We start from the raw sequence: 53,996 nt of genomic DNA, 5'->3' as shown, positions 1-53,996 counted from the left end.
TGCTTTGGACTGGATGAATGGACGTCGCACACCGAATGCCGACCAAAATGTAAAAGGAGTAATTGCAGGACTCACTTTAGGTAGTAGTGCGCCCGAAGTATTCCGGGCATTGGTTGAAGCTACCGCATTCGGTTCCCGTCGCATCGTTGAGCACATGAGAGGACAAGGCTTGCAAATTGATTCGGTTAATGCTATCGGAGGAATCAGCAAGAAAGCTCCTTTTGTAATGCAGACATTGGCGGATGTGCTGAACATGCCTATCCGCGTGATCCGTTCAGAACAGACCTGTGCTTTGGGGGCAGCTATGTTTGCAGCAGTGGCGGCAGGAATATATTCTGATATTAGTGAAGCTACAAAATACATGGGTTCGGATGTTGAAGCTGAATATCAACCGGATGAAAAACGTTCTCTCGTTTACGAGACTCTCTACAAGAAATATCTTGAATTAGCAAAACTTGCTTAAATTATAAATAATACAAACCATTAATCTATTTAAACATGAGAATCAAATCTATCATTTTGGGAGCCTTTTGTATGGCTGCCATGAGTGTTTACGCTCAAAACTTTAACGGATTGGACATGAATATGGGCAACTTGTACCGTATGTCTAATGCAAAAACACGCTCTATCAGCCCTGAAAACTTTACTGGTGAGAAAGGTAAAGGCGGTATGGCTGATCCTGTTGCTGATAAGGATAAAGTGAATCAAGCCAATGCACATCATGCATCTAAGACATTAGGACAAGGTTGGAAAGTAAATCCTTATGTAAATATCGGTCCAAATGAAACTTTTACTTTAGCAGAAATAGAGGGACCTGGTGCTATTCAGCAAATATGGATGACACCAACAGGTGAATGGCGCAAAACAATTATCCGATTTTATTGGGATGATGAGAAAGAACCATCTGTAGAATGTCCTGTAGGTGATTTCTTCTGTAGTGGTTGGGGAGTATATTCTCCATTGAGTTCACTGGCTGTCTGTGTAAATCCGGGTAGTGCTTTCAATTGTTACTGGCAGATGCCTTTCCGTAAGAAATGTAAGATTACTATGGAAAACATTGATCCGAATAATGAGATGAGAGTATATTACCAGATTAACTATACCTTGACTGAAGTTCCTCAGGATGCTGCTTATTTCCATGCACAATTCCGCCGTTCGAATCCTAATATGACTTCGGATCATGTATTGGTTGACGGTATTAAAGGTAAGGGCCAATATGTTGGTACTTACATTGGTTGGCAAGTAAATAACAGCGGTTGGTGGGGTGAAGGTGAAATTAAATTCTTTATGGATGGAGATAAGAAATTCCCAACAATTTGTGGTACTGGTACAGAAGATTACTTCTGCGGTTCTTACAACTTTGAGAATAAGACTACACACCAGTATGAAGAGTTTACTACTCCTTATGCAGGACTTCACCAGATAATTCGCCCCGATGGAGTTTATCGTTCACAACAACGCTTTGGAATGTATCGTTGGCATATCCTTGACCCTATTCGTTTTGAGAAGGATTTAAAAGTCACTATTCAAGATTTGGGTTGGCGCAATGATGGTCGTTATCTCGATCAGAAATCAGATATTTCTTCAGTTGTGTTCTGGTATCAGGCTGAACCTCATGCAAAGTTCCCGGTATTGCCTTCTGTAGATGATCTTGAGGTCGTACGACCATTCTAAATGACACATTTTTGAGAACATATACAAACTACTTATTTAATAACCTTTTTACTTTGAATCTATGCTGAAATTTTATCAAAGACGGAAAATTTCCGACACTATGCGGCTAATGATGGTATTATGCATGTTATGCATAACTCAATTGGCTATGGCACAAACCAAGAACTTTCAAGGTGTTGTGAAAGATGCAAAAGGTAACACTCTGCCGGGTGTTACCATAATGGAAACAGGTACTACCAATGGTATTTCGACAGATATCGACGGTAAGTTTGAACTCAAGGTGAGACCTGGGAAGACTCTGACGGTGAGTTACATCGGGTATGTTACTCGTACTGTTCCTACGAACGATAATACTACTTTCCTGAATATCATTCTTGAGGAAGATGTATTCCAACTTGATGATGTAGTGGTAGTGGGTTACGGATCTATGAAAAAGGGTGAAGTGACCAGTGCCATTACCTCTGTCAAGAAGGACAATTTTCTGGCAGGTATGGTAAAGAGCCCCGAACAGCTCCTTCAAGGAAAGGTGGCAGGTTTACAGCTTTCAAATTATACTGGCGATCCGGTTTTAGGTCTTGAAATGACCATCCGTGGTGTAAATTCATTATCAGGAAATACGAGTCCGCTTATTGTTATTGACGGTATTCCCGGTGGTAGTTTGACGGCTATTTCGAGTGAAGATATAGAGTCGATTGATGTATTGAAAGATGGTTCGGCTGCTGCAATTTATGGTACACGTGGTACAAATGGTGTGATTGTAGTAACTACCAATCGGGCCAAAGCAACTAAACTTTCATTGGAATATAGTGGTTCTGTTTCATTTGAAACCTTTGCCAAGCATGCTGATATGCTGACGGCTGATGACTATCGGACATTGAAAAGTGATACTAACTTCCCGGGTATTCAGGATGAAGGTACTACTACCGATTGGGTAGATGCCATCAGTCGTACAGCCGTCAGTCATAATCACTTCCTCTCTTTGAAGGGTGGTAATGCAGAATCCAATTATGTAGCTTCTATTGATTATCGTAAACGCGAAGGTGTTATTCGCAATACAGATCGTGAATCTATTACTGCTAAAGTAGCTCTAAATCATAACATGTTTAATAATAAGTTACGTTTTCAGTTTAATATCAATGATAGCTACGTTACTCAACAGCGTGCCTGGTATGCCGCTTATTTGAATGCTTTGTTAGAGAATCCTACTCGTCCTATTTATGACGAGAATGGAAACTATACGGAGTATAAGGTAAATTTGAAACCTTACAATCCCGTTGCCATGATTAACGAGGAATATGATGTAGAGGGTTACAATCAATTGATGATGAGCGGTAAGGTCACTCTTTCTCCGATTGAAGGACTCAATTTGAGCGTAATGGGTGCCATGCAACGTTTCGACCGTATGGAGAATAAGAGTAATACTTTCAAGCACATGAGTACGGTTGTAAATGGCGATAATGGCAATGTTTGGAATTGGGCAGACAATAATCTGCAAAAGACATTGGAGTTAGTTGGTGATTACACAAAATCATTAGGCTTGCATAATATAGGTGCTATGGTAGGTTATAGCTATCAAGATGATGACGCCAAGGGGCTTTCGCAGTGGGCTAAAGATTTTCCGACAGACATGTTCGGTCCTTGGAATATTGGTTCCATGAACGATATGAAGGATAATAAAGCCTCTATGTCCAGTTATAGAAATACCCATAAGTTGATCTCTTTCTTTGGTCGTTTGACTTACAATTACGATGAAAAGTACATGTTCATGGCAAGCTTGCGACGTGAAGGTTCATCTCGCTTTGGTGATAATCATAAATGGGGATGGTTTCCTGCTGTATCAGCCGGTTGGCGCATCAGTAAGGAAAGCTTTATGGAAGATATTAATTGGTTGGACGACTTGAAATTCCGTGTTGGTTATGGTGTTACTGGTAATGAAGTAAATGCAAATCTGCTATCTATGTATCTGTTGGGTTATGGCGGTTATGCTTATATTAATGGCAAATGGACACAAGGTGCCGGTCCGTATCAGAATCCTAATCCTGACTTGAAATGGGAAACAAAGAGTGAGTTGAACTTCGGACTCGATTTCTCTTTCTTGAAGAATAGAATTTCCGGTTCTATTGATGTTTATCATCGTGAAACCTCTGATTTGCTTTCAACATACGAAGTACCGACTCCTCCGTATATTGTATCGAGCATGATGGCAAACGTGGGCAAGATAAGAAATCAAGGTATTGAATTGTTACTAAGCGGTACTCCGATAAGCACTCGCGATCTGCGTTTGGATATTACTGGTACTTTCTCTTATAACAAGAATAAGATTGTTTCTTTATCTAACGGACTCTATCAGAAAGACTATTGGTATGCAGGTGCTACCGGTTCGCCTATTCAAACTCATACGCATATAGTAAGGCAAGGTGACCCTGTAGGTAACTTCCATGGTTTCCAGACTCATAGCCTTACATCTGACGGTTTGTGGATGGTTTATGGTGCTAACGGTGAGCCTAAATTGCTAACTGCTGCCGATGATAGTGACAAGAAAGTGATTGGTAATGGTATCCCCACTACTTATGGAAGCCTTAACCTGGCATTAAGCTATAAAGGTTTCGATCTTTCTGTAATGTTTCGCGGTGCATTCAACTTCCAGGTATTGAACCGTCAACGCATGCATTGGGAGACTACAGCCCGCATCGGTGAAGGTAACCTGCCGCGTTCAGTATTGGACAAACCGTTTAATAGTGGCTCCTATGTAAAGGGTGCTCCGGCTATGCAAAGCTATTATGTAGAAGATGGTGACTATGTGAAGTTGGATAATGTAAACCTTGGTTATACTTTCAATCTCAAGAATCAAAAGATAATTCAACGCCTCCGTCTGTTTGTAGCGGGCAATAATCTGCTCACGATGACTGGATATAAAGGGTTGGATCCGGAAGTCAGCATCAAGGGACTTGCACCTGGTGTAGAAGGAGCCGGTGCAGGTGAGTTATATCCGACTACACGCCAGTTTACTGTAGGTTTAAATCTTTTGTTCTAATCTTTAAAAACTATAGCAATGTTTAGAAAACAATATATTACTGCTGCATTCTTCGCTGTCACTTCTCTATTTAGCGCTTGTACTAATTTAGATGAGGAAGTTTTTAGCAGCATTCCGGAGAAAGACTTCTACAAGACTGAATCAGAGTTTTTGGCAGCTATGGTACCTGTCTATTCAAGTATGCGTGCATTGACCGATTGGCAGAATTGGTGGGACTTGGAAGAGACAACCGATATATGTGTGACCCCTGTTAAGAATCATGGTTTATGGTACGATGGCGGTATCTATATCCGATTGCATCAGCAATCGTGGATGGAAGAAGACCCGCATCTGAATGCAATTTGGAGTTCATTATATGCAGGTGTATCAAGCGCTAATCGTGTACTCTATCAGTTTGAGAACTCAACGATTGAGATGCCCAGTAGGAAAAACTATATTTCAGAGTTAAAAGTGGCTCGTGCATTTTATTATTATTTGTTGCTCGAAACTTTTGGCAATATACCTATCATTGATCGTTTTGATGTTCCCGATGGTTACCTTCCGGCTACAGAATCGCGTGCAAAAGTGTTTGAATTCATAGAGACGGAGTTAAAGAACAATATTGATAACTTGAGTGAGGAACGTCTGAATACTTATGGTCGTTTCAATAAGTGGAATGCTAAAATGCTTTTGGCACGTATGTACCTCAATGCTGAAGCATGGATTGGCAAACCGATGTATGGTGAGTGTAAGAGCTTATGTGATGAAATTATCGTAGCAAATAAATACAGATTGGATGGTGATTACTCACTACCATTCTCTACCAATAATGAGTTGAGCAACGAAACGATGTTTGTTATTCCGTTTGATGAAACGAAATCTGGCGGACAGATTTATATGTGGGCACGTAAGACATTGCACTATTCCCAAATGCAAACTTTCAGCCTGCAAGCAACCTGGCTTGATGGTGGTTGCTTGGGTGTTCCTACTTTCTTTGATAATTATGTGGAAGGCGACAAGCGTTTGGAAAAGACTTGGCGCATGGGACAGCAATATGCACTGGATGGTACTCCGTTGTGGACCAATGGCTGGTGTGGCGATCCGCAAATGCTGCTTAGCTATACCAGAGATGTTACGAACATTAGTGGAGATGCTACAATGTATCAAGGTTACCGATTTGGCAAATATGAAGTCAAAGTAGGGGCAACCGGTACTCCTGACAATGATTATGTAATTATGCGCTATGCAGAAGTTTTAATGATGAAGGCTGAATGTATTCTTCGTACAGGTGGTAACTCACAAGATGCAGCAGACTTGGTTAATGAAGTTAGAAAGAGAAACTTTGAAACAACTAATACATTGACCGGAGCCGAACTTGAAGCTACCATTACTGTCAACGAAGTCCCCGTGAAGTATGGCCGCCTTCTTCAAGAGCTTGGCGTAGAATTTGCATTGGAAGGTTTGCGTCGTAGTCAGCTTATACGATTCGACGATAACTTTACGAAAGGTACCTGGTGGGAACATCAGCCTACTAACGATAAGAAACGTAATCTAATGCTCATACCGTTTGATCAGTTACAACGTAACTCCAAGTTGGTGCAGAATCCTAAATGATAAATAGTTAACATCTCAGTCGGAATATACATGATGCATATTCCGACTTTATTCTTAAATTCATATAACCATCACAATGAAGAAGATATTTATTTTATGTACTGTTCTTTTCTGCTTTGTAGCTGTATTTGCTCAGCAAAAAGTATCAGTATCTTCTCCTGACGGCAAGTTAGGATTTACATTGAATATAACTCCTGAAAACATCTCTTATGATGTAGTTTACAAAAAGCAGCCGATAGTTGCAAACTCCTTGTTAGGCTTCGACTTCGATAGCGGAGAATTCGGAAGCAACCTTCAAACAGGAAAAGTACAGCGTAAGAAGATTGATGAAACATACAAGCTGGTAGTTGGCAAAGTAAGTACCGCCAGGAACCACTGTAATCAGATCATCATTCCTTTGCAAGAGAAAGCAGAAAAGGAACGTATGGTTAATCTTGTAGTGAGAGCCTTCAATGACGGGGTAGCTTTCCGTTATGAGTTTCCCCGACAAGAAGGCTGGAACTCATACGTGATGTACGACGAAAAGACACAATTTAATCTCAATGGCAATCCCATGGCTCTGCTGATGTATCTACCCGGATATATCAATACTCACGAAGGTGTTTACAAGCAGGTGGAGTATGATAAAATCGCAAAGAAGCGATTGATTGAGATGCCCGCCACCTTTGAGTACGACAATAGTATCTACCTCTCTATCACCGAAGCAGCTATACGCGATTATGCCGGTATGTATCTGCTGAAGGAGAAAGATAAACTGGTCGGCAAGCTCTCCCCAAAGCTGGGACAAGAGAAGATTAAGGTGGAAATCAATGAGTTTCCGCACCGTACACCATGGCGTGTCATCTCCGTATCCGACCGTGTAGGCGGACTGCTTGAAACCAATATACTCACCAGTCTGAACGAACCCTGCAAGATAGAAGATACCTCCTGGATAAAACCTTGCCGAACCACTTTTACCTGGTGGAACGGGAATGTAGTGCCCGACAGTACCTTCTCTCCGGGAAATAACTTCGATACCAATAAATACTACATTGACTTTGCTGCCCGAAACGGACTGGATGCACACGGTATCTACGGCTATGCCGAAACACCTTGGTATTACGATGATAACTTCAACTTCGGTTGGGCAGGACCCAATGCCGATATTACTAAACCTATCCCCTGCCTGAACTTACCCCGTATCGTGGAATATGCCAAGAGTAAAGGCGTAGGTATACATCTTTGGGTGCACTGGCGTCCCTTATATGACAAGTTGGATGAAGCCTTTGCACTCTATGAGAAGTGGGGCGTGAAAGGTTTGATGGTAGACTTTATGGATCGGGATGACCAGCAGATGATACGTATTCAGGAAGAGATACTGCAATGTGCAGCCAAGCATCGACTGTTTATCCAGTTCCATGGGTCGAGCAAACCATCAGGATTGGTACGTACGTATCCCAATGAGTTCACCCGTGAAGGAACACTCAACTATGAGGTCTGTAAATGGGATACACTGGTGAATGCCGACCATGATATCTCCATACCCTTCACCCGTATGCTCGCAGGTCCTACGGATTACCATTTAGGTGGCTTCCGCGCACAGAACCGTAAAGATTTTAAAATACAGTATGTCAATCCCCACGTAATGAGTACACGTTGCCACATGCTGGCCATGTACGTAGTATTGGAAAATCATCTGACTTCCCTCTGCGACAAGCCCGAAGCTTACGAAGGACAACCAGGCTTCGAAGTATTACGTACCGTTCCCGGCACCTGGGATGAAATGTATGTGCCCTTGGCGGAGATGAACAAGTATGTTACTGTAGCCCGTCGCAGCGGTACCGATTGGTGGGTAGGTACATTGAACAACAGCACTGCACGAACCTTGCAACTGAAGCTTGATTTCTTGGAAGAAGGAGAATATCAGGCTACTATCTATACGGATGCGAAGGATGTAGACAAGAATGCCAACCATCTGAACAAGGAAGTTCGTAAAGTTACAAAGAAAGATGTCATAGAACTGCCATTGGCAATAGATGGAGGTTCGGTAGTGCATATTGCTAAGTTGTAACAAGATATGAAAAAATATATAATACTACTTGCAAACATCTTTCTGATAAGTGTATTTGCAAGTTGTGACAAATCGGATTCAGGAGAGGAAGACGGATTATCTTTAGAAGTGCGCCTTTCTCAAAATGAAATAACTACAGTTGATGGTAGAGCATCTGTTAAAGTTTCAATAGAAAAGTTCGATAAATTGGCTTATCTGGAAATTACTAAGGTTAGTGGTGAAAAACATACTACTGCAAAATATATGGCAAGTAACCTTGCACCAGAATATACTTTTGAGTATATTCTGCAAAGTAGTGATGATTCACAGTGTTACTTTGAGTTTGTTGCGATAAGCAATGATAATAATTCCTCAAAGACTGTTAAGTTGACTGTAAATAAAGGTTCTACTAATGTTTCGAAAGAGTTGGTCTTTACTGATTTGAAATGCATTTCTCGTGTTACAGGTGCCGAGGTAAATGGAGTCAATGGACTGCCTGCCGTTCAATATGTGGTAAATAACTGTACTAATGAACTATACAACGTTGGAGGTACGGATTTAGGTATTGTTTGGGAACTTCAACCGGGACGTTATGGTTTATTCTTTGGAGATACGTTTGGTAGTGATTTTTATCCGAATTACGCAAATCCAGGTCCGAATGGCGGTAGTTGGAGAAGTAATGTCTTACTATATTCTGAAGATAAAGATCTCTCTAACGGACTAATTATCAATGGTGCAGCTATGGATAAAAGCGGTAAGAATGCTCGTGAAATATGTTATGGTGGCAAAGATGGGAGTGGTAATGGAGACTGGACATCTATTCCTACCGCTGCAATCCGGGCAAATGGAGCAGATTACGTGCATTACATGAATATTCGTAATTGGGCTGGCTGGGTTACAAACTTTTCAAGCCTCTATAAATCTACTGATGACGGTGCTAACTGGGAACGATGTCAGAATGTGAAGTTTGGTTCGAAAAGTAACTTCGGGCAAGTAGGTTATTTCAAGAAAGATGGCTATGTCTATATGGTGGGAACTATTAGCGGACGTAATAATAAACCACATTTAGCTCGTTTTCAGGAGAAGGATATTGAAAACCAATCAGAATATGAATATTGGAATGGTAGTGGATGGGTGAAAGATAATGAAACAGCGGCTATTCCTTTATTTGATGATATTGCCGGAGAACTTTCCATAGCTTATCACCCAGAATTTGGTAAATGGATCATATTATACTTCAACGGCACTCGATATGAAATTTCATTCCGCACGGCGGATTATATTGCGGGGTCATGGAGTGAGCCTATGAAGTTGGTAGATGGTTGGCAATATGCACAACTATACGGTTCATATATCCATCCTTTATCACTCATAGGAGATAAGCTTTACTTTATTATGTCCATGTGGTTGCCTTATAATTCTTACTTGATGTCTACCCATCTAAAGTTCAAATAGCTAGTGTTGTTCTATTCTATTTAGATTAGCGCATCTAAGTTTGTCACTTTGTATATTGAGTACTCTCACTTTACAAGGTGGCATCTTATTTTGTAGTACATTGTGTGAAAATATAAATTTTTAAAAACCTATTATAAAGATAGCAATAAATTAATAAATACTATCTTTCTTTGTATGTACACACAACTGATAAATTATACACTAAGATATTTAGTTTAATTTTCTATACAAAGATGTTTTCCTTTAAAACCCTAACTAGAATTTACTAAAAATCGGACAGAGATTTACTAAATCTTCCCCCTATTTTTAGTAAATTTCCGGTAGATTTTTAGTAAAAATATAACCTCCTTATTCATAGATAATTACGAGCAAATAGCAACAGTAAGAATAATATACACTAAATATACAGTACAAAGTCACGCAATCAAGGGATAAAAACAATAAAGGGATGGAATCTTCGCAGACTTCATCCCTTTGACATATCCTAAAAATCTTTTTTGTAAAATCCTATTGAATTAATTTAGCTATTATTCGTATTACAAATAAAAAATTAGTTTTAAAAGCACATTACAAATATAAGTAATAAAAAATACTTTGTCAAGTCTTAAGTAGTGTTTTTTATGCTACTTCGCTACAAATCTGAAAATAAACCTGTAACTTTGCACCGATATTAACCGGATACTAACCGGTATTAACAATAGAATTAACAGTGTTTTCAACAATATACTAACAAATACCATTATGGAATACAATTTCAGGGAGATTGAAAAGAAATGGCAAAAACAGTGGGTAGAGGATAAAACCTACCAAGTGACGGAAGATGAAACAAAGCAAAAATTTTATGTGCTCAATATGTTCCCTTACCCATCGGGCGCGGGTTTGCACGTAGGTCATCCATTGGGATACATTGCTTCGGATATTTATGCCCGTTACAAACGCCTACAAGGTTTCAATGTACTGAATCCTATGGGGTATGATGCTTACGGACTTCCTGCTGAGCAATATGCCATTCAAACAGGACAGCACCCTGCAATTACTACCGTTAACAATATCAACCGCTATCGCGAACAGTTGGATAAAATAGGTTTCTGTTTTGACTGGAGTCGTGAAATCCGTACTTGCGATCCGGAATATTACCACTGGACACAATGGGCTTTCCAAAAGATGTTCAATAGCTATTATTGTAATGATGAAAAACAAGCCCGTCCTATTCAGGAGTTGATTGACGCATTTCCAATCTATGGTAACGAAGGTCTGAATGCCGCTTGCAACGAAGAATTGCATTTTACTGCTGAAGAATGGAAAGCCAAAAGCGAAAAAGAACAGCAAGAGATACTTATGAACTACCGTATCGCCTATCTGGGTGAAACTATGGTAAACTGGTGTCCTCAACTGGGAACCGTACTTGCTAATGATGAAGTAGTAGACGGAGTATCCGAACGCGGTGGTTTCCCCGTAGTACAAAAGAAGATGCGCCAATGGTGTCTTCGTGTATCTGCATACGCACAACGTTTATTAGACGGGCTCGATACTATTGACTGGACCGAATCCCTGAAAGAAACTCAAAAGAACTGGATAGGTCGTAGTGAAGGTGCCGAAGTTCAATTCAAGGTAAAAGATAGCGATTTGGAATTTACTATCTTTACTACACGCGCCGATACTATGTTTGGAGTTACTTTCATGGTATTAGCTCCCGAAAGTGAATTAGTAGCCCAATTGACTACAGAAGCACAGAAAGCTGAAGTAAATGCTTACCTGGAACGTACCAAGAAACGTACAGAACGTGAACGTATTGCCGATCGTGGCGTCACCGGTGTATTCTCCGGAAGTTATGCCATCAATCCTTTTACCGGTGAAGCAGTGCCCATTTGGATTAGTGATTATGTACTTGCCGGATATGGTACAGGTGCCATCATGGCTGTTCCTGCACACGATAGCCGCGACTATGCTTTTGCTAAACATTTCGGATTAGAAATTCGTCCGTTAATTGAAGGTTGTGACGTCAGTGAAGAAAGTTTCGATGCCAAAGAAGGCATTGTATGCAACTCTCCTCGCGAAGGTGTAACTCCTTATTGTGAACTTTCACTGAACGGATTAACCATCAAAGAAGCCATCGCCGCCACTAAAAAATTCGTAAAAGAACAGAATCTAGGACGTGTGAAAGTAAACTTCCGCTTACGTGATGCTATCTTCTCACGCCAGCGTTATTGGGGTGAACCGTTCCCCGTTTATTACAAGGATGGCATGCCTTACATGATCGATGAAAGTTGTTTACCCTTGGAACTTCCCGAAGTTGCCAAATTCCTCCCTACCGAAACAGGCGAACCTCCATTAGGTCACGCCACTAAATGGGCTTGGGATACTGTAAACAAGTGTATCGCTGATAATGAAAAGATAGATAATATCACTATCTTCCCATTGGAACTTAATACAATGCCTGGTTTTGCCGGTTCAAGCGCTTACTATTTGCGTTATATGGATCCTCATAACCACGAAGCTCTTGTTGATAAGAAAGTAGATGAATACTGGCGTAATGTAGATCTTTATGTAGGTGGTACCGAACATGCAACCGGACACTTAATTTATTCCCGCTTCTGGAACAAATTCTTGCATGACCTCGGTGTTTCTGCGGTAGAAGAACCCTTCCAAAAGTTAGTAAACCAAGGAATGATTCAAGGTCGAAGCAACTTCGTTTACCGTATTAAAGATACGAATACATTTGTGTCTCTGAATCTGAAAGATAAATACGAAACTACCCCACTCCATGTGGATGTAAACATCGTATCTAACGACATTCTCGACATAGAAGCTTTCAAAGCTTGGCGTCCTGAATATGAAACAGCAGAGTTTATTCTTGAAGACGGAAAATATATCTGTGGTTGGGCGGTAGAAAAGATGAGTAAATCTATGTTCAACGTTGTCAACCCGGATATGATTGTTGAGAAATACGGAGCTGACACACTACGTATGTATGAAATGTTCCTGGGTCCGGTAGAACAATCCAAACCTTGGGATACAAACGGTATTGATGGTGTACACCGCTTCATCAAGAAGTTCTGGACATTGTTCTTTGACCGTAATGACAATTATCTAGTTACCGATGAACCGGCTACTCCCGAAGAACTGAAATCACTGCATAAACTTATAAAGAAGGTTACAGGAGACATTGAAACATTCTCTTATAACACTTCTATCAGTGCCTTCATGATTTGTGTGAACGAGCTGTATACGTTGAGATGCAATAAAAAAGAAATTCTGAACCAACTTATCATTACATTGGCTCCTTTTGCTCCGCACGTATGCGAAGAATTGTGGGCTACATTAGGCAACGCAGGTTCAGTATGTGATGCAAAATGGCCTGCATATAATCCAGAATATTTGGTAGAAAATACGATTAACTATACTATTTCCTTCAACGGAAAAGCTCGCTTTAACATGGAATTCCCTGCTGATGCAACATCTGAAGTAATCCAGACTGCTGTATTGGCCGACGAACGTTCTGCGAAGTGGATAGAAGATAAAGCTATCCAAAAGGTAATCGTAGTACCGAAGAAGATCGTAAATATCGTTGTCAAATAATAAATATGCAGATTACAAAACCAACCAAAGCGGAAGTGATGAGAGAGTTTAAAGACTACATTTTCATCACTTTCGGACTCATCAGCTATGCATTGGGATGGGCGGCATTCCTCATTCCTTACCAAATTACCACCGGAGGTACTACAGGTATCGGTGCTATCATTTATTATGCCACTGGTTTTCCCATCCAATGGTCATATTTCATCATCAATGCCGTATTGATGACATTCGCAATCAAAATACTGGGACCTAAATTCAGCATTAAGACCACGTTTGCCATCTTCGGACTAACATTCTTTTTATGGTTCTTCCAGGTACTCGTAAACGGACCTGACGGAATCCCTCCACAAATCCTGGGACCCGGACAAGATTTTATGGCTTGTCTGATAGGAGCAGTTTTATGTGGCGTAGGCTTAGGTGTTGTATTCAACTGTAACGGAAGCACCGGAGGTACGGATATCATTGCCGCTATTATCCATAAATACAAAGATGTTACGCTAGGACGAATGGTCATGGCTTGTGATGTAGTAATTATCAGCTCCTGTTACTTTGTTTTCAATGATTGGAGACGAGTTATTTTTGGCTTTGTAACTCTGTTTATTATAGGTTTTGTATTAGATTACATTGTTAACAGTGCCCGCCAATCCGTACAATTCTTTATCTTCTCAAAAGATTATGAAAAGATTGCCGACCGCATCACTAAGGAGACCCACCGTGGTGTAACAGTGCTCGATGGTATTGGTTGGTATAGCAAACGTAATGTAAAAGTACTGGTTGTACTGGCCTACAAACGCCAGTCCATTGAAATATTCCGATTAGTGAAAGACATCGATCCAAATGCTTTCATTTCGCAAAGCTCCGTAATTGGTGTTTATGGAGAAGGATTCGACCGATTGAAAATAAAATAGTCACAAGTAGTAAAATTACTTGTGACAAGTAAAAAGAACAGTATTCTATGAGAAAGAAATTCGTATTTGCCACCAACAATGCTCATAAGTTGGAGGAAGTTACTGCTATCTTAAAAAACAAAGTAGAACTTCTGAGCTTGAATGACATTAATTGTCATGTTGATATCCCCGAAACTGCAGATACTCTCGAAGGGAATGCTTTACTAAAAGCCCAATACATTTTTGAAAACTACCAATTAGACTGTTTTGCCGATGATACCGGACTGGAAGTAGAAGCTCTGAATGGTGCACCAGGAGTATATTCGGCACGTTATGCAGGCGATACACATAATGCAGAAGCTAATATGAAGAAACTTCTGCATGATCTTGAAGGAGTTGAAAACCGTAAAGCACAATTCCGCACAGTTTTTGCATTGATCATCGACGGGAAAGAACATTTGTTTGAAGGGATTATAAAAGGAGAAATTACAAAGAGCAGACACGGTGCTTCCGGTTTCGGATATGATCCTATCTTCATTCCCGAAGGATATACACAAACCTTTGCCGAAATGGGAACTGAACTGAAGAATAAAATCAGCCATCGGGCATTAGGTGTGAATAAACTGTGTAAATTCCTTCAAACTATTCAATAGATACTTCAATAGTAAGTTATTAGTTTGAAAAGAATGATAACTATAAATGAAAATTAGAGTTTTATACAATGTCATTTTATGTCGGTTAGGAATCAGACAACTCCTGCCGAAAGACTTTATCAATGCCATTGAAATAGTAGAATGTGGAGAAAAGTTAGTAAAATTTCAAGGTATAAAAGTTCGAGAAAGTGTAGCTGAAAAGTTAAGGAGAGTAGAATCCAACCTATCTTTAATGTCATACGAAATACAAGTAGTAAGCGGTTATCGGACACTTGAAGAACAGTTAACTTTATGGCAAAATGCGGCAGGAAACAGAAAGTTTAGTGCCGACCCTACTACCGGCAAAGGTGGTGGACATCAAACAGGTGGTGCAGTAGATATCCTTCTATTAAAAAATGGTGAAACGGTTGATATGGGCAGTAATTACCGCGACCATAACAACCGTTCCATAACTTTTCCAAAGAATAAAGGAATCATCACATCTGAACAACTATCCCGAAGACAAATTCTGTATAATGCCATGATAACCGAAGGATTTATCAATTACCCAGGCGAGTGGTGGCATTATTGCTATGGTGACCAAATGTGGGCAGCCTATTCACGAAAGAATAGAGCCATGTATGGCTCTATAGCAGGGAAAGAGGAACTATAAAATTACAGTCCAAGCTTTGCCGATATTTCCAGCATTCTTTGTATCGGCTTCACAGCCTTAGCTGCTATTTCAGGATCAACCGTTATTTCCGGAGATTCGTTCTTTAAGCAATTATAAAGCTTTTCCAGCGTGTTTAACCGCATAAAGCTACACTCATTACAAGCACAAGTACTATCGTTAGGAGGAGCAGGAATAAACGTTGTCTGCGGGCATTTCTTTTGCATCTCATGGAGTATACCCGATTCGGTAGCTACGATATAGCTCTTTTCAGGATGTGCAACCGCATACTTCAATAAAGCAGCCGTAGATCCTACAACATCGGCTAGTTTCAAAACTGTACCCTTACATTCAGGATGAGCCAATACAATAGCATCAGGATATTGAGCTTTTAATTCAACAATCTTTTCAACCGAGAATTTCTCGTGTACATGGCAAGCTCCATCCCATAATAACATATTCCGACCGGTAACAGAGTTGATATAATTACCCAAGTTTCTATCAGGTCCGAAAATAATTTTCTCATCTTTGGGGAAGCTTTCTACAATCTGCTTGGCATTGGTAGAAGTTACCACTACATCGGTTACTGCTTTAACAGCTGCTGTAGTATTTACGTATGATATCACCGTATAATCCGGATGCTCTTTGACAAACTGACCAAATTTATCTGCCGGACAACTGTCAGCCAACGAACAACCTGCTTCCATATCAGGTACCAAGACCTTTTTGCCAGGACAAAGCACTTTCGCCGTCTCACCCATGAAGTGAACACCACACATCACAATGATATCCGCTTCCGTCTTAGCAGCCCATTGTGCCAAAGCAAGGCTATCGCCTACATAATCGGCAATGTCTTGTATTTCGCCTTTCTGGTAGTAGTGTCCCAGAATGATTGCATTCTTCTCTTTCTTCAGTTGGTTTATAGCTTCTATAAGATTATCCATAATTATAAGTTTTTATTTCTCTTCTTTCTTTAAAAATCCTTTGATAGTAATGATAGGCGGTTAATTGTGTGGACAATTTTATACGATTTTTCTTGCTTATGAAGTTATTAGTATAAGGCTAAATTTTATCCATTGGTTATTAACGTAAGCAATATAAAGCATATCTACTGAAAATAAACTTTTTATGTTAGAGTAGCCCACAATCATTAACACCTTGTTAATATGCTGCAAAGTTAATAACTTTAGAGTGATAATTCAGTGATATGGTACTGAAAAATGTGTTTATATAGCTCTTGAAAATTTCTCTTAACTTATTTGTAATGTTCGTTACAGTGTCGTAATATGCGTTGATTTGAATAATGCAAGAAGAATTTCTAAAAATCTTTCCCATATGTATTGACACGTTTTCAACGGTTATTAACCGGGATATAAACGGAAAGAAGTATCTTTGCAAACTATAATTAAAATCAATGAACATGATGCGTAAACTGAAGATAACTGAACTAAATCGTATTAGTGCAGAAGAGTTTAAAGAAGCCGATAAGTTACCCTTGGTAGTGGTATTAGATAATATTCGTAGCCTTCATAACATTGGTTCTGTTTTTCGTACTTCCGATGCTTTTCGTATCGAATGTATTTATCTTTGTGGTATTACAGCTACTCCTCCGCATCCTGAAATGCATAAAACAGCTCTTGGAGCTGAATTTACTGTAGATTGGAAGTATGTTAACAACTCTGTTGAAGCTGTTGATAACCTTAAATCGGAAGGATATACAGTTTATTCGGTAGAACAAGCAGAAGGTAGTATTATGTTGGATGAGTTGACTTTAGACAAATCTAAGAAGTATGCTGTAGTGATGGGAAATGAAGTGAAGGGTGTTCAACAAGAAGTTATTGATCATTCCCATGGTTGTATTGAAATACCTCAATATGGTACAAAGCACTCTCTTAATGTATCTGTTACAGCTGGTATTGTTATTTGGGATTTATTCAAGAAGTTGAGATAGTAACAAATGAACCGATGTTTACTCTAGTTATTAACAAATATATTTAGTTGTAATTCAGTATATTATATATTTGTACTTTTATATTAATAACAAGGTTATCAACATAATATTAACTATGAAGTTATTGTTTGAATGAACGGTATTGCTAAGAAATCTATGATGTGGAATTTATGGCATGGTTGTCATAAACTAAGTGCAGGATGCTTGCATTGCTATGTTTATCGAGGTGATGCTAAAAGAGATGTAGATAGTTCAGTAGTATCACAGACTAAAAACTTCGATCTCCCTTTACGGAAAAAGCGTAATGGAGAATTTAAAATACCATCGGGAACGCTTGTTTATACTTGTTTTACATCTGATTTCTTTGTTGAAGATGCGGATAAGTGGAGGGCGGAAGCATGGGAAATGATGCATCAACGCAGTGATCTTCATTTTATGATGATTACCAAACGTATAGATCGTGTTGCAAATTGTCTACCTGCAAATTGGGGAGACGGATATGATAATGTAACTATCTGCTGTACAGTTGAGAATCAGTCATGTGCCAATTATCGTTTACCTATTTATAAAGAGGCTCCTATCAAACATAAAATCATTATTTGTGAACCGTTATTGGAGAAGATTGATTTAACTCTTTATTCTGTTGGCGAATGGATTGAACAAATTGTTGCCGGAGGAGAATCAGGATACGATGCCCGTCCTTGTGATTTTGATTGGGTAATGGAACTTCGTAGAATATGTATAGAAAATCATGTATCGTTTTGGTTTAAACAGACGGGGTCCAAATTTATCAAAGAAGGAAAACTATATAATGTTAAGCGACAATTTCAACATTCGCAGGCACGTAAAGCAGGATTAAATGTAGAGAATTAAAAGCAAGAAACTAATATGACAATGATTATCAAAGATTTTGTTACATTTGTAAACTGTAGTAGAAGTAAATAAAGAAATTCAAGGTATATGATAAAGTTATTGTTGGTAGAAGACGATGCCAATCTGAGATACATCGTACAGGGTGGTTTGGAAGATATGATAGGCGGTTATGAAGTGATTACTGCTGCCAATGGTGAAGAAGGTCTGTCACAATGGAAAGAACAACACCCCGATGTGATAGTGTCTGATATCGAAATGCCTGTTATGAATGGCTACGAAATGGTAAAGCGTATCCGTGAAACGGATGGTGAAACCCCTATCCTATTCTCTTCTGCATTAATTTCTCCCAAAGATGTTGTAAAGGGTTACGAGATTGGTGCTAATAACTATATTAAAAAGCCATTTATACCAGAAGAATTGGATGCCCATATTCAAGCTTTATTGAAACTTTCTAAAGGAGAAAAAGCCAAAGATGAGAGCCAATGTTATAAGATAGGCAAAGAATTTCTGCTGGATGCTTCACATGCTACTTTGAAGCATACTTCTGGACTAAAAAAAACATTGACTGTTCGCGAAGCTGGTTTGTTGCAGATGCTTTGTGAAAAACGAGGCGATGTTATTCGTCGCGAAGCTATTTTGGAAAAGTTTTGGAATACGGAAGACGATTATTTTGCCTCCCGTAGCTTAGATGTATTTGTAACAAAACTGCGTAAGTTGATTTCAGAAGATGATACGGTGAGTATCAAGACTGTGAAAGGAGTAGGCTTGATGTTGATAGAAAATTAACAGAGTTATGCTTCTTAGAGCAATGGTTGTTTTATTATTCAATGTATTTCACGTCTCCTTTACTAATGATATCTCCATACATCCAGCATTCCGGTTCATGGTCATTTATAATTCCACAAGCTTGTAAATGAGAATAAACAGTTATAGATCCTAAGAACTTAAATCCTCTTTTCTTTAGGTCCTTGCTTAATCGGTCAGATAATTCATTGCTGGCTTCGAGTTGTCCTTCGTGATGCTTTTTATACACAAGTGTCTGATAGTTGGAGAAAGACCATATATATTGATCGAAACTACCAAATTCTTCTACAACAGTCAGAAAACATTTCGCATTATTTATTATAGCATCTATTTTCCTGCGCGATTTAATCATGCCATCTATTTGCAATATTTGTTCTATCTCCTCCTCTCCTAACCTTGCAACGGCTTTTACTTCAAAGTTGTTGAAACATTTTCTGAATATATCCCGCTTCTTTAGCATCATTGTCCAATTTAAGCCACATTGCATGACTTCCATTAGAATATATTCAAAATGCCGTTTATCATCATGAAGAGGTATCCCCCACTCTTCGTCATGATACTTCTGATTAATACCGCCGTCGCAACACCATTTACATCTGTTCATATTAGCCCTTATTTATCGTGTAATTGCAAAAGTATGAAATCAATCGAATAAGCTAGATAAGATAAGGTCTTATTTTATTGATTTATGCCCGAAAATATTCTTTTGTCCGTTTCTGTGCGGACAGTTGTCCGAAAGTGAACATAGCTTCGTTTAATATAATTATTGATAATCAGCTGATTAAGAGTTTGGCACGCGAATTGACTATATATAGGCGAAGGCGGTTGACAAAAACACCTCTTCAGAAAACGAAGTAATAACAATAAAAAAATAACGATTATGAAAACGAACTTAATCTCCAAAGCAGTTGTAATGTTAGCAGTAGTAATGGCAAGTGTAATGAACTTCTCAGCAAGTGCAGTCAACCCTACCCAGTATGTAACCAACGACGAGATGACCGGCGAGTTGATAACTGCCAAGAACATCTTCCGTAATGAAGACGGTCACTTATTCCGCCACCTGCGTTACACTTATACTTACGACAATGAAAACCGTGTGACCAGCAAAGAAGCCTCCAAGTGGAACAGTGAGAAAGAAGCCTGGGTTCCTTATTTCAAACTTAATGTAGGATACTCTGATAATGAAGTTGAACTGAACTACGCTTGCTGGAATAGCAAGAGCAATGCTTACGACAGCAATGTACAGAAGACTGTTTACGAATTGAATAACAGCAACGCTAACATAATGTTGGCAAGTACAAAATAGATATATAAATAAATAAGAAAAACCGGCTGCTTGGAAGAATATCCAGACAGCCGGTTTTTTATGGGTATATGAAATGCTTCTATTTCTTTTTTATCAGAAAGTGTTGTTTCAACCATTCCCGTACCGGTTCATCATACAGTTTGAGGCATGCGTATGCCAGTCCAATGGACAGGAAGAATATGGCTACGGACAAGAAAATATGTGCGCTCAGTGGTGCGTCCGGATGATTTCGTGCCCAAGCTATCTGCATGTATACCAGCGGGAAGTGTGTGATATAGAGAGGATATGAGATTTCTCCGAAGAACTTGCAAAGGCTCACGGAACGCTTGCCCGTTACGTTGCTGCCTGCTCCCATGATGACGATGAGTGGAAAGAGAATGAGGACAGACAAGATTTCGTAGGCGCCGTTCATCCACATATTTGTTTCGCCACCGATGCGAGGCATCACTAAGATGACTACTACAAATAATGAACACCAATAGAATCCTCTTTTTAACTTTATCAACTTGTTGATGCGTGAAAGCAACAAACCCATGAAGAACGGATAAAGCAGTCGGGTGAGGCCGATATACAGTTGTTCCGCATTGAGGCACCAGCCGCCTATAAGGGTGTATGCTGCGCCTGTTCTTTCTGCCAGCAGACCGAAGGTATCTATATTGAGTGCTACATCTATGGTGAGGCAGGCGGAGAGTGCGACGAATATTCCTAACGCAACCTTTGAAAAATGACGAATGAACAAGGCATACAGAATGTTAGCGAAATATTCCCATGTCAATGACCAGGTAGGACCGTTCAACGAGTTCATTTCCCACCAGCCTCGAATGTCCCATGAAATGAGTGCGGGAATCATAGCGCAGCCGAGCAAAGTCATAAGCAGTACCTTCCACCAAGGAGTATCCAGGATAAGCGGAAAGGCAGAACAATCACCGAAGTAGAACAAGGCTGCTCCTAACAAGGTACCCATAATCAGCATGGGATGCAGACGCACCAAGCGGCGTTTGAAGAAATCCCAAGTCGTCATCCGGTTCCAACGGTCGTCGTAGGCATAGCCGATAACAAAGCCGGAGAGGACAAAGAAAAAATCTACAGCCAGATAGCCGTGGTTCAGTATCTGATAGACTGGTCCTGCTGAGTAAGTTTCGAGTAAGTGGAAAGCTACCACAATCATGGCGGCTACACCGCGAAGCCCGTCCAGTATTTCGTAGCGGGGCTTGGATGCTAAATACGTTGTTGTTGTCATTTATATTGATATTAGATTAATATTCATTTTTAAATCTCTACCCTATTTTCGCAAACCTGGCAGAGATGAGTTATCCAGATATCTGATTTATCAGTTTTATTTCGTTGGCAAAGTTATCGTGTAATGAGATGGGTAATTTCTCTTATCGTTTATTAGAATTGTCTTATATTTGCATATTCTCTCTTTGGAGGGAATAAAGTAGGGCTTAAATATAAATTATAGTGCAATGTTTCAATCGGAAAAGCAATCTTTTATTTTTGATAGCGTTCATTTGGCTCCTGAGGAACAGATAGGACTTCACCAGCAGTCCACTTGGGAAGTGTGTCACGTCATTATCGGTTCGGGGATGAGACTGATAGGTGATCGGACGGAGCCTTTTCAGAGTGGGGAGGTGGTGATGGTGCCGCCTAATATTCCTCACTGCTGGTATTTCAACAACCATGTAACGGACTCACAAGGGCGGATAGCCAATACTGCCGTGATGTTTAGTACAAACTTCCTTGATAATTGCACAGTTGCTTTTCCCGAACTCGGTGAGTGTATCAGTCGGTTGAAAGATAAACGGGATGCCGTGAAATTCAACCGTGAGAAGTCGGTTGCCATTGCTTCCATACTTGAGGAGATGTGCGACTTGAGTGCTGCCGAACGTGTTGCACTGATGATAAGGCTTCTCCTTATCATTGCCTCTACTGAATGTGAGTCCATAGTCGGCAAATATCATAAGATAGATAAGGAGAAGAACCGTTTGAATCAGATACAGGTTTATGTGGTCTGCAATGTCAAACGGGAGATTACGCTTGATGATGTGGCGCGCCATGTAGGCATGAACCGTGCTTCTTTCTGCGTTTTCTTCAAGAAAGCTACAGGGAAGACATTTGTCAACTACCTCAATGAATATCGTATAGAGCTTGCCTGTCAGCTATTAGAACAAAAGAAGATGGCTGTTTCGGAGATTTGTTATCAGGTGGGCTTTAATAATGTGCCTTACTTCAACCGGGTATTCAAGAAACAGAAAGGAGTGGCGCCGACGGAATATAGCCGTTATAACTTTGAGTTCAGATAGTAGCCATATTCATTTAATAAAAATTCATCGGAATTTTCTAAGTTTATAATGTAATTCGTTGATCTTACAATGGATAAATGATGAATACTTATTGACCATTACATAAGAAGTTTCGGCCAATTATTTACATATTTTTGCAAAAAGGATGAGTATCCTTGCCCGATTTATGAAAAATACTTTAACTTTAACCGTCAAATACAAGTAAATATTATGAGAAAGACACTTTTAACAGCTATTGGACTAACTGCATTCATCTGTGTATCAGCACAAAATATTACCGGAAAAATTGTGGACGAGCAAGGAGAGCCGATGGGCTTTGCCAATATCGTTGCCCTATTTATGCCTGACTCCGCCTTTATAGCAGGCACCATCTCACAGGAAGACGGAACCTTCACTTTTGATGTGGATGAAAAGGGGCAATTGCTTCGCTTCACCTCCATAGGTTATGACACCTACTTTGGACACCGTAAAGATAATATGGGAATCATTGCCCTGCACACGTCCAGCGAGATGCTGGGAGAAGTGGTAGTAAAAGGTTCACTCCCCAAAACCCACATGAAAGGTGATGCCATGATAACGGGCATAGCAGGTACCGTACTCGAAAAGGCGGGAAGTATGGAGCAACTGCTTGACCGTATTCCCAACGTGACTTCATACGGTGGAACCATCGAAGTCTTTGGTCGCGGAACCCCCGAAATCTATATCAACGGGCGGAAAATGACCGACCAAATGGAACTGGAAAGGCTCAGTGCCGACAACATCCGCAGCGTGGAGGTCATCACCAACCCGGGCGCCCGCTACAGTGCCAACGTGAAAAGTGTTATACGCATCACCACCAAGCAGATAGAAGGCGAGGGTTTCGGCTTCGACACACGTGCCTACCTCAACTACAGCAACTTCACGCAATGGGATGAAACGGGACGTTTCAACTTCAACTACCGCAAGGGAGGCTTCGATCTCATCGGTATGCTCTATATGTCCAACACTACATTTGTCGATTACAAGACGTTGGGACAATATACCTATCTGGACAAGAATTGGATACAGACCAGCGAACTGTACGGCGAAACGCACCGCATAAACCCCTATGGCAAGTTGGCACTGAACTATATGTTCAACCCTAACCATTCTATCGGAGTGAATTTCAGCTACGACCGCTATCCGAGCGGTGACTCCTGGCTGGATGCGGCAAGTACCGTCGATCGCGACGGAGAGCGTATAGAAACATCTACCAGCCGACTGACGGAAGAGGAGCGACAAACAACCATGCAAGCCAATTTCTACTATACGGGCAAAATAGAAGAATGGAGCATCGACTTCAATGCCGATTGGTACTGGGACAAAGACAACTCCCCCATTACTACTGTCGAAGATTATCAGGCAACAGGAGAAGAACCGCAAAGCCAAACTATTAGTACCACAACCCTGAAGCGAAGCCAGTTAATGGCATCCAAACTGATAGTCTCGGCCCCGTTATGGGGCGGCAAGCTGGACTTCGGGGGAGAGTACTCCTACTCCAAACGTAAGAGTACCTACACGGTGTTACCCGTGGGTTTCATCGAAGACGACCGCAGCCGCATCCAGGAGGGTATGGTTTCGGGATTTATGGAGTACAACCGGCAGATAGGGCCTGTATTTCTGCTGGCAGGTCTCCGGTACGAGAACATCGACTTCGACTATTACGAGGAAGACAAGTACGTGGGCGAACAGAGCCGTGTATTCAACAACCTCTTCCCCTCCATCTCGCTTTCGGCCAATCTGAGCGGCATAGATTTCCAGTTGGGCTATGCCATCGACGTGGACCGTCCCTCCTACTGGCAACTGAGAAGCAATGTGCTTTATGCCAACCGCTATACCTACGAAACGGGCAATCCCTTCCTTGTGCCACAAATCAACAACAACCTCAATTTTGGCGCCGCTTGGAAATGGCTCAGTCTGAATGCAGTATATTCACATATCAGCGATCCTATCACCACCTACAGCGATACCTACAAGGATGACCCGAGCGTATCGCTGCTACAAATAATTAACGGCAAGGCATACGACCAAGTGAATGCCTCGCTCACCTTTCAGCCTAAAGTAGGCATTTGGAGTCCTTCGTTCACAATGGCGGTAACGAAACAATGGTACGATATGGATGTACATGGTGGTAAATCTCTCAGTAACCCTATAGGCACATTCCGCTTCAATAATACATTCGACACTAAGTGGGCGACACTTTCCATCTTGATGAATGCCGCCACAGAAGGGAACAGAGAGAACATGAAGATGGAGAAAGGGATGTTCCGCACAGACCTTTCGCTTTACAGATCGTTCTTGAAAGACCGCTTTTCCGTTCAGTTCGATGTCCGCGACCTGTTTTTGAGTGGGCAGGTGCCCGTTACCATTTATGCGGGTGCCAAACGCAGCATGTACTTCTCACACAGGTCGGAGCGCGAAATGCGAATCACCCTGCGCTACAAGTTCAACGTGGCAAAGAGCAAATACAAAGGTAGCGGAGCAGGACAGGAGCAGTTGAGGAGAATGTAAAAACAGATTCTTCCTATTGCTTGCCTTTGGCTTAAAAGATAGTCACCGGGGAGTGCGGGGCTCCTCGGTGCCGGAGGTAGTGTTCCTCGGTGTCGGAGAAATGCCCCCTTCAGAAGGTGTTTTGGGCAGGATTAAATAGGGTTGTTTATTGTCTGCTACATTTGGGCATCTTAAATGTGGAGTTATTAATTTTTAGACTGCACAATACACTTTAACATTCATGTCTTTAATCCTCTGATAATCAACTGTTGTGTTTCCTATATCTTTACAAAAGCACCTCTAAAATCACCCTTTTGGCGAAAAGTGAGAAATTCGTTGTTTTTTTTGTTATACCTTTGCATTGTGATCACAAAACAAAAACTATTCTTGCTGACTGACGAGCCTGTAGGAACACAAGAGAACACGGATTTTTAGTCTATTAATTTAAAAAATTAAAACATTATGGCAGTATTATTTCGCAAACATACTCGTTTAAGTAATTTGGCAGACAAAGACTCTGCAGAGAAGGTATATCCTATTATCACATATAAGTACAGCAACTCTGCAAAATTGAAGGAAGTTGCACGGGAAATCAGCACCATGTCCGGTGTGAGTGAGGGTAATTCTTATAGCGTATTGAAGGATTTTCGCACGTATCTGAAGAAGACGTTGCTGGCAGGACGTATCGTGAATATCGATGGTCTGGGGCATTTCTTCCTTGCTGCTCAGAGCAAGGGTACGGACAAGGCCGAAGACTTTACCAGTAATGACATCACGGCATTGCGCATTTGCTTCCGGGCAAATAGCGACATCCGCATTGTGTCATCGGGTGCAACACGTTCGGACGGACTCGTTCTGAAAGATGTAGACCGCATTAACAATGCCGATGACAACGGCTCCGGTGAAGGCGGTAGCGGCGACGAAAACGATAATCCTTTGGGATAACGACGAGCTGCGCTGAATGCGTATAGATTACGGGCCTCCTCTCCCTGCATGGCAAGCAGGCGGGGAGGCTTGTTCTTTTTATTTTTTGAGTATTCTCTTCAAACCGGCAATATCCAACAGATTCACCGTCTCGAAGTTTCCTTTATAGAATATCCCCAGATTATTGAAAACACAAGGCAAATCTTTGGCTTTTTGTAGTGTATCTACTTGAATAAGAGTTAGAGGGATGTCATGCATTTCACAATATTGCTCTATTGTCTCTATGTTTTGATAGATAAAGGGGCATTGCATATCATAATAGATAGTTAGCTCTTTGTTTTCAATCTCTTGTTTTTTAGCGTTCTGTGCAAACTTTGGTGTTGTTCCGTTAAAAGTAAGTGCAAGCAATTCATATTCGTTTTCAGTAGTATCTACTACCTCGAAACCGCATTTCTTCGCAAAAGATTGGTCCGAAAGCCAAGCTTTCTGTTTCTTTGCTCCGAGCATACAAATGCCGGATTTGCCCTTCTCTTTGGCATCGGCTATGCAATACTCCATTAGTGAACGTCCATACCCTTTTCCTTTCTCGTTACCAAGCACCCATAAGCAATACACGTAATAGTAATTGTCACCAATTATGGGAACCCAGGCTGTTTCAAGAGGAGCGTATTCAATAAAAACGGTAGCTTTTGCATTCAACTTTCTGAAGACATGACCCTCGTTCAGCCGGTCGGCTAGCCATTTACGCTTTGCATCAATACCCGGATGATACTTCTTGCTGCGGATAATGCAGCATAAATGTTCGTTGACAAGATTCTCTGGTGTTAAGTTTATAAAATCAGTATCCATGCGTGCACTCTCCCTCTTATTATTAGTAACGGTGGTGATATATGTTCCTTTATTGACATTGTTGATATGCAAAAGTAATGAATTAACTTGTAAGAACAGGAAAATAAGAAAACAAAAAGATTTGTAGTTAGAGGAAGTATTCCATTCTTCTATTTTGAGGAACTCTGTATGTAAAACGAGTGTGCAAATATCCGGCATTAGATAAATGTCCCCTTGTGTGTCTATCTTCCTGTAATATAAATATGCTGTATTACAGTGGTTTATTGAATGCGATATCCCCTCTATTTATCCCCCTCGTCCGTTTCATTGTTTATGGGTTACTCTTTATTTTTGTTCATATCAATTAAAGAGATACGATATAGCTATTATTAATTATCTTTTAAAGTAATAATTATGGAAGACAAGAACAAAAACTATCCGAGTTACATGGGCGAATTTTATGCTCTTAATTCAACTAAATTTGAGAAAAGAAAGAATAATGTGAAGCCGAAACTTTATTGGGGGCTGGCAGCATTGGCCATTATTGTGGTTATCTTTCCCAGTTTAATTCCTGTGGCAAGCTGGTTGGTGCGTACAATTGGAGTCATTGCCGCCTTATTATGTATGTTAGCCGCCTATATGAGTAGCTTTGACATTTATAATATACAGAGTGGCGGAAAGATAAAAGACCTGGGCGTGAAGAAATTCAAGCGCGACGAGACGAATCCACAAAGGATTCTGAAAGCATTTCTGGAGAAGGATTTTGAATATCTGGCGGAACTTCCCGGAGGCAGAAGTGAACCGGTACAACTCCATATAGAAGAAGATCCTGTGGGACATGAAATGTACTGCCTGCTTACTACTTACGACTCAGACTCCAATATCGTTGGTTTGGCCGATGTGATTACTCTTTCCGGCAGTGAATATGATGAAAATATCGACCTTGTTAAACAGATGTATAAAGAAGAGAGCGACAATTAATAAACAGAAAACGTATGATAAAGAAATATTTCTTATTGATTCCCTTTTTGTGCCTTTTGCCTACCATGATATACGCACAGAAAGAATACCCCATAGAGCAGGTATCTGCCATTAACGTAGGCGACGGACGTATTTTGTTCCGTGACCTGAAGACCGAAAAGCCGCTGAGTGGTGACCATCGTATTATCGACGGGTATCATTCTGCCTATATCCAAGCCGAATTTAAGGACGGCTTCTACAATGGCAAGTACGAAGAACATGAGTACAATAAGTTGAAGTGTGAAGGCGTTTACAAAGATGGCCGTAAGAACGGCGTATTCAAGATGTACGACGATGAAGGAAGAGTAAAAGAAGAGAAGTCTTACAAGGAAGCCAAACTGGACGGGGCGCATAAGACCTTTTACACCAGTGGCAAGTTAGAACGTGAGGTGAACTACAGCAATGGCAAGCAGGACGGCAAGGAACTGTCTTATGACTTCGACGGAACTCTCCGCAAAGACCATACCTACAAGGACGGCAAGCAAGTAGGTAAGCAATTCACCTTTCTGAAAGGCACGTATGAACTTCATGAAACCGTTCATTACAATGAATTAGGGCTTAAAGACGGGGACTATTCATCCATATTTACTTTTGGTCTGCCCCATGTACTGGGACATTACAAGAACGGGCAGAAAGACGGTCGCTGGACCGAGATAGCCGAAAGCGGAGATACCTTGGTTATCGAAACTTACGTTAACGGTAGGGAAGAGGGACTGCATGTCTCCTTTGACCCTAATACAGGTGTTCGCAAACGGGAATTCTCCATGAAAGGTGATCGTAAGGACGGACTTTACCGTGAGTACAACCCCGATAACGGAGAACTGGTTTATGAAGCAACCTATCAATATGGTCGCCTGAATGGAAAAGAACGCCGCCTTATCTCTACAAACCGTTACGATTATTGGGAAATATCCACCTATACAAACGGGCGTCAAAGCGGACCGTTCGAGTCGCGTTATGTAAAGAATGACCGTGTACGTGAAGTAGGAGAGTGCCTCAATGGCAGACGCATCGGACGATGGAAACTATATGATATCGACGGAAAATTGGAAAAAGAATGGGAAGAAACAAAGTAATATGAGTACAACCTTTTATCAACAAATTATCAGCTTTCTGTGTCTGTTCATTGCATCGGGCGCAGTGACGGCACAAAATAGCGATGTGCTGTTCTTTAATGAGGTGGACACAACGTTTCAGAAAGTACGCGTTGGGCAGGAAGTGGAAGTAGGATATTACAGCACCTATGAGATAGAGAATCTATCTGCTCCTCAATGGAAAAGCTGTGGGGCCGAGCAATTGTCGGGTCCTCACGATACCAGTTCTTCAAGGACTTCTGTTGTAAACGGAAAGATGGAAAAGATTACTCTGAAGGGGATTAATTATAAAGTCCGTTTCGAAACTTCCGGTTGGGTCACCTTGCCCATGGCAATAGCTACTATCAAAGGGAAAGAGGTGGTTTGCACCCCGATGAAGCTCTATGTACAGCCTGCCGAAGACGCAAGAAAGATAGAAGGAATTGTTTGCAGCTTCTCCACCGATCCTGTAGCGGTGCAGCCCGGAAAGATATTCAAGTTAGAGTTGGTTTGTAACCATCGCCCTGACCAGAGTATGCCGCAATTGGAGCATCCGGGCATCCGGATGCTTTCCTCCACTTTCAGTTTCAGCAGGAAAAACGGCAAGGAAGAATACAGATTTATCTATGCATTGAAAATAGTTGAGTCCGGAAGCTACGTTATTAAACTGAAAAATCTTACATTTGGAGGTGTGAACTATTTGCTTGAACCTTATCTGCTCAAGATTGAAGGCGAAACATACATTTAACCTGCATTCAGTGGTATTATAAGGAAAAAGGCACAGTATAAACCATTTAAAACAGAGAAATATGGACGAAACATTGGAGCAACAGCTTAATGACCGGGAAGACGGTGACGATCGCAACAAGATTTGTAATCTCGAGATGTACGAAGAAGAAGAAATAAATGCCATTGAGGAGCATATCGAAAAGTATTTCGGAGCTTTCGACTCCGTTTTCCATGAAATAGCTTCACCGGATATTCATGTCGATATCTACATCATCGAGCCGACACCGGAAAAGAACTACTATACATTGGTTACCGGCGGTATGGGTGCCCATCGCATGAACGTGCCCGAAGAATTGAGCGAATATAAGTTGGAACGTGCGGAGCTTTTGATTTATCTACCTGCCGACTGGAATATACAGGGAAACGACGAAAAAGACTACTGGCCGTTGCGTTGGTTGAAGATACTTGCCCGCCTGCCGATAGAGGAGGACTCTTGGTTGGGATGGGGACATACCGTGCCGAATGGCGGTCCTTTCGCTGATAACACACAGCTTTCAGGTATCATTTTGATAAGTCCGGAGACTATGGAGGAAGAGTCTGCCGTATGCCCGTTGCCCAATGGTGAGGAAGTGAACTTCTACCAGATACTTCCGCTGTATGAGGAAGAAATGAATTTCAAGATAGGACATAATGCGGAAGAACTGCTGGAAAAGATGGACGACACCAGTGCGGTAATTGACCTTAACCGCCCGAATGTATGTGCTGACTGAGTAATTTTTCATAAACTCTGTTCTAGCCAATAAATTCATCATCTTTCTATGAATAAGAGGAAACAAAGACTGAAGAATAAACAGCGCCAACAACGGCGTGAAGCGCGGATGCAGGCAAGGCTTGAGCGGGGAGAAGGTAAGATAGCCCGCTGGAAAATCGTAGTGCCGGTTATCGCACTACTTTTCTTACTGCATTGCCGTTTTTGGTATGCCGAAGAAGAGTGGCTGATGCACACCGTATTAGGAAGCACAGGCTATCAAAGCCTCACAAGCAATTTGTGCAGTATATTTGTGATACTGGGCGTTGGTGGATGGATGCTTTACGCCCGTTCCCATAACCGGCGGAATGAAAGAAAAGAGAGTCGCTTGCGTTGGTTGGGAATGAATCTGTTGTATGGCTTCTTTTGGGGAGCAGGCATGGCAGCACTGTGCAGCAATATGGTGCTGGTAGGGCTTTTCTGGCTGAATGCCAGTTTTGCTTCCGAGGTGAAGACGTATGAGTTCGAAGTGACGGGTTCTGCCGTGCATGACCGCACACACAAAAGCCATATCCGCTATTCTGCTTCTTGGCTACTGAATCCATTTTCTTACGGGGAGATATTTATAAAAAGCGACAAATACAAGCGTGTTTATGTCTCCCAAAGAACAGCAAGTCACTTTGGATATATGCAAGGCTACCGGATGAAGATGGAATTGGCGGACGGATGTTTAGGCTGGGGTATTGTCAAGACAATTGATACGATAACCACCCTTTATCCGAAGCCACAAAACGATGTCGTTTATGTAAACAAAGAGCCGGATACACAGCTTCCTGACTCGTGTACACCGGAAAAAAAGGCTTATATTTTTTCTTATACATGGCAGGATATTCATATATTTGCCCGCCTCCGTAATATTAATTTGTCGGACACGACGCATGTCAGCGTAAACCGCTACGTGGATAGTGCCCGGGATATTCCCGTTTGGGAAATCGATGTGCGTGATTCCGTTCAGCGAGACATGGCAAGAGTGATACTGATTCATGGAGAAACAGGAGAAGTGTTGATGGATTCGTATGAATAGCAAATACAAAATGATGAAACTTAGATATCTGGTAGGAATAATATTATGCGGCAGCTTCCTGACTGCCTGTGGCCCTGACCGTCGTGTGGTTCTGGCCGAACAATTGATGGTTGCCAAAGAGACCGACAGTGCCATCGCAGTGATGCAAGAGATAAAGGAACCGGTACACCGGCTTTCGGATCGTGACTATGCTCTTTATGCTTTGTTGATGTCCGAAGCAGTCCATCGCAAGCAACAACTCAATGCAGCAACTGATACTTTGTTGGTCCCTGCCATCAAGTATTTCAGTAAATCGGGCGATTCTTTGTATGCCGAACGTGCACTCTACTGTAAGGGGCACATGGAAAGGCGACTTTACCGCTACAGCGATGCTATGAAATCTTTCTTGAAAGCTTTGCTTTTTCTGCAAGACAGCGGCAACAACGAACAGCTTTACAGAGTAAATACTTGGTTGGGAGTGGTCTGCCTCAATCAGGGTGAGTACTCTGGTAAATTGCGTTACTCAAAAGAAGCGCTGAAAGCTGCCTTGAGATTGGGCAATAACTTCTACAAAAACTTGGCTCTGAACGACATCTCCACCGGATATTATTTTGAGGCTAAATTCGACAGTGCCTTGTATTATGCACAAGCGGCATATAATGCTTCCGTGGCAGATACCCTTCCGGGGCAGTTGCGATATATATATACTAACTTGGGGAGTATTTATGCGAAGATGGGAGAGCATGAAAAGGCTTTGGATTATATAAACAAATCCATCGCTCTACGGTCCGAGAGTGATTCATTGGTGATTCTTGGTCTGTATAACAATAAGATCGATTTGTTTGGTAAATTAGGGCAATATGACTCTGCTTATCATTATTTCCAGAAAGCAATTACCAGCCCTTCTCTTGGCAATCAGGCGGATGCGTGCAAATTCATGGCGCGTTGCTATTACCAGATGGGGAGACCCGCAGATGCCTATCCTCTGCTCTCAAAATTCACAGAACTGGCAGATACTATTCAGAAACAGCAACACACCGAAGAATCCATTGCCTTACAGGAACTTTACCAACACGAGCAGCTTTCCATAGAGAACCTTTACTGGCGTAGCCAGGCTGCGGAAAGACTGAGCAATGTCTATCTGATGACTACACTTTCATTGCTAATGCTTTGGGTGGCAAGTACCATCTATTTCATCTATCGCCGTAACCGCCGTCGCTTGATAGCCCAGCAGGAGCAGCTTGCCACTCAGCAGGAGGAGTTGTATATACAGCGTGAAGTTAGTTCCGAAAGTTTGCGGCGTCTGGTTGAGTTGGAGCAGAAGGAAGCCAAACTGAAAGAAACCTTCTTCAGAAGACTGAGCCAGCGTGTCGTGCTAGAAATAGAACGGGGTGGAAACATCATTCTCTCGGATGAAGACTGGGACGACATTGTACAGAATGCCGATATCATTTTCGATGGCTTCACCTGCCGTTTGCAGCAGGAATATCCCAGTCTGAACAAAGACGATCTGCGCTATTGTTGTATGGTGAAGATGCAACTATCCCAGTCGGAAATGTCGCAAATTATGCACTTGGAGAAAGATTCTGTGAAGAAACGCCTGAAGCGCATCCGAATGGAGAAGATGGGGGCGGATAGTGGTGTTACACTTGAGGAACTATTGCGCCAATTCTAAAATTATTGTAAGTCATTGTCGGGATGTTAGTTTGTAGTGAAACCATTGTGAAGGGACTTAACTTTGGCGTAAGGGCATAAAAAAAGGAGTACCGCTGTACTCCAACCTTTGTTAACCTTAAATCTAATACTATGAAAAACACATTGCAAAGATACGGACTTTTGGGTAATCTCCAAATAAAACAAATAAAATAGTGTGTTTTATAACATGTTTTAGTAAAATGCTCGTCTTTGTTAAGGCTTACTAAGGATTTGAAGCCTCTCCGTGTGTAATTTCTAAAAAAGAATTATCTTTGCACAAAGCGAAAATAAGCTGCCCTCGGCATATAAAATGAACAAGTTTATTTTATTCTGCCCTCGGTTTGCATTATTTTTGTCTCATTATTCAAATTTGTATACTAACCCTAAAAGAGATACCGTTGTGAGCGAAGAAGATATTGTCCTTACCCCGATGATGAAGCAGTTTCTTGATCTAAAAGCAAAGCATCCTGATGCTGTCATGCTGTTTCGTTGTGGTGACTTTTACGAAACTTATTCCACCGATGCCATTGTTGCTGCTGAGATATTAGGCATTACATTGACTAAACGTGCCAATGGTAAGGGAAAGACAATCGAAATGGCGGGCTTTCCTCATCATGCTCTTGATACTTACTTGCCTAAACTGATTCGTGCAGGTAAGCGTGTAGCTATTTGCGACCAGTTGGAAGATCCGAAACTTACAAAGAAACTTGTAAAGCGGGGTATCACGGAACTGGTGACGCCGGGCGTATCTATCAACGATAATATACTGAACTACCGCGAAAATAACTTCCTGGCAGCCGTACACTTCGGTAAAGGTGCATGTGGGGTGGCTTTTTTGGATATATCTACGGGAGAATTTCTCACAGCAGAAGGACCTTTCGACTATGTGGACAAGCTGCTGAATAACTTCGCTCCTAAGGAAGTGCTTTTCGAGCGTGGCAAGCGTGGAATGTTCGAAGGGAACTTCGGAAGTAAATTCTTTACCTTCGAACTGGAAGATTGGGTATTTACAGAAACTACCGCCCGTGAGAAGTTGCTAAAGCATTTCGAGGTAAAGAATCTGAAAGGTTTTGGTGTAGAGCCTCTTAAGAATGGTATCATTGCTTCGGGTGCTATTCTGCAATACCTCCTGATGACGCAGCACACGCAAATCGGTCACATCACGTCACTTGCACGCATAGAAGAGGACAAGTATGTCCGTCTAGATAAGTTCACTGTACGTAGCTTGGAGTTGATGGGGAGCATGAATGATGGCGGTAGTAGTTTGCTCAATGTCATCGATAAAACGATCAGCCCGATGGGTGCCCGCTTGCTGAAGCGGTGGCTGGTATTCCCTCTGAAGGATGTACAACCTATTAACGAACGCCTGAATGTAGTAGAGTATTTCTTCCGCCAACCCGATTTCAAGGAACTGATTGAAGAGCAATTACATCTGATAGGTGATTTGGAGCGTATTATCTCCAAAGTAGCCGTAGGACGTGTATCACCGCGTGAAGTCGTGGCATTGAAAGTCGCTTTGCAAGCCATCGAACCCATCAAGGAAGCTTGTATGGAGGCTGATAATGCTAGTTTGAATCACATTGGCGAGCAATTGAATATATGCCAGTCTGTTCGTGACCGTATAGCGAAAGAAATAAATAATGATCCTCCGTTACTTATCAATAAAGGGGGGGTCATCAAATCGGGAGTAAATACCGAACTGGATGATTTGCGCAGTATCGCCTACTCTGGTAAAGATTACCTCTTGCAGATTCAACAACGCGAGAGTGAATTGACGGGAATACCCAGTCTGAAGATTGCCTATAACAATGTATTCGGTTATTATATTGAAGTGCGTAATGTACATAAGGATAAAGTACCGCAGGAATGGATTCGTAAGCAGACGTTAGTGAATGCGGAGCGTTATATTACGCAAGAGTTGAAGGAATACGAAGATAAGATACTTGGTGCGGAAGATAAGATACTGGTGCTCGAAACGCAACTTTATACCGAACTGGTACAGGCATTGAGTGAGTTTATTCCCGCTATTCAGATCAATGCGAATCAGATTGCGCGTCTGGATTGTTTGCTATCTTTCTCTACGGCGGCACGTGAGAATAACTATATCCGTCCCGTCATTGAAGATAGCGATGTACTTGAAATCTATCAGGGACGTCATCCGGTCATAGAGAAACAACTGCCAATAGGTGAGAAGTACATTGCCAACGATGTGAAGCTGGATAGTGATACACAGCAGATCATCATTATTACTGGTCCTAATATGGCCGGTAAATCGGCTTTACTGAGGCAGACGGCATTGATTACGCTCTTGGCTCAGATAGGAAGCTTTGTTCCTGCCGAGAGTGCGTATATCGGACTGGTAGATAAGATATTTACCCGTGTAGGTGCCAGCGATAATATCTCTGTAGGCGAATCTACATTTATGGTAGAGATGAATGAGGCTGCCGACATCCTGAATAACCTATCTCCGAGGAGCTTGGTACTCTTTGACGAGCTGGGACGTGGTACGTCTACATACGATGGTATTTCTATCGCCTGGGCGATTGTAGAGCATATACACGAGCATCCCAAAGCGAAGGCACGTACTCTGTTTGCCACTCACTATCATGAGTTGAATGAAATGGAGAAATCTTTCAAGCGCATCAAGAACTACAATGTATCGGTGAAAGAGGTGGATAATAAGGTCATCTTCCTCCGTAAACTAGAGCGTGGAGGCAGTGAGCACTCCTTCGGTATCCATGTAGCAAAAATGGCGGGCATGCCCAAAAGTATCGTAAAACGTGCCAATGACATCCTGAAACAACTTGAAACTGACAACCGCCAACAAGGAATCTCCAGCAAACCGATGGCTGAGGTAGGAGAGACGCGTGGCGGCATGCAGCTCAGCTTCTTCCAGCTCGATGATCCCATACTGTGTCAGATACGTGATGAGATACTCAATCTGGATGTGAATAACTTGACGCCACTGGAGGCGCTGAATAAGTTGAGTGATATTAAGAGAATTGTAAAGGGGAAGTGATACTTCCTTCTTACAATTCATTTGCTAGCTCCTATTGTCCTGATGATTTTTCCGTTCTTATTTATAACTTTTCAGTGAAGCGGTCAAGGTTGATACTAATGGAGGCTGTTTCATTTCTATATTATTGGAGAATTAGGATGTTAAGTATCTAGTAGAGCAGGAGAGGATAATATTCCCTGCCTATATCTAATGATATGAGCAGGGAATCATTTAGTTTATCGAATCAGAGATTTTGATATTAAGGAAACAGCGGATGAAGAACATCCGCTGCGACCGAGCCTTATAACTCTTATTTCCGGTTGTTGCCAATAATGCGTTTACGGCAGAGAACGTGCCTGAGTAGGGCCATAAATAAGAATATTGATTAGGCATATTCCTTTGTTCCTCGGAAGCCAGATAAGTGACGGCGCTATTACATACATTAGAGGGATAATTCTCACGTAGCAGGCAAGTGCCGGGTACTGAATAGTTGGCATATATGGAATCAAGTGTTTGTGTTGCTCGTGTTAAGGCTAATCCATTATCTATGGTAGCTTTTTCTTGTGTATCACATCCTGTCATTGCCAATACACAAAGTAAGACGGTGAAAAGTGTTTTTCTTGAATTCATTACTCTTCTGTTAGATTGTTATAGTATTTAATTACTTCCTTTTATAAAGAGGATATTCACTGAAGGATATCCTCTTTTCCCTGCTTTAAGAATCTCTTTTTACCTATGAGATTTTCATAGTAACTATTGAAAACTTGATTGCAAAAGTAGAGGATGATTTGAGAAGAGTTTTATGATTTTGTGACATTAAAGTATGAGTCCGTTGTATGGCGGGAATATAGATAGATATGTCACAAAAACGTATAAAAAGCGAGGTTGAACTCAAAATACTATTTTGAGACAGCCTCGCTTTTGGCGGAGGAGATTCTAATATTTAGAAGAGGATATACCAGTTTTGACACATCCCCATCATTTAGTTTATCGAATCAAAGATTCTAATATTGAGAAAAACAGCGGATGTTTTTCATCCGCTCCAACAGAAGTTATATCCTAATGCGCAATATTAGCAGGAAGTACTTTCTTTAAATGTGATGTATCGTCAGCAACAAAGAGATCACCTCCAAAATTGTATATTTCTATATGTACATATCCATGATTTAGCTTGTAACTTCCAGGAGAAGTTTTCACTGGCGTTAGAAATGTCTTATCAAATTTCTTTCTTTCCGCAAGTATGAAATGAGTCTGTTTTATATCGATTATTCCAGTATAGGATGTTAGATATACTGTGTCATTATGTGGATTATAATATATACTGAGAATCTCAGAGTCACATGCTTCATGTACCTTTACATAATCTGTCGAATCCAGAACGGTAATACTGTCTCTTCCAAAATATACGTATCCATGATTATTAAAAGATTTTGTCTTCATCCTCAAATACACTTTCGCTTCCGGAACATAATATACACTTTCTATAGTTCTGAAGAATACCCAATATACAACGTATGACACAATTAGGACTGTAATAAGGAAAAACAATTTTCTCATATCATTTAAATATTTTATTCCGCATTTTTATTAGGCACTTTCAGAAGACCATAAAGTCATACTTGCTGTTATTTCCAGTATGTGCCATATAATCATCAAATATAGGAGGATTGCTGCTTGTTATGTCAGAACACTAGTGTCCCAATTTTAGTGGGACACTAGTAGAATCATATATATTGTTCCATTCAGTTTTAAATAGACCGCATTATTTTTTCTGTTATTCTTTTTCTATCCTCATCAGATGTGCCTTTATTTTTAGTACTTGGGTATGAACGCCATAACATTATTCAGCATTCCTCCATTTTTCATAACTTTCAAAATTCATTATATCTTCAATAACTCCTTCCAAAGGGATTGAGTAACAATTTCGAGACTTGTCCCTAACTATAAAGTACTGGTCATAGTTGCTATAAAAGAGAGGATATTTCTCATACTTTCCTGCTTCGTATTGAAAATAGAAGGTAGAATCCCGCATCAGGTTATATAATCTATTCCAAGTTTCATCTTCAGGCAATGCTTCGAAGAAAGAAGGGCTAGGTGTACTCTCAAAATACAGGTGTTGATAGATTGTCTCTTCCATAACAAGTTTTAAAGTATCTTTCCCATTTAGAACAGCAAAGAAGGGTTTATTCTTCTCTTTTTTTGATTCCGTAAAATACTCATCATCAGAATTTGGGAAGTATATATTCCCTCTGATAGCTTCAAGGTGCTTCTTTAAAGAATCTTTTGACTTATCAGCATCATCTACATCTAAGCTGTACCCTCCTAATACAAATCGGGGAGGGTTCGTCTCATTACAGTCTTTGAACATGTATTCCCATAATTTCGGAAAGACAAAAGGATAAAGATCGAAAGCACGAGCATCGGCATCTTTATAGTCAACTAAAGTATGTTTCTTTCCATTTTTTGAGACGCCCAGAAGCCAGATATCTTTATCTACATCATAACTAGTAGAATCTGTGTCATTCTCAAAATCGGTCAATGCCACTAACTCTTTATAAGATAATTCAGTCTGGGTTTTGAGATTTGCATAACATATAAACTTGCCTTTGTATTTTGTTACTTTCTTAGGTCTTTCTAAACTCCATTCTACTATAGGCGAATTTTGAGGACTTATTCTGTAAATAGATCCAATAGTACCAGATATCATCTCTTCGAGTATGACATATTTTGAACTGAAGTCACCTTTGTCTATCATATCCCTAATCTGTTGCAAAGCAGTAGAGTATGCGGGAGACTCTTTGTCAGGCTGACAGCCTGACAAAGAGAAAAATAATATTATCAAAATACAGTATCTCATGTCATTTATTATTTCAACTTATCTTGAATAAACTTTTGTAAATCCTCTGCGGTTCTGATTGTAATAGTGTTTATACTACTATTGCTTGAACTGTATGTATGTAAGGTTCCATTTCGCTTTAGATAGACTGCATTGTTCTTTGCCGATATAATTTTTCTATCTTGGTCTGATGCACCTTTACTTTCAGCACTTGGATGAGAATGGATATCCACTGTTTTAGAACCTTGCGTATTTGTGTACCTTTTTGAATCATCTCCGTTATCTACTGTAGATTCCTTATGGTTTGATGCAACAACGAAAGTTGCATTATCTCCATTCTCATAGGCGTCTAGTTTCCATTCAACATCACCGTTGTCTACTGCAAACTTGAAAAAATTAGCTGCATCGCTAAGGTTGGTAGTTGCACTATAAGTGCGAGCTCTTCCTACACCCTTCTGACTTTGATACATGCCCGGCAAGAACTTACGATCTGTGATAGTAATAAACTCACCAGAAGGTTGTTTAGGCTTTTTCTCACCATTATGATAATAGACCCTATCATAGTTGTCTTTTGTAGCCCTAACCGGATATACCCATCCTTTTGTATTCACAGTATAATCATCTTTTCCGTCAATATCTATTCTTAGAACAGGATTGTTCTTACAATATCCATATGGCGAATATTGAAAATACTTTTCTGCCGAAGGATCTACTACATGCCAACGTCCTATCGCCGCATCATAATGTCTCGCCCCATAATCATACCAATTCAGTCCTTTCTTCGCATCCAGTTCTTTGCCGTTATACTTGTGAGGTTGTATATTAGTACTATTTGCATATACTCCTCCGAATGGGTAGTAATGGTTTGTCTCTTCGGCAATCCAGTTTTTTCCTGTTGCATCCAGGGAAGTGAGTACGCGGTTATTTCCCTGATGATCCTTCAAGTAATAGTGATACTTCTTATCACTCAAAGATACATAACCCTCTTCTGTTAGCAATTGTTTGGGTGTATCATTCTCATAGATCACATTGCCGCAATAGTCTGTGGTAGTACTTACACTGCCTGTCTTGTGGATAGTACGTAGTTTTGTACCATCGGCACTGTAAAGGTAAGTGATACTGCCATCAGTGAACGTAATGCTACTTGGCAAATTTAAGATATTATATTGAATAGAACTAATACCTTTATTCAAATCTTTCGTTAAATTTCCGTTAGCATCGTATGCATATTCTCCGGCTTGCTTCACAGCATCTTTGAACTCGAAACCATTGTTGTATGCAGAAGTGGCTACAGCGTCATCCACACGGTTCAACTGATTGCCGTTCAGGGTGAAAGTCAGGTTATCAATCAATCCGTAGGCTGATGCTGTGGTTTGCCCATAACGCTGCAGAGCGGTTATGTTCCCGTTCTTGTCATAACCGGATACCTTTTCCGTGAAACGGTCAAGGTTGGTATTGATGGCGGCTGTCTCGCCATAAGCGGCATTTGTCAGTCGGCTCAGACCATCGTAGGCATACTTGTAACCACGGACTACGTTATCACTACCTTTCCAGGTCATACTGCTGATATTACCGTTGTAGCACTTGGTGGCATTGACACCGTCTGTGTAGTACAAGTTTTGGGTGAAGTTTGTACCGGTAATTCCTGTCAGCCAACTACGTATGTTGTAGGTATACGTCAATTTATTTGTAGCCGATCCGTGCAGGGATTTACTGGATAGGCGCCCTAGATTATCATAGGTATTGTCAGCCAAAGTCACCTTAGTGCCATTTAGCGTATGTTCTACTTTGCTCACCCGGTCGGCTTGGTCGTAAGTATAGGTATAGACTTCCGTCTGTGTGGCTTTCCCACTTGCAGTATGTGTATGTGTCACAGTTGTCGGCTTGTTAGTAAAGGAATATACGGTAGAGGTTATCTCAATACCACCGAGTAGGTTGTTTTCAATAGTTTTGGTGACACGGCTTCTGATATCGTAATAGTGTGCACGCCAGATGGGGGTACTGCCACCCAAAACACTGATAATACTTCCCGTCAGATTGCCTTTACTATAGCCCGAGGTGTCATCAGGATAATTACTATTATTGCCTATGGCAGTACGGAAGGCGGTATAAGTATCGTAGAAGTTGCGTATATGTACTGTTACGTTGGAGGTTGTCACCTTATTTGTACACTCGCCTTGCAGTGTCAGCCTATTTAGGTTGTCATACTGATAGTAAATCCATTTATTATTACCAGCAGCGCGTTGTTTGCCATCTTGCATAAAACTGATGCGGTCAGCTACATCATACACATACTCAATGTACTCTGTACTCTTGGCTCCTGGGAGCCATTTCTTTGAACAGCGCCCCAGATTATCATATTCGTAACGGTAAGCATACAATTCAAGGTTAGTAGTGGAAACATTCCCTTTTATAGCTGGAGGTAACACATAGCGCAAGCGCTCCAAATCGTCATAGACATAGTAAGTATCATAGGCATCATTATTATTCATTTTACGGATAAGTAACGTCTGTCTTTTCTTGTCGATAAAAGTGTAGGTAGTTAGTCCATCTTCATCTTTTGTACAGATGACGGTGAGTTCCCCGGCAGGATATTCTTCATTGATAACCAACGAACTCCCGCTTATAGTATATCTAATGCAATGAAACGGCGATACAAGTGTATTTGATAAATAGGTTGTTTTTACAGGATGGGTAGCCCAGCTGTACCCAGGTCCATATTGTTCTAATACACGATTTAGAGGTGATGCCTCGTATACCGGACGACTATAGGGGCTAGAGTCATTACCATAAAATCCCGGTGCACTGCTTTTAAATGAAGATGGTTCTATATAGTCTGCAGAAGGTACTATTGGTAACCAAGCATTAGCCTCGCGCCCCCAAGCATCATATTCCTGTAAAGTAGTAAGACGGCTCTTCACATCATTATTTTCAACGGCTTTCTGCAGTTTCTGGTAGGGACGTCCCAATCCATCATAGTAGACAATATCGTCTACATGTTTTTTTCCATCGCTATCCAGCATTGTACTGGTGCAAGTATAATTCTTCGTAGATACTTGTGCAGTTGCCTGAACAGTAAGTATCAGCAAAACAATCAAGCAATATATATTTTTTTTCATAACTCTCTGGTATTATTAATTCTTATAATTGTATTGGTAACTCTGAATGATCTTCTTTCCACTGTCAGTCACACTTTGAAAACGCCCAAAAGCATCGTAGTTATAGTTTGTTACATTACCGTTGGGATCTGTCTTTGTGGATATTCCCACTAATGGATAATAGGTGTAAGTAGTTACTTGGGAAGACGAACCTTTATAATAAACATCTAATTTCCTTCTTATTTCAGCAACATCCGGATTAGCCTCCGCTTCTAAAGCAGCTATTTGAGTATCCAAAGGATACCCGAGTGCAGTTTTTACATTTGCATATGTTGTGTTAGCTATCTCTGCTATAATATATTGTTTGTTGTAACTCCACAAGTAAACTGTGGTCAAAGTTTGTTTCTCTGTTACATCAACAAGATTACCATTTGATGTATAACTACATGAGGCGTCAACAATATAATCGGTAGAAGGAGAATATCCCGTGCGATTAAGTGTATCGGTTCCGATCTGCCCCAAGCTCTTATTAGAGAATTTGAAATTACTAATTGGCAATGGCTTGTCCAGTTTGAGCTTCGAATGAGATATCAATTGACCATAGTCATTGTATCGATTCAATTCGCCTGAAACCACGAATGAACTAGCTCCACGGTTTACAACCTTTACGATCTCTGTTGGTGCATTTAAAATATGCTTGTTTACCAATGTATTGGGGTAAGTGTTGCCCAAGGTATTATAACTCTGTGGATAAAGCATATGCGTTGTTTCACTCCAATTAGAATCAATGGTGGTTTTTACCGTTGATAATGATAAATTCCAAGGGTTGTAAGTATATGCATGTTCTGTGGTTACGACACCATTATCCTTATACTCTTTCACTACCTGTTTGGTACGTTCAATCCAGAATCTGGATGAAGGATAAATACACATCAGCACACGACCTCCATTACACAGCGTTGCATATATATTTCCTCTATCACCTCCGCACTCTCCAGGACCATAATAAATATCGTCAATGATTGCATTAATATGATGGTGTTCTTTCTGAAGCACAGTGTATGTGTTACTTATCTCTTTCTGTAATGTGTTAGAAGAATTATATGTTGTTTCTTTTATTAGACTACCATTGCGAGGGTCATTTAAAGGTGGGCAATAGTCAAAAGAATAATTAGTACTATTTTTTATGTTCCAGTATTCATAAACAGTCTTTCCACTATTACTTCGTTTTACGGAGACCCGGCTATATCCAACAGGTACTCCTTTGGGCATTGCCATGTTTTCGGAGCTAACAATCCAGTATTCTTTCAGTTGAGCATAAATAGGATGTGATTGGTCGGGTTTCACATCTTGCTGATATACTTGAAGTTTTTTTCGGGCAAAATGTAAAGGGGACATTAGTAGTCCGGAAGTTATGCCACTTTCATCTGAATAGTCATATTGAGTAGTCATTGTATTGCCGTTATTATCAGTTTGCTGAATTTCTTTTACCCTGATACCTGCACCGTTTGAAACAGTTGCACTTGTTTTCTTGATCCACATTTCGACTCTTTTATCACCCGGAAAATCTGGATAAGGAGTTATTTGAGGAGAAGATATGGTAGGTCTGAGTTGATACTTCCCTGCAGGAAGCAAAAATCTCTCCACACTTGTCACAAACATACCATTAGCTTTAAGCGTATCGGGAGGAGTAAGAGGCCAAGTCTTATAAGGATAATTACTTTCAACCGGACCGTTAGGTGTAATTGTTGCTTTATATACAAACAATAGTGCCGGGCTACCTAGCATGTCTTTCCAAGGTAATACAGTTGGATTCTTCCAGGAAACTTTTACTTCAACTTCCATATCTTCAGTTGTTGTAAAATCTATAGGCTTTGTGTTTTCTGCTGGAATTGTAGAGTTTGTATTACTGGTCATTGCGTAAAGAGATAAAGATTGTTGTGAAGTGCTCTGGTTTACATTTAAATATAGATAATTGGTAAACGAGTGAGGCTCATAGCTAAAACTAGTGTTTCCTCCTGTAGGATAAATAATACTGGATAGTAATCCGGCATTTATTGTTGAAGGATTGAACTTTCGATCAGCAGAGGGCACTGTGTTGAGCGGGGGCTCTGGAAAGTTATTATATTGGCTTTCTCCTGAATTAGAACGTTTAGCTAATAGTGTCTGATTAGATTTCCCATTATAGTTACCCCAATAGTCTCGAGCGGAAGAGGATTTACCTGGTAGCCCACTGTTGTACGAAAATTTGTGTGGAGGATTCTTCACGATCACGCCTTTGTCATTTTTTGTTTCCTCGTTGAAAGAACACAGGCTCAAGCGGCTATTTATTTCTGTATTTGAATATAATGAACTGTAAGACGTTAGTTGGTTGTGTTCTTTATAATATTCATAAAGTCGGTTTCCACCCACATCATTACCCTGTATATAATCATAGGTAAAAGAAAAACGTTTCAGTAATTTTTCCGATTTATCCACAATTTCGATATTGTCTAACTTACGTCCACCTTTTAAATCAGTTCGGGTACCAACATTAAAACGTACCGTAGCATCATCTGATTTAATCTCATATAAATAGCAGTTATTAATTTTAACTAGATCAGACAAACGCTTGTTTACAAAATAGTTTGGTTCGTTTGTATAATTCAAATACCATGATTCTAAAACTTCCGGTAAAAGACGTATGGAATCATATTCTTTGTAACTAAGATTTATTGTCTTTCCACTAGGGTGCTTAATCTGTGTAAGATAAAAGGAGGTACTTCTTTTGGTATAGGGGGCCGTTGTATATGCTTCAGGTGCGTTGACCTCTATTTTTCCAAAAGTATATTCAATGCCATTTGCATCGATTATCTTATTAATAGAAGCAGCATTCCCTTCAATCTTAAACTTTTGATCCTTTCCGGTAATAATGAACCGTTCTTGTAAGGGGTGGTATATGAATTCAAAACTATAACCCATAAAATTTGCAGAATATGATTGTGCTTCACCTTCATAATTATCCAAAACACGGCTATATATATCAAATGAAATATCTGTATTAGTCGGAGATAATAGGCATTTAAAGCGATTAAATCCATACTTACCTCTCCAACTCATTTCATGACAACCGTCCATTTTGTAAGTTTGCCCTAGATCATCATTACTCACACTTTGGAGTGATAGTCTATTATAAAGAAAGTCCCAATCATTTTTAAATCCGCCTGCATTAGGTTTTGTTGTACGCGTAGTAATAACTCCACCTGCATTTAAAAGCCAATTAAGTCCTACCCAGGAAGATTCTTGATTTACAAGTATGGCTGATGCATGGTAATCTAGAGTTATCGGTAATTTCAAATCACCACTTCTCACTTCATAAATAGGAAACGAAATTTGTGGAATACCCGTATAAAGATTAACGGGTATCTCTCCTATTCTCTGGAATGCTGCCACTTCGGGCGATTTTATATTTACTCTTTGTATGGATTCTTGTTGCGAATATACTTCCAATGAGCAGAACAATATCATAATCCATAAGATATATCTTTTCATAATAATCTATTTTTAATTGTTTTATTTTCAAAGTCTAATTTTTGTTTATGTCTCTTTATAGTGGCATTGCATTGCCCCCTATTACTCCGGCTATTGCCGATATAACTGCTATGATTATTTTCAGGATAAGATCCCAAGTTGCTTTTTTATTTGTCATAATTGTTGATGTTTTATTGTTAATAGCTTAGTGATTGATGAAATAGTAATGACCAATACCGTTGAACTTTCGATGGCAGTGTTCGATCTCTATGTCTGAAAGAGTAGGGATATGATCCTCCTGCGTGGCACTACAGTGCACCACGGTGTAATTGATGATTTTCATTGTGTTTTAAGTTTTAATGAATGAAATTTGATATAGTCTCTGTTCAGCTTTCAGGCTGTTTAAGCTAAATCGACGCAAGACGGACCTTTGGCGCCTGAAGGTACCGACTTACGAAGAGTTAGTTTTGTGTGTGTTTACTTTTGTGTGTTTAGCTTTTGCGTGTTTCCTTGTTGTCGTGTTATCCTAGCGGATTATCGTTTTCATCACCTGCACCGCCTGTATTCCCGCCGCCTGCATTCTCGGCCGATTGGAGATCGAAGCGCACGCACTTCACTCCTGTCACCATCAAACGTGTGGCTACGGTTCTGTCCAGATTACGGGTGGAGGCCGGTAGGAAGCGTACCATCAGGTTGGCTTGTGTGGCGGACACTTTGTCCATACTTTCCACACCTTTACCGGTGGACTTCATACTAAGGTGGAAGGTGCCGAAGTCATCAATTGTTACGCTTTCGGACGCTTGTAAGTGCCGGGTCATCACGGTTACCAGGTTGTCGAGGACATTCTTGGTGTCGCCCGGTGAGAGGGAGGATAGTTCGGCGATTTCTTCCGCAATTTTTTTCGTGTTCACATTTCCCGTCATTACGACGCGGGGATAAAATAGTTTTTTCCCTTCTTTGGTTGCAATAGATGATTGCAATCCTTTGTAAATTACTGGCATGATAGTTTTGTTTTAGTTTGATTAATAAAATAATTTTGTTTTGTGTATTAAGCTTAATGACATTACAAAGATAAGGTTCCTTTTCTGCATATACAAATAATAATCGTCGCTTTTCTTCATGAAATTATTATGAATATTCACAATATGTGACTGATTAATACATAGCCCGATAACGCTATATTACAATCCTTTTCCTGCATCATTTGTTGCACAAACTTAGCAGATACCGTCCTGGCTGACGTATTTTGCCATGACTTTCCCGCAGCGCATAGAAGCCTTTCCACATAGGATGCCCGATTACGCCGAAATTGCTTTTGAGGATGATAGCGTACTGTTCCTGCGGGGAAATCCGAAACTGGCGGAGGTTAAAGATTAAGCCGTCCAAGTTGTGTTCCTGCCCGTCCTGCGGAGGCTGCATGGTAGCTATTTTTTTATTGTACAAAGAATCCTCCTCCGTAGATGTTCCATCTGCGCCCTCAGTTCCCCCGGTTTGGGGGGAACTATTGAGGAGGGAGTTTGCTTTGCTTTCCTGTGCTATGCTATGCTTTTCTATGCTATGTTGTGCTATGCTATGTGTACCGGATGTTACATTTTGGGGCTTTAATGTTGCACTTTCACTTTCGGATGAGTGGTCTTCATTGGCTTCGTTTTCGGCATCAGTATCGTTTTCGGCATCAGTTTGCGGATCATCTATCAAGCAGAAGCGAGGGTCGATAGCTGAAGCCTTCCGGCGCTTGGTGCTGAAAAGGTACTGGCGCTGAATTTCGGCGGAAGTAAGTATGCCATACTCGCGGAAGAGGACGATATCGAAGAATCCGTAATCCATAGCCTGGGCAAGGATGGATTTCACCTTGTCGATGGTGGTGTCGTACAAACCGGCTGAGAGATCTTCGTAGAAAAGTTCGTCGGCACGCACGTAGTAACCTTCGTCGGCATAGATGCAGGAAAGGGCGGCTAGCAATGTAGCAAGGGCACCGTCGCCGTTACGTTTCATGATGCGGCGCACGATGCGGTTTTGTATAAAATCGGTGTTCAGGGGGAAGTAATCCAATCCCCGTTTCTTTATTCTGGACATAATGGTTTGTGTTTATGGGTTAATAGTTGTTAGTCAGCTTGTTCCTTGGCGGCTTTGTCCTGCCTGCATGATTCATTCAGCATTCTTTGCCGCTTGCGGGCAATACTTTTGTTTACGGTTTGCAAGGCTTTCAGGATAAGAACCATGCGGCGTTCCCGATCTGGTATTTGCGTAATAACGGGGTAGTCGCGTGAAATATCTACGAATTTGCACTCCTGATATTGCTTGGATGTCATGGCTTTACGGCATTCTTTGCAGTAATTGTCTGCGTGGTGTGTATGTTTGCTGATGTAAAAAGCTTCAATAGGAAGTTCTTTGTGACAATATCCACAGATGCGGACGTTTTTTTCTGTATTCTTTTTCATGTTTTATATGTTTAAATGTGATACTTAGGTCGTTTTTTATTTGTTATTCTTTTTAGGGGCTTGTATAGAATGTTTGTTTGAAGTATATGCCCCATACATTGCATCTATATGTCCAGTCGGTCGCATCTATATATCCAATATGCTGTATCTATATTTCCAGCAATAAGGGTGTTGGTGTAACTCAATATGTGTATCTTTTTTGCAAGGCAGTCTTGCCCGCTGTCTGGAAGAATGTGTCTTTTCCATAATTATTTGTTCTTTTAGTTGTGTTTTAAAAACAATATCGCTATTTTTGTTGCGACAAATATACGTCTGTTTTAAATATAAAACAAGTTAATTGAAAAATTAATTATGTGAATTTTTATAATTGCGTATAGATGAATAAGATAACAAAATGTGAAATAGCACAAACTAAAAAAAGAAAATATGGAAGATGATAAAGATCGAGTATTTAGTGCGGCAGACATTGTAAAGCGTGCCAAACAGGTGAAGAAGTATAAGACTGACAGCGAATTGGCTGCCTATTTAGGTATTTCACGCTCCACCCTGAGCAACTGGATTGCTCGCAACAGTATTGATTTCCCGTTGGTACTGGGACGACTGAAAGAGGTGGATTACAATTGGTTGCTTACAGGCAAGGGTACCCCTACGTCGCACATGAAGGTTTGCAAGAGTGAATTGGTGGAGGGAGAAGTGGAGATCTTACATAATCCGAAGTCGCCCGAAGTGGTGGCTGACCGTAGTGTGACGCTCTACGACATTTCAGCTGCTGCTAATCTGAAGACACTGCTCGAAGACCGTCCTCAATATGCAGTAGGAAAAATTTTGATACCCAGTGTGCCGCTTTGCGACGGGGCTGTTTATGTAAGTGGTGACAGTATGTATCCCATTCTGAAATCGGGCGATATTGTGGGCTTCAAGTCTATCAGTAGTTTTACGGATGTGATTTATGGTGAAATGTATCTTATTTCCTTTGAACGTGGTGGAGACGAGTATTTGGCAGTGAAATACGTTAACCGTTCGGAACAGTCGGATTGTATTCGCTTAGTGAGCTACAATGTGCACCACGATCCTATGGATCTGCCACTACAATCAATCAACGCGATGGCTATCGTGAAGTTTTCGATACGCAAGAACATGATGATGTAACGAGAAGAAGAGATGTTGGAATGAGAATTAGAACACAAATTACACGAATTACACAATTAATGCATTCTTATGCTTTTGACAATCAGTATTTACCTGATTTACTATTTGCGTAATTTGTGTAATTCGTGTTCTTTCTGTTTTGAAACCTCGTTTATATTTCCCGGTTACCCGGTTCCTTTGTAATGAGTTCTACAAGATGCTTCTTTATATTCTCTGACTGAATGGAATCTACGGTCATATAGAAGCGATTGCCTGTATTATCGGGAGTAAATTCTGAAGCACCTTTATCGGTTATATTTATTTTCCCGGCAGGTGAAATGGTGAAGTAGGAAGGGCCTTCTACTGAATAGAGTACAGAAGTCAAGTCCCAGGTAGGGCGGTCGTATGGCATCTTCTGGTAACTCTTATAGGCTTCTACCATCGGGTGCATTGTCGCCCACTGGAAATCATTTTCGATACTGCTACCCGGATAGTTGATGGCAATGCCGACTTCAAACGGAGAGGTAACTAAAGGTGTAGGCCATTCGCCAAACACTTTCTTTGCTGCGGGGATATCTTTTACTACATTGTATTCGTAAAAGTTAGAGTCGTTAAAACATCCCGCCATTGTGCAGAGTAACTTTACTTTCTTGCCAACCAACTCTTTCCCGGTAAGTGGAGATATATCGTCAGCCGGAGTATCGAGCAAGCGGGCAAGATTGGTAGAGAATCCTATGGAGATTACAGTAACGGAACTATCAGGTTGCTGCGCCAGCAACTTACGGTACAGCAAGTGTGCATCGGGCAATTGCTCATAATCCTTCAGCGAACGTTTAAAGGCGGGCTCTCCGTTTTCCTTTTTCAGGAGGCAGGTGCATTGGGCGTAATTGATGGCATCTGCCTCACAGTCGGCTCCGTTGCGCACGATTCCGATGGGGATTTGAGGATATCCGTACCAAGTGTTCATGATGTCCAGATACTCGGCGGAATACTTGCTGTCCTTGTTGGTCATGATGCCTAAGAGGTCGATTTGTCCGGCATCCATGTATTTATAAATCATGTCCAGTGCCAAAGCGTCGTCTACGTCATTACCCATATCGGTTTCTAAAATGATTTTCGGGGTAGTGGAAACGGCTTCTTCTGCCTGCTGTTTCTTGGTGTTGCAACTCGAAAATACTAATAGTACGATTCCTAACAGATAGAGTTTGTCCTTCATCATAGTCATGTGTTTTTTAGGATTAATAATTCTGTGAGGCAAAGATAAATAGTTTTTTCTTGGCAATGGCGACATTGCAAAATTAGTTAGCTCCGGAAATGATAATTGCTCCTAACCCCGATATAAACAGGATGAACATAAAAGCCAGCAAGATATTTACAGTCCGTGAAGAGCCTTTGAACTCTTTCCAGATGAAGATACCCCACAAAGCGGCAATCATCGGTGCACCTTGTCCCAGCGCATACGAGATAGCGGCGCCTGCCTTTCCGGCAGCGATGTAGCTTAGCGCTGTACCCAATCCCCAGATAACTCCACCAAGCACTCCGACCATGTGCGTGCTGAACTTGCCTTGGAAATACTCACGATAGCTGACCGGAGTACCTACAAAAGGCTTCTTCATAACGATGGTGTTAATGATGAAATTGCTTACGAAGATACCTGTTGCGAATATAAAGAATGCCGAATAGGGAGTAGCCATGGTGGGAGTGGGAGACTCGAAGTTATTCAGATCCATAGCAGACGCTACAAACCGATAGAAGAAGGACATCAGCACACCGGCTATAATAGCGATAATAATTCCTTTCTTATTGGTGTCGTTTCCTTTCTTGTTCATCTTTCCGGCAGCTATGGCATTGAATATAATAGCCAGCACTACGAGCGCCACACCACTGAACAGGATAGCCGCATTGCCTTTGGGATCGCCAAAGTAATTGACGAAAACACCCAGCACCAATGCTATGCCGACACCTAGTGGAAAAGCCACCGTTAGCCCTGCCATGGAGATAGAAGCTGATAGCAGGATATTGGCCAGATTGAAAATGATACCGCCTATGAAAGCGCTGGCATAATTCTCTACACTGATTTGCTTTAAGTCTTCTACAAAACCGCGTCCGGCATCACCGGTGCTGCCCAAAGTGAAGCCCATCAGGAGTGAGAAGATAAGGATTCCTATTACATAATCCCAATAGAACAATTCGTAACGCCAGGTCTTTCCGGCGAGTTTCTGTGTATTTCCCCACGAGCCCCAGCAGAACATCGTGATAACGCAGAAGATAACGGCGAGCGTGTAACTGTTGACAATGAACATAGCATTAGTTTTAAGTTGTTATTTATAAAATGTTTATCTCTTTACGATAGGGTAGGGAAGACTGTGCTCCCATGCGCGTTACGGTGATAGAAGCGCATTTATTGGCGAACTTCACGGCATCGGCTACATTCATATCCTCGGACAAGGCTACGCATACAGCTCCACAGAAGGTATCCCCGGCAGCAGTGGTATCTACGGCTTTCACCTTAGGTACGGACACTTCATGGTACGTATCGCCCTCTTTTATAAAGGCACCTTTAGAACCCATAGTAATTACAACAATATCTACTCCTTTGTGGCTGATGATATCTGCTGCCTTACGGGCACTTTCCCAATCGGTAACTTTGATGCCGGAAAGTATTTCAGCTTCTGTTTCATTGGGGATAATCATATAGAGATTCTTCAGTAACTTATCCGAAAGTGCACGGGCAGGTGCAGGATTCAAGATTACTTTGATGCCTTTTTCGCTTGCCAGCTGTGCGGCATACTCCACTGTTTCAATAGGTATCTCAAGCTGCATTAACAAGATATCACCTTTTTCGATGGTGGATTGTGCTTTCTGTACATCTTCGGGACTTAGTGAGGCGTTGGCACCGGAAGCTACTACAATGGTGTTTTCACCATTCACGTCGACCGTAATCAAAGCAACGCCGGAAGGCAGTACAGGGTCAGAATAAATATTACCCACGTGTATGCCCTCGTCCTCGTATTGTTCTACCGAACGTTTGCCGAACAAGTCATTGCCTGTTTTTGCTATAAAATATACATTGCCTTTCAATCTGGCGGCTGCTACAGCCTGATTGGCACCTTTGCCACCCGGATTCATCATAAAACTGCCACCCAGTATGGTTTCTCCCGGAATGGGAAGACGGTCGGCTTTGATTACCATATCCGTATTACAACTGCCAATTACAATAATATTCTTACTCATGTTTATCAGATTTAAATTATTGGGAATAGTGTTTTCTTTTCTGAGCCAAATGTATGCGAAGCAAAACACATTAGCAAACCAAAAGAGATTGAATTTGATACTTATAAACTGATTGGATCTTATTATTGTTCATACTAACCGGTTGATGTTAAGATAGTTTATATATAAATATACTTGCCCGTTTTAATACTTGTAGAATAAGTAAATAATGGAATTATCTGCTGAAAAGATTTGTTCTTGCTGATATTTTCTCTATCTTGCTGACGTAAAAATGTTTAATCCACTCATACTATGCTCAAGTCCGAATCACTGATCCAGTTGGTTAATAGTCTTGCCAAGCAAGAAAAGAAGGAATTTTCCATATACACCTCCAATAAGGAAGACAAAGACTATATCTTTCTTTTCAAGTTGATAGATGAGAAGAAGGTCACTGATCCGGAAGAATTGAAGCGCCGTTTCCTGAAAGCGCGTCCTACTTCTTCTTTCAGTACGGTAGTGGTATATCTTTTTGATTTGCTGATAGATATACTGACCCGCTTGCGGATGGAGCAGGATAGTTATTACATGCTTTTCAATGAGCTGTTGCATGCACGGGTACTGTATGAGAAATCCATGTATCCGGAGTGCATGCATGTGCTGAAGAAGGTGAAGGAGAAAGCTATTTATTATGAGAACCATTTTGCACTGCTGATGGCGCAACGACTGGAGTTGAATTACTTATTGACACTGGACTTCGGAGAGCTGGACGAAAAGAAGTTGCTGAACAAGCAATACCAGATGAAGAATACTTTGAAGAGTATCAGCCAGCTGAATGAACAGTCCTCACTACACGAGTTGCTAAAGCACCGCATGATGAATAAAGGCGTATCCCGTTCGCAGGAAGAGACGCAAATGCTGGACGACTTGGTGACAAGCGAAATCAGCATCGTAGCAAGTGCCAGAGTGGAGAACTTTGAGATAAAGAAGAACCATCAGCTGTTTCAAGCCAACTACTTCATCATGGTGGGCGATTACAAGGCAGCCTTCAACGCTTTTGTGGAACTGAATAAATTGTTTGAAGAAAACAGCCACTTATGGCATAACCCGCCGGTATATTACCTGATGACGGTGGAGGGAATGCTCGAAAGTCTGCGCATCATGCACAATTACGAGGGTATGAATTACTTCATTGAGAAACTGGAAAGATTGTCTACATCCTCATCGAGTTTCCAACTGAATGTGGCATACGTGATCTTCATCTATCGGCTGTTTTCATTCATTGACAGGGGAGAGTTCAAGAAAGCGGATGAATGGATTACAGAGAACCAAGCCTCATTGATAGATAAGACAGGCTTGCTGAAAGACCAGCAACAAGCCATTATGTTGCTATACAT

The 53,996-nt window shown here is 41.0% G+C and carries 41 protein-coding genes and 1 pseudogene; 26 read left to right on the top strand and 16 right to left on the bottom strand.

Annotated elements, in window-relative coordinates; all coding sequences use genetic code 11:
- The 10 genes from Q1W14_RS04320 to Q1W14_RS04275 form a co-directional block, all read left to right on the top strand.
- On the top strand, positions 1-463 hold a 463-nt coding region (locus Q1W14_RS04320; RefSeq protein WP_300699560.1), incomplete at its 5' end, for an FGGY-family carbohydrate kinase.
- Between the two features lie 35 nt (positions 464-498).
- Positions 499-1,674: a glycoside hydrolase family 172 protein gene (locus Q1W14_RS04315; RefSeq protein WP_300699559.1), complete on the top strand. Its 1,176-nt coding sequence runs from the start codon at positions 499-501 to the stop codon at positions 1,672-1,674.
- Between the two features lie 124 nt (positions 1,675-1,798).
- Positions 1,799-4,708 carry a TonB-dependent receptor gene (locus Q1W14_RS04310; RefSeq protein WP_300699558.1) on the top strand — a complete coding sequence of 970 codons (2,910 nt, stop codon included), beginning with the start codon at positions 1,799-1,801 and terminating at the stop codon, positions 4,706-4,708.
- Positions 4,709-4,726: 18 nt separating this feature from the next.
- Positions 4,727-6,301, top strand: coding sequence for a RagB/SusD family nutrient uptake outer membrane protein (locus tag Q1W14_RS04305; RefSeq protein WP_300699557.1), 1,575 nt, complete (start codon positions 4,727-4,729; stop codon positions 6,299-6,301).
- Positions 6,302-6,377: 76 nt separating this feature from the next.
- Positions 6,378-8,351, top strand: a complete 1,974-nt coding sequence (locus Q1W14_RS04300; RefSeq protein ID WP_300699556.1) for a glycoside hydrolase family 97 protein — start codon at positions 6,378-6,380, stop codon at positions 8,349-8,351.
- Between the two features lie 6 nt (positions 8,352-8,357).
- A complete protein-coding gene (locus Q1W14_RS04295; RefSeq protein ID WP_300699555.1) occupies positions 8,358-9,785 on the top strand; it encodes a DUF4185 domain-containing protein in 1,428 nt (475 codons plus the stop codon).
- A gap of 741 nt (positions 9,786-10,526) precedes the next feature.
- Positions 10,527-13,364, top strand: coding sequence for a leucine--tRNA ligase (leuS, locus tag Q1W14_RS04290; protein ID WP_300699554.1), 2,838 nt, complete (start codon positions 10,527-10,529; stop codon positions 13,362-13,364).
- Between the two features lie 5 nt (positions 13,365-13,369).
- On the top strand, positions 13,370-14,272 hold the full coding sequence (locus tag Q1W14_RS04285; protein WP_300699553.1) for a YitT family protein: 903 nt from the start codon (positions 13,370-13,372) through the stop codon (positions 14,270-14,272).
- Between the two features lie 47 nt (positions 14,273-14,319).
- Positions 14,320-14,904 (top strand): non-canonical purine NTP diphosphatase, encoded by a 585-nt coding sequence (locus Q1W14_RS04280; protein ID WP_300699552.1) that lies wholly within the window; start codon positions 14,320-14,322, stop codon positions 14,902-14,904.
- Between the two features lie 46 nt (positions 14,905-14,950).
- Positions 14,951-15,556 (top strand): M15 family metallopeptidase, encoded by a 606-nt coding sequence (locus Q1W14_RS04275; protein WP_300699551.1) that lies wholly within the window; start codon positions 14,951-14,953, stop codon positions 15,554-15,556.
- Between the two features lie 2 nt (positions 15,557-15,558).
- On the opposite strand, the gene nadA is transcribed toward Q1W14_RS04275, so the two are convergent.
- Positions 15,559-16,497, bottom strand: coding sequence for a quinolinate synthase NadA (gene nadA, locus Q1W14_RS04270; RefSeq protein WP_300699550.1), 939 nt, complete (start codon positions 16,495-16,497; stop codon positions 15,559-15,561).
- A 479-nt stretch (positions 16,498-16,976) separates the two neighbouring features.
- On the opposite strand from nadA, the gene Q1W14_RS04265 reads away from it, so the two are divergent.
- From Q1W14_RS04265 to Q1W14_RS04255, 3 genes are all read left to right on the top strand, one after another.
- Positions 16,977-17,504 carry an RNA methyltransferase gene (locus tag Q1W14_RS04265; RefSeq protein ID WP_300699563.1) on the top strand — a complete coding sequence of 176 codons (528 nt, stop codon included), beginning with the start codon at positions 16,977-16,979 and terminating at the stop codon, positions 17,502-17,504.
- A gap of 132 nt (positions 17,505-17,636) precedes the next feature.
- Complete coding sequence (locus Q1W14_RS04260) at positions 17,637-18,377, top strand: DUF5131 family protein (protein WP_300699549.1); 741 nt, start codon at positions 17,637-17,639, stop codon at positions 18,375-18,377.
- A gap of 87 nt (positions 18,378-18,464) precedes the next feature.
- On the top strand, positions 18,465-19,163 hold the full coding sequence (locus tag Q1W14_RS04255; RefSeq protein ID WP_300699548.1) for a response regulator transcription factor: 699 nt from the start codon (positions 18,465-18,467) through the stop codon (positions 19,161-19,163).
- A gap of 34 nt (positions 19,164-19,197) precedes the next feature.
- On the opposite strand, the gene Q1W14_RS04250 is transcribed toward Q1W14_RS04255, so the two are convergent.
- Positions 19,198-19,785, bottom strand: a complete 588-nt coding sequence (locus tag Q1W14_RS04250; RefSeq protein ID WP_300699547.1) for a DNA-3-methyladenine glycosylase I — start codon at positions 19,783-19,785, stop codon at positions 19,198-19,200.
- Between the two features lie 276 nt (positions 19,786-20,061).
- Between Q1W14_RS04250 and Q1W14_RS04245 the strand changes: the two genes are divergently transcribed.
- Positions 20,062-20,487 (top strand): DUF3836 domain-containing protein, encoded by a 426-nt coding sequence (locus Q1W14_RS04245; protein ID WP_300699546.1) that lies wholly within the window; start codon positions 20,062-20,064, stop codon positions 20,485-20,487.
- A 79-nt stretch (positions 20,488-20,566) separates the two neighbouring features.
- Here the strand turns inward: Q1W14_RS04245 and Q1W14_RS04240 are convergent, their stop codons facing one another.
- A complete protein-coding gene (locus Q1W14_RS04240) occupies positions 20,567-21,727 on the bottom strand; it encodes an acyltransferase (protein WP_300699545.1) in 1,161 nt (386 codons plus the stop codon).
- 226 nt (positions 21,728-21,953) lie between these two features.
- Between Q1W14_RS04240 and Q1W14_RS04235 the strand changes: the two genes are divergently transcribed.
- From Q1W14_RS04235 to Q1W14_RS04225, 3 genes are all read left to right on the top strand, one after another.
- The gene (locus Q1W14_RS04235; RefSeq protein WP_300699544.1) at positions 21,954-22,790 is read left to right on the top strand and encodes an AraC family transcriptional regulator; all 837 of its coding nucleotides are present in this window, start codon (positions 21,954-21,956) and stop codon (positions 22,788-22,790) included.
- 210 nt (positions 22,791-23,000) lie between these two features.
- Positions 23,001-25,319 (top strand): TonB-dependent receptor family protein, encoded by a 2,319-nt coding sequence (locus Q1W14_RS04230; RefSeq protein WP_300699543.1) that lies wholly within the window; start codon positions 23,001-23,003, stop codon positions 25,317-25,319.
- A 441-nt stretch (positions 25,320-25,760) separates the two neighbouring features.
- Positions 25,761-26,243: an HU family DNA-binding protein gene (locus tag Q1W14_RS04225; protein WP_300699542.1), complete on the top strand. Its 483-nt coding sequence runs from the start codon at positions 25,761-25,763 to the stop codon at positions 26,241-26,243.
- A 78-nt stretch (positions 26,244-26,321) separates the two neighbouring features.
- Here Q1W14_RS04225 and Q1W14_RS04220 read toward each other — a convergent pair whose 3' ends face one another.
- A complete protein-coding gene (locus Q1W14_RS04220) occupies positions 26,322-27,071 on the bottom strand; it encodes a GNAT family N-acetyltransferase (protein ID WP_300699562.1) in 750 nt (249 codons plus the stop codon).
- Positions 27,072-27,464: 393 nt separating this feature from the next.
- Here Q1W14_RS04220 and Q1W14_RS04215 point away from each other — a divergent pair, with 393 nt between their 5' ends.
- The 7 genes from Q1W14_RS04215 to mutS all read left to right on the top strand — a co-directional run bounded on the left by Q1W14_RS04215 (position 27,465) and on the right by mutS (position 36,397).
- On the top strand, positions 27,465-28,031 hold the full coding sequence (locus tag Q1W14_RS04215) for a hypothetical protein (RefSeq protein WP_300699541.1): 567 nt from the start codon (positions 27,465-27,467) through the stop codon (positions 28,029-28,031).
- A 14-nt stretch (positions 28,032-28,045) separates the two neighbouring features.
- The gene (locus Q1W14_RS04210) at positions 28,046-29,146 is read left to right on the top strand and encodes a toxin-antitoxin system YwqK family antitoxin (protein ID WP_300699540.1); all 1,101 of its coding nucleotides are present in this window, start codon (positions 28,046-28,048) and stop codon (positions 29,144-29,146) included.
- Between the two features lies 1 nt (position 29,147).
- A complete protein-coding gene (locus Q1W14_RS04205; protein WP_300699539.1) occupies positions 29,148-29,891 on the top strand; it encodes a hypothetical protein in 744 nt (247 codons plus the stop codon).
- 61 nt (positions 29,892-29,952) lie between these two features.
- Positions 29,953-30,642 carry a suppressor of fused domain protein gene (locus Q1W14_RS04200; RefSeq protein WP_300699538.1) on the top strand — a complete coding sequence of 230 codons (690 nt, stop codon included), beginning with the start codon at positions 29,953-29,955 and terminating at the stop codon, positions 30,640-30,642.
- A 48-nt stretch (positions 30,643-30,690) separates the two neighbouring features.
- Positions 30,691-31,704 carry a hypothetical protein gene (locus tag Q1W14_RS04195; RefSeq protein WP_300699537.1) on the top strand — a complete coding sequence of 338 codons (1,014 nt, stop codon included), beginning with the start codon at positions 30,691-30,693 and terminating at the stop codon, positions 31,702-31,704.
- Positions 31,705-31,714: 10 nt separating this feature from the next.
- Positions 31,715-33,358, top strand: coding sequence for a hypothetical protein (locus tag Q1W14_RS04190; RefSeq protein WP_300699535.1), 1,644 nt, complete (start codon positions 31,715-31,717; stop codon positions 33,356-33,358).
- Positions 33,359-33,808: 450 nt separating this feature from the next.
- Positions 33,809-36,397, top strand: coding sequence for a DNA mismatch repair protein MutS (gene mutS / locus Q1W14_RS04185; protein WP_300699561.1), 2,589 nt, complete (start codon positions 33,809-33,811; stop codon positions 36,395-36,397).
- A gap of 279 nt (positions 36,398-36,676) precedes the next feature.
- Here the strand turns inward: mutS and Q1W14_RS04180 are convergent.
- From Q1W14_RS04180 to Q1W14_RS04140, 9 genes and pseudogenes are all read right to left on the bottom strand, one after another.
- Positions 36,677-37,006 (bottom strand): annotated as a pseudogene (locus Q1W14_RS04180) (alpha-1,6-mannanase); the annotation flags it as partial.
- Positions 37,007-37,435: 429 nt separating this feature from the next.
- Positions 37,436-37,933 carry a hypothetical protein gene (locus Q1W14_RS04175; protein ID WP_300699533.1) on the bottom strand — a complete coding sequence of 166 codons (498 nt, stop codon included), beginning with the start codon at positions 37,931-37,933 and terminating at the stop codon, positions 37,436-37,438.
- Positions 37,934-38,216: 283 nt separating this feature from the next.
- Positions 38,217-39,233: an Imm65 family immunity protein gene (locus Q1W14_RS04170; RefSeq protein ID WP_300699531.1), complete on the bottom strand. Its 1,017-nt coding sequence runs from the start codon at positions 39,231-39,233 to the stop codon at positions 38,217-38,219.
- 8 nt (positions 39,234-39,241) lie between these two features.
- Positions 39,242-42,331: a DUF6443 domain-containing protein gene (locus Q1W14_RS04165; RefSeq protein WP_300699529.1), complete on the bottom strand. Its 3,090-nt coding sequence runs from the start codon at positions 42,329-42,331 to the stop codon at positions 39,242-39,244.
- Between the two features lie 15 nt (positions 42,332-42,346).
- Positions 42,347-45,841, bottom strand: coding sequence for a hypothetical protein (locus tag Q1W14_RS04160; protein WP_300699528.1), 3,495 nt, complete (start codon positions 45,839-45,841; stop codon positions 42,347-42,349).
- Between the two features lie 55 nt (positions 45,842-45,896).
- Positions 45,897-45,998 carry a smalltalk protein gene (locus tag Q1W14_RS04155; RefSeq protein ID WP_300699527.1) on the bottom strand — a complete coding sequence of 34 codons (102 nt, stop codon included), beginning with the start codon at positions 45,996-45,998 and terminating at the stop codon, positions 45,897-45,899.
- Positions 45,999-46,341: 343 nt separating this feature from the next.
- Positions 46,342-46,821: an HU family DNA-binding protein gene (locus Q1W14_RS04150; RefSeq protein ID WP_300699526.1), complete on the bottom strand. Its 480-nt coding sequence runs from the start codon at positions 46,819-46,821 to the stop codon at positions 46,342-46,344.
- A 199-nt stretch (positions 46,822-47,020) separates the two neighbouring features.
- Positions 47,021-47,896 (bottom strand): DUF4373 domain-containing protein, encoded by an 876-nt coding sequence (locus tag Q1W14_RS04145; protein WP_300699525.1) that lies wholly within the window; start codon positions 47,894-47,896, stop codon positions 47,021-47,023.
- A gap of 29 nt (positions 47,897-47,925) precedes the next feature.
- Positions 47,926-48,261 carry a hypothetical protein gene (locus Q1W14_RS04140; RefSeq protein WP_300699523.1) on the bottom strand — a complete coding sequence of 112 codons (336 nt, stop codon included), beginning with the start codon at positions 48,259-48,261 and terminating at the stop codon, positions 47,926-47,928.
- 426 nt (positions 48,262-48,687) lie between these two features.
- Here Q1W14_RS04140 and Q1W14_RS04135 point away from each other — a divergent pair, with 426 nt between their 5' ends.
- On the top strand, positions 48,688-49,410 hold the full coding sequence (locus tag Q1W14_RS04135; RefSeq protein WP_300699521.1) for a helix-turn-helix domain-containing protein: 723 nt from the start codon (positions 48,688-48,690) through the stop codon (positions 49,408-49,410).
- A 151-nt stretch (positions 49,411-49,561) separates the two neighbouring features.
- Here the strand turns inward: Q1W14_RS04135 and Q1W14_RS04130 are convergent, their stop codons facing one another.
- The 3 genes from Q1W14_RS04130 to rbsK all read right to left on the bottom strand — a co-directional run bounded on the left by Q1W14_RS04130 (position 49,562) and on the right by rbsK (position 52,623).
- Positions 49,562-50,608: a nucleoside hydrolase gene (locus Q1W14_RS04130; protein WP_300699520.1), complete on the bottom strand. Its 1,047-nt coding sequence runs from the start codon at positions 50,606-50,608 to the stop codon at positions 49,562-49,564.
- Between the two features lie 79 nt (positions 50,609-50,687).
- Complete coding sequence (locus tag Q1W14_RS04125) at positions 50,688-51,692, bottom strand: GRP family sugar transporter (protein WP_300699518.1); 1,005 nt, start codon at positions 51,690-51,692, stop codon at positions 50,688-50,690.
- A gap of 22 nt (positions 51,693-51,714) precedes the next feature.
- On the bottom strand, positions 51,715-52,623 hold the full coding sequence (rbsK, locus tag Q1W14_RS04120) for a ribokinase (protein ID WP_300699516.1): 909 nt from the start codon (positions 52,621-52,623) through the stop codon (positions 51,715-51,717).
- Positions 52,624-52,914: 291 nt separating this feature from the next.
- Between rbsK and Q1W14_RS04115 the strand changes: the two genes are divergently transcribed.
- The coding region (locus tag Q1W14_RS04115) for a hypothetical protein (protein ID WP_300699514.1) at positions 52,915-53,996 on the top strand (1,082 nt) is incomplete at its 3' end.

The sequence above is a fragment of the Bacteroides sp. genome, from assembly GCF_030151085.1.
GTDB lineage: Bacteria > Bacteroidota > Bacteroidia > Bacteroidales > Bacteroidaceae > Bacteroides.
Note: the sequence above shows the minus strand (reverse complement) of the source record. Positions and strands in the feature narration are given on the sequence as shown.

Excerpts from the sequence above, each read along its gene's own strand:
- Q1W14_RS04315 (WP_300699559.1), top strand. The coding sequence starts at position 499 with ATGAGAATCAAATCTATCATTTTGGGAGCCTTTTGTATGGCTGCCATG.
- Q1W14_RS04310 (WP_300699558.1), top strand. The coding sequence starts at position 1,799 with ATGTTATGCATAACTCAATTGGCTATGGCACAAACCAAGAACTTTCAA.
- Q1W14_RS04305 (WP_300699557.1), top strand. The coding sequence starts at position 4,727 with ATGTTTAGAAAACAATATATTACTGCTGCATTCTTCGCTGTCACTTCT.
- Q1W14_RS04300 (WP_300699556.1), top strand. The coding sequence starts at position 6,378 with ATGAAGAAGATATTTATTTTATGTACTGTTCTTTTCTGCTTTGTAGCT.
- Q1W14_RS04295 (WP_300699555.1), top strand. The coding sequence starts at position 8,358 with ATGAAAAAATATATAATACTACTTGCAAACATCTTTCTGATAAGTGTA.
- leuS (WP_300699554.1), top strand. The coding sequence starts at position 10,527 with ATGGAATACAATTTCAGGGAGATTGAAAAGAAATGGCAAAAACAGTGG.
- Q1W14_RS04285 (WP_300699553.1), top strand. The coding sequence starts at position 13,370 with ATGCAGATTACAAAACCAACCAAAGCGGAAGTGATGAGAGAGTTTAAA.
- Q1W14_RS04280 (WP_300699552.1), top strand. The coding sequence starts at position 14,320 with ATGAGAAAGAAATTCGTATTTGCCACCAACAATGCTCATAAGTTGGAG.
- Q1W14_RS04275 (WP_300699551.1), top strand. The coding sequence starts at position 14,951 with ATGAAAATTAGAGTTTTATACAATGTCATTTTATGTCGGTTAGGAATC.
- nadA (WP_300699550.1), bottom strand. The coding sequence starts at position 16,497 with ATGGATAATCTTATAGAAGCTATAAACCAACTGAAGAAAGAGAAGAAT.
- Q1W14_RS04265 (WP_300699563.1), top strand. The coding sequence starts at position 16,977 with ATGCGTAAACTGAAGATAACTGAACTAAATCGTATTAGTGCAGAAGAG.
- Q1W14_RS04260 (WP_300699549.1), top strand. The coding sequence starts at position 17,637 with ATGAACGGTATTGCTAAGAAATCTATGATGTGGAATTTATGGCATGGT.
- Q1W14_RS04255 (WP_300699548.1), top strand. The coding sequence starts at position 18,465 with ATGATAAAGTTATTGTTGGTAGAAGACGATGCCAATCTGAGATACATC.
- Q1W14_RS04250 (WP_300699547.1), bottom strand. The coding sequence starts at position 19,785 with ATGAACAGATGTAAATGGTGTTGCGACGGCGGTATTAATCAGAAGTAT.
- Q1W14_RS04245 (WP_300699546.1), top strand. The coding sequence starts at position 20,062 with ATGAAAACGAACTTAATCTCCAAAGCAGTTGTAATGTTAGCAGTAGTA.
- Q1W14_RS04240 (WP_300699545.1), bottom strand. The coding sequence starts at position 21,727 with ATGACAACAACAACGTATTTAGCATCCAAGCCCCGCTACGAAATACTG.
- Q1W14_RS04235 (WP_300699544.1), top strand. The coding sequence starts at position 21,954 with ATGTTTCAATCGGAAAAGCAATCTTTTATTTTTGATAGCGTTCATTTG.
- Q1W14_RS04230 (WP_300699543.1), top strand. The coding sequence starts at position 23,001 with ATGAGAAAGACACTTTTAACAGCTATTGGACTAACTGCATTCATCTGT.
- Q1W14_RS04225 (WP_300699542.1), top strand. The coding sequence starts at position 25,761 with ATGGCAGTATTATTTCGCAAACATACTCGTTTAAGTAATTTGGCAGAC.
- Q1W14_RS04220 (WP_300699562.1), bottom strand. The coding sequence starts at position 27,071 with ATGGATACTGATTTTATAAACTTAACACCAGAGAATCTTGTCAACGAA.
- Q1W14_RS04215 (WP_300699541.1), top strand. The coding sequence starts at position 27,465 with ATGGAAGACAAGAACAAAAACTATCCGAGTTACATGGGCGAATTTTAT.
- Q1W14_RS04210 (WP_300699540.1), top strand. The coding sequence starts at position 28,046 with ATGATAAAGAAATATTTCTTATTGATTCCCTTTTTGTGCCTTTTGCCT.
- Q1W14_RS04205 (WP_300699539.1), top strand. The coding sequence starts at position 29,148 with ATGAGTACAACCTTTTATCAACAAATTATCAGCTTTCTGTGTCTGTTC.
- Q1W14_RS04200 (WP_300699538.1), top strand. The coding sequence starts at position 29,953 with ATGGACGAAACATTGGAGCAACAGCTTAATGACCGGGAAGACGGTGAC.
- Q1W14_RS04195 (WP_300699537.1), top strand. The coding sequence starts at position 30,691 with ATGAATAAGAGGAAACAAAGACTGAAGAATAAACAGCGCCAACAACGG.
- Q1W14_RS04190 (WP_300699535.1), top strand. The coding sequence starts at position 31,715 with ATGATGAAACTTAGATATCTGGTAGGAATAATATTATGCGGCAGCTTC.
- mutS (WP_300699561.1), top strand. The coding sequence starts at position 33,809 with ATGATGAAGCAGTTTCTTGATCTAAAAGCAAAGCATCCTGATGCTGTC.
- Q1W14_RS04175 (WP_300699533.1), bottom strand. The coding sequence starts at position 37,933 with ATGAGAAAATTGTTTTTCCTTATTACAGTCCTAATTGTGTCATACGTT.
- Q1W14_RS04170 (WP_300699531.1), bottom strand. The coding sequence starts at position 39,233 with ATGAGATACTGTATTTTGATAATATTATTTTTCTCTTTGTCAGGCTGT.
- Q1W14_RS04165 (WP_300699529.1), bottom strand. The coding sequence starts at position 42,331 with ATGAAAAAAAATATATATTGCTTGATTGTTTTGCTGATACTTACTGTT.
- Q1W14_RS04160 (WP_300699528.1), bottom strand. The coding sequence starts at position 45,841 with ATGAAAAGATATATCTTATGGATTATGATATTGTTCTGCTCATTGGAA.
- Q1W14_RS04155 (WP_300699527.1), bottom strand. The coding sequence starts at position 45,998 with ATGACAAATAAAAAAGCAACTTGGGATCTTATCCTGAAAATAATCATA.
- Q1W14_RS04150 (WP_300699526.1), bottom strand. The coding sequence starts at position 46,821 with ATGCCAGTAATTTACAAAGGATTGCAATCATCTATTGCAACCAAAGAA.
- Q1W14_RS04145 (WP_300699525.1), bottom strand. The coding sequence starts at position 47,896 with ATGTCCAGAATAAAGAAACGGGGATTGGATTACTTCCCCCTGAACACC.
- Q1W14_RS04140 (WP_300699523.1), bottom strand. The coding sequence starts at position 48,261 with ATGAAAAAGAATACAGAAAAAAACGTCCGCATCTGTGGATATTGTCAC.
- Q1W14_RS04135 (WP_300699521.1), top strand. The coding sequence starts at position 48,688 with ATGGAAGATGATAAAGATCGAGTATTTAGTGCGGCAGACATTGTAAAG.
- Q1W14_RS04130 (WP_300699520.1), bottom strand. The coding sequence starts at position 50,608 with ATGATGAAGGACAAACTCTATCTGTTAGGAATCGTACTATTAGTATTT.
- Q1W14_RS04125 (WP_300699518.1), bottom strand. The coding sequence starts at position 51,692 with ATGTTCATTGTCAACAGTTACACGCTCGCCGTTATCTTCTGCGTTATC.
- rbsK (WP_300699516.1), bottom strand. The coding sequence starts at position 52,623 with ATGAGTAAGAATATTATTGTAATTGGCAGTTGTAATACGGATATGGTA.